Genomic DNA, 55914 nt, shown 5'->3' on the forward strand with positions numbered 1-55914 from the left:
ACGGCATCGCACCCTCCTCGATCAACAACAAGCCGTCCGCTGCCTGCCCCCACCCCTCCACGATCATGCCCCGCACACGAAGAAGCCCCCGCTCATCGAACAGGGACTCCCTTTGCCACAACGCACTGAGCACGACGCTGACCGCATGACGATGCCCCCGGAGAGCACGGACTCTCCGGGGGCATCGTCACACCTGGGGCGGATCAGCCCAGCAGCCTGCTCCAGGTACGCGCGTCCACGACGCCGTCCGAAGGGAGCGAGGCGGAGGTCTGGAAGGACTTCACGCCGGCCTCCGTACCGGGCCCGAAGGCGCCGTCCACGGTGGTGGTGATGCCGTGCGCGGTGAGCTGGCTCTGCACGGCCTTCGCCGCGCTGCCGGACGCCCCGCGGGCGAGCGGCGCGACCGCCTGGCTCCAGGTCTGGTTGCCCGCGACGCCGTCGGCCGCCGCGTGGGTGGTGTTCTGGTAGGCGGTCACCGCGCTCAGGGTGGCGGGCCCGAACGAGCCGTCGACCGTGAGCGTCGCACCGTGCTGCACCAACAGGTACTGGAGCGTCCTGACCTTCTCGCCCGTCGCCCCGCTGCTGAGCATCGGCCACACCGGCCCGGTCGGATCCCCGCCGATCCGCGCCGCCACATCCCGGCGCAGCTGCGGGATCAGCGCGTAGAGGTGGTCGCCGGGGCACTCGGTGTTGTTGAAGTCCCGGTGGCCGTAGATCTGGTAGGCCCGCAGGCCGTACTGCGTGCAGATGTATGTGATCAGGTCCACCAGCACCGCGTACTGCGCACTGCGCGGGTCCACCGTGCTGTACGTACCCTCGTTCTCGATCCCGATCGCGACGGTGTTCTGCGCCGTGCAGTGCGCGGACTCCACATGCTGGGTCCCGGCGACGAGTGTGGACAGGCTGTTGTGCCGGCCCTCAGTTATGTACGCGCCCCGGCTGATCGTGAAGTGCTGGCCGGTGTCGATCCAGTGCTCGGTGTCCATCTGGTACGTCTGCATCGCCCGCGCGAGCGCGTAGGCGTGGGCCTGCGAGTAGTCGGTGACGTTGTCGGTCGCGGTGTGGTGCACGATGACTTTGTCCGGCGCGCCGTTGATGAGACTCAGCGTGCTGCTGGGCGTCCGGGCGCCCCACGTCGTCGTATCGGCGATCACCGGCCCGGTGGCCGCCTGTGCGCTACCCGCCGGCAGCGCGGACGCCAGCAGCGCCCCCGTCCCGAGAGCGAGGGCTCCGGAGAGCACGGTACGGCGGGCCGGGTGGGACGGCGGGTTGGTCGCTGTCACGATCAGGAACTCCCCTGGGGGTCACGGGTGGTGTGTGTGGTGGGTGGTACGTGGTGAAAGGCGTCGGCCCTAGAACCACTTGGAGCAGATCTGGTTGTTGCCGTGGTCGTCGTACTGGCACGCGTGCGATACCAGATCGGCGTCGTTGATCATCGCCGTCCATACGGGACCTGAGCCCGTCGGGATCACCGAATAGCCGAAGTACCGGTTGTTCATGACCTCGTACTTGTAGAACGGAACACCGTTCCTGCCCCGCGCCCAGGCGGTCCGGCAGTACGGGCTGTAGCGCAGCTCCACGCCGGTGTACGTCGTCGACACGGTCTCCGCGTCGTTCTGGCAGACGGTCGTGCTCGGATCCAGGCCGTTGCACAGATCCGTCTGGCACCAGGTCGCGGCGGACGCCGGTGAGGCCCCGGCGAACAGCACGCCGGACGCGGCCAGGGTCATGGCCGCGCCGGCCGTGGCGAAGCGCCGGGAGAGGTTACGCATGATGAACTCCGCTCTTCCCGGTGCCGTCAGTACAAGATGGTCGTGCTATAGCCGCCGTTCGTGAACTTCTCACTCGCCTGCGACTGGATGCCCGCGTCGTTCACCATCAGGGTGTAGTAGTTCCCCGACGCGGAATCCGGGACGAACTTGGAGTAGGACTGCCCGTTCGTGTTGGCGATCTTGATGGTGGTCGAGTCGCCGCGGACTCCGCCCACTCTGCGGGCCCAGGCGGCACGGCAGGTGGGGCTGTAACGCAGCTCGATGCCGGTGAACCCGATGTCCACCGTGGTCGCGTCGTTCGCGCAGATGGTCGCGGCGGGGTCCAGGCCGGTGCAGTTGGAGGCGTAGCAACTCGTCGCGGCGGAAGCGGGCGAGGCGACACCGACCATCAGGCCGGACGCGGCCAGGGTCATGACGGCGCCGGCCGTTGCGAAACGCCGGGAATTGGTGCGCATGGAGTACTCCCTCGTCAGAAAAGGCTGAATCGATCGGGCGGCCCGAGCGCCGAGGGCACCGGAATGCCGGCTCGCGCCGTATACGGGTGCGGGTATGTGCGGGTGCGGGTGCGGGTGCGTGCGGTGCGGCTGCGGGTGTGTGCGGCCTAGTACAAGGCGCTGCAGCTCACGTTTCCGGGGTACGGCGAACCGCACGCGTGCGACAGGAGGTCCTTGTCGTTGATCATCAGGGTCCAGGTGACGACTCCGTCCCCCGGCACCCACGCGTCGTACCGCTGGCCGGCGTTGTTCTCGACAAAGAGCTGGGCTCCGGCCTTGGCGTACTTCTGCCGGGCCCACACGGCGCGGCACGAGGGGCTGTAGCGCAGCTCCGTGTTGACGTTGCTCTCCCCCACGGTGACGGCGTCGTTCTGACATGTGGTGCCGGCCGGGTCCCGGCCGGTGCAGCCGTTCGCGTAGCAGCTGGTGGCCGCGGAGGCCGGGGAGGAGAGGAAGACGACGCCGGAGACGGCCATGGCGAAGGCCGCTCCCGTGGTGAGGATCCGGCGGGACAGGGCGGGCATGCGGAACTCCCTTGTCGGTGCATCGGCACAGGGGACAGCTGACATGGCCAATCTCCACCGCCCTGCGCCGTCCCGGCACCGGTCCCGCGTCCCCAGAGCGTCCCAGGGACGCGGACTCCCTGGTGGGACGCCGGCTCCCGGGCCGAGCATGGGTGGTGCACCGCGTATCACCTCAGAAGGAGTTCCCCGCGCCATGCGCTTCGTTCGCCCCGCCCGGACCATCGCGGTCCTCAGCCTCACCGCTCTCGCCGCCACCGCGGCCGTGACCGCCCCGGCGCAAGCCACCACGTCCCGCAGCGCCTGCTTCCAGTCGGCCGGCACCCGTACGTCGCCGAACGGTGGATGGACCATCCCCGCGGTGTACCTCAGGCTGGGATCCAGCGGCATCTGCGTACGGGAGCTCCAGGAGGACCTCGCCTCCTTCGGCGTCACCCTCGACGAGTGGAACAACGGGACCTTCATCGACGGCCGGTTCGGCCCGCGCACCGACCATGCGCTCCGGCGGATCCAGAGCGACCTCCACCTCGACGCGGACGGCGTCGTCGGCCCGCTGACCTGGCAGGCCCTCGTATCCGGCACGTCGATGGACGGCTGAAGCCGCGCCTGAGCGCAGACGTGAGCCGGCCCCCGGGGAACAATCACCGGGGGCCGGCTCATGCTCATGCCACTTCGGTGTCAGTACCACATCTGATTCTGTTCAGCGGTGCACATCCACTGGATCGCCGCGGTGCCCCAAGAGGTGCTGCGCCCCGCCATGTCGAGGCAGCTTCCCTCATGGTTGATGAGCTGGTACACGCCAATCCCGTTGGGGCCCCACTCCTGATCGGGGTTGCCGTTGCACCCCCACTGGATCGCCTTCGCTCCCCAGCCCGATCCGTAGATCCCCAGGCACAGACCCGAGTTGATATTGCGGATCTCATACTTGTGGTACTTGGTCTCGACGAAACGCCACTGCTGGTCGGCGTAAACGCGCCCGTTTCCGCCGACGTTAGGAGCCGCCGGTCCCGTCCCGCCATCGTTGACCGTCCCAGGGACGACCCCGCCCGTCCCAGAGACGCGCCACCGGTGGCTGAGGTTCAGGCGGTGCGAAGTGCGGGGCGGGTTCGTGGCTGGCGTTCAGGCAATGCGAAGTGCGTTCCTGCGTCGCTTCGCTCCTGGCCAGCTCCTGGCCCGGGCGGAGTGGGGGCCTGCCGCTGCGCGCCTGAGCGCGCTCGGCCTTTGCCAGGACGCCCGCTCGACCCTACAGTGGATATACGCGGTACTCAGATGGATATCCCGGAGGTGGCCGGCATGACCAAGACCTTGATCGACATTGACGAGCAGCTCCTCGCTGACGCGGCTGTCGCCTTCGGCACGAAGACCAAGAAGGACACCGTCAACGCAGCCCTCCTGGAGGGGGTGACGCGCAAGCGTCGGGCCGTAGCGCTGGCGAGACTGGCGGCCAAGGCGGACGCAGGCCAGTTCGATGTGCTCCTGGACAAGGAGAACTACCGACGATGAGCGCAGCCGTCTACTTGATCGACACGAGCGCTCTGGCCCGGATCCTCAAGGATCCCGTGCGCAGCACATGGAAGAAGCCGCTCGAAGAGGGCATCATCGCCGTCTGTCCGATCACGGAGATCGAGTACCTCTACAGCGCCCGGAACGCCGAAGACCGCGTAGAGCTCGCCGAAGATCTCAAGGCGCTCTTCAGCTGGGCCCTCATGGACGACCGCGCCTACGCACACGCCTGGGATGTTCAGAAGGCGCTCACGGGGCGCAGTCAGTACCGCTCGGCAGGTGCGGTCGACCTGCTGGTCGCCGCCACCGCCGAGCTGCAGAGACTGACCGTGCTGCACTACGACAACGACTTCGAGACCATCGCCGCAGTTACCCGCCAGCCCACTCAGTGGCTGGCTCCTCCAGGCACACTCTGACCGCCGCCCGGACCGAATACGGGACGGTCGACAGGGGCCGGGGTTCAGGCTGTACGGAGTGCGATTCTGCCTGAACCGCAGCCCCGCACCCGCCGGTTGCTCATCGCACCGGGGAGCGCAGCGAGCCGGGGACGCTTGGCCTGAACCTCAGCCCGCCAACCCGTCGAGTTTCCCCGACTTGACAGCCCGCAGGAACGCGCGGAGCGCGGCGGGGGTGGTTGTGACGACCCGAGCGGGGTCGTCACTCTCCCGGAGGTGAGGCGTGCCCGCAGGGCCGGCGGCCAGCTCGACGCAGTTCGCGGCGCCGCCCTCGCTGAAGCTGGACTTCTGCCACCTGAGCTGAGACATGTGCGCCTTCCTAGAGCAGGGGGTACAGGATCCGCTCGATGAGGCCGATCGAGTCCTTCGTCACGCGGGCCTCCGGCAGCGCAGCGGCATCAACGGGAGGGAGTGCGTCCTCCCCCAACTTAGCGAACCAGCCGTTGTACTTGGCGATCGAGTCGGACTCCTCCAGGTACAGAGACTGCTCGATGTGCGACACGACCGCTGTGGCCAGTTCGGAGACTCTCGGCTCGATCACCACGAACCCCGTTCCGAACCCCACGCGACCGTCGAACGGCAGGATCTGGATGGTCACGTTGGGGAGCCGGGACATCTCGATCAGCCGGAGCAACTGGCCTCGCATGACTGCTCGGTCACCCAACGAGAGGCTGAGCGCGGCCTCGTGGATGATCGCGTGAAGATGCGGGGCCCGCTCGCCTGTGAGCAGCTTCTGCCGCCGCATGCGGAATTCGACGGCGGCGCTCTGCTCTTCCTCAGAGGCTTTCGCGTACCCGTCCCGGTGAAGCACGGCAGCGTACTCCTGTGTCTGCAGCAATCCGGGAATGAACATCGGTTCGTAGTTACCGAGCCTGACGGCACTTGTCTCAAGTTCGGCCAGATCCAGGTGCGGAGCACCGAGCAGCTTGCGGTACTCGCTCCACCAGCCCTTGCCCGAGTCCTGACCCAACTCGATCAGAGCTTCGATAAACGGGCTAGCACTAACACCAGATGCTTCCGCCAGGCGCTGCACGCGCTCCGCGAAGAGGCCCGTCTTCCCCACCTCGACATTGCTGAGCTGGGGCTGCTTCATGCCCAGAAGAGACGCAGCCTCGGTTGAGGACAGTCCCGCCCGCTCGCGCAATCGGCGTACTTCCGCCCCGAATCGGCGCTGGCGATAGGTGGGATTGACTCTCAGCCCCATGCGACCTCCCTGAGTGACGCGCATAGTTTTACCCAGCGAGGCCGGGCGCGTCCACAACGTAACTACCCTTCCCGCCCAACGGGTTGAATAACTAGCACGAATCCCGCTACCGTGAGTATGCCATCGGTCACAGAAAACCCCACACCTGGAGGCTGCCACATGTGCATGCCCGACGAGCCCTGGTCCTACGGTCTCTATATCCCCCACGACCCCCGCGCCGTCGGCATCGTCAGAGCCACCCTGCGGAGCATCCTCGCGGCGGCGCGGCTGGACTGTCTCATCGATACCACCGAGCTGCTGGTGTCGGAGCTGGTCACCAACGCCTACCGGCACAGCGGCTGCGACGACGCGTTCGTCAGTGTGGACTGGGTTCCGGACGATCTGCGGGTGGCCATCTGGGACACCGGGCCGTCGCTGCCGCGCACGCTGGAGCCCGGGCCGGAGGACGAGAGCGGGCGCGGGCTGGGGCTGGTCGAGGCGCTCGCGGAGACTTGGGGGGTGGACGAGTCCACCGACAAGGCGGGCGCGGTCACGGGCAAGGCGGTGTGGTTCCGCATGGCGCCGAAGTCGGCCTGACGGCAGTCCACGTCGAAGGGGTGTCCTCGGTTCGTGAGAACCGAGGACACCCCTTCACCGTAAAGCGCGGGCCGCAGGCTAAGACGCGGCGCCGACGACGTCCTTGACCTCGGCGAAGTGGCACGCCGAGTCATGGGCGGCAGGTGAGTCGACCCCGACGAAACGCTCCGGGATCGCGAGCAGCGGGACGTCCGTGGCGCACTTGTCCTGCGCCTTCCAGCAGCGCGTACGGAAACGGCAGCCGGAGGGCGGGTTGGCCGGGGACGGGACGTCGCCGGACAGGATGATGCGCTCACGGTGGGCGCGGGCCTCGGGGTCCGGGACGGGGACGGCCGAGAGCAGCGCCTGGGTGTACGGGTGGGTCGGGTACTCGTAGATCTCGGCGTCGGAGCCGATCTCGGCCATCTTGCCGAGGTACATGACGCCGACCCGGTCGGAGATGTGCCGGACGATCGAGAGGTCGTGGGCGATGAAGATGTAGGAGAGGTTGAACTCGTCCTGCAGCTTCTCCATCAGGTTGATGACCTGTGCCTGGACCGACACGTCGAGCGCGGAGACCGGCTCGTCGCAGATGATGACTTCCGGGTTGAGCGCCAGGCCGCGGGCGATGCCGATGCGCTGCCGCTGGCCGCCGGAGAACTGGTGCGGGTACCGGTTGATGTACTCCGGGTTGAGTCCGACGACGTCCAGCAGATCCTGGACCTTCTTACGGCGCTCACCCTTCGGGGCGACCTCCGGGTGGATGTCGAAGGGCTCGCCGATGATGTCGCCGACCGTCATGCGCGGGTTCAGCGAGGTGTAGGGGTCCTGGAACACCATCTGGATGTTGCGGCGGACGACCTTGAGGGCCTTCCCCGACAGCTTGGTGATGTCCTGGCCCTTGTAGAGCACCTCGCCGGCGGTGGCCGTCTCCAGGCTCATCAGCAGCTTGGCGACGGTGGACTTGCCACAGCCGGACTCGCCGACGATGCCCAGCGTCTCACCCTGGTACAGGTCGAAGGAGATGCCGTCGACGGCCTTGACCGCGCCGACCGTGCGCTTGAACACGATGCCCTGGGTCAGCGGGAAGTGCTTGACCAGGTTCCGGACCTGGAGGATCGGCTCGCCGCGGTCGACGGGGGCATTGATCGCCGCCTCGACGGCCTCGACTGTCGTCTCATCGTCCTTGGTGAGATCAGCCATGGATCGTCTCCTTCCAGAAGTGGCAGGCGCTGCCACGGCCCAGCAGTTCGGCGCCGTCGGCCTCGGTCACCGTGTGCAGCGGCGGCACGTCGGTCCGGCAGATGTCCTGTGCCATCTCGCAGCGCGGGTTGAAGGCGCAGCCGGAGGGGACGGCGAGCAGGTTCGGCGGCAAGCCCTTGATCGCGTAGAGCTCCTGGCCCTTCTGGTCCAGGCGCGGGATCGACCGCAGCAGGCCCCTGGTGTACGGGTGAGCCGGCCGCTTGTAGATCTCGTGCACGGGCGCGGTCTCGACGATCCGGCCGGCGTACATGACCGCGATCTTGTCCGCGACATCGGCGACGACGCCGAGGTCGTGGGTGATCAGGATCAGGCCCATGTTGGACTCGCGCTGCAGCTCCGCGAGCAGGTCCATGACCTGGGCCTGGACCGTGACGTCGAGCGCGGTGGTCGGCTCGTCCGCGATGATCAGGTCGGGCTCGAGGGCGATGGCCATCGCGATCATGACGCGCTGGCGCATACCGCCGGAGAACTGGTGCGGGTAGTCGCCGACCCGCTCCCGGGCTCCCGGGATCCGGACGCGCTCCATCAGTTCGATGGACTTCTTCTTGGCGTCCTTCCTGGACAGCCCCTGGTGCACACGGAACATCTCGCCGAGCTGGAAGCCGACGGAGAGCACCGGGTTGAGCGAGGAGAGCGCGTCCTGGAAGATCATCGCCATCTTGTTGCCGCGCAGCTTGCGCCGCTCGCTCTCCGGCAGGGCCAGGATGTTCTGCCCGTGGAAGAGGATCTCGCCCTGGGCGACGCGCCCGGGAGGGCTGTCCAGGATGCCCATGATCGCCTGGGCGGTCACCGACTTGCCGGAACCCGACTCGCCGAGAACCGCCAGCGTCTCACCGGCGCTCACGCTGTAGTTGACGCCGTTGACGGCCTTGGCTATGCCGTCACGGGTCTTGAATTCCACGTGGAGGTCGCGCACTTCGAGCAGGGGCCCGCCGGCGGCGGTCGTTCCAGTGCTCTCGGCGGCCGTTTCGACCGTGGTCATGCCGTCACCTTCGTCCTGCTTGCTCGTAGCTCGTGGGGGTCGTCCGACTCATGGGGGCGCCTCACCGGAGCTTCGGGTCGAGCGCGTCGCGCAGGCCGTTGCCGAGGAAGACGAAGCCGAGCGCGGTGGTGACGATCGCGAGGCTGGGATAGACCCACAGGTAGTCCTTGACGCCCATGAAGTCCTTGCCGGCGAAGATCATGTTTCCCCACTCGGCGACCTCGGGGCTCACCCCGACACCGAGGTAGGACAGCGACGCCTCGGCGACGATCGCGATACCGACGCTGCTGGCCGCGTAGACCACCACCGAGGTGACGGAGTTGGGCAGGATGTGCTTCAGCACGATCCGGGTGCGGCTCGCGCCCAGCGCCTTGGCGGCGTGCACATAGTCCATCTCGCGCACCGACAGGATCTGGCTGCGCAACAGACGGGCGAAGGTGGCCCAGGAGAAGATGCCCAGCGAGATCACGACGGGCAGTACGCCACGGCCCATCAGCAGAATGATGACGATGGCGCCGACGAGCAGCGGGAAGGCGAAGAACACGTCGGCGACGCGCATGATCAGCGTGTCCCAGATGCGGCCGAAGTAGCCGGCTATCGCACCGAGGGTGATGCCGATCAGGCAGGCCAGCATGATCGAGGCCAGGCCGACGATCATCGCGATCCGGCTGCCGTAGATGATTCTGGACAGCTGGTCACGGCCGAGGGCATCGGTCCCCAACCAGTGTTTGCCGCTCGGGTTCTTCAGGGTGTTCATCAGATCCTGGTGGAGCGGGTCCGCGGGTGCGATCAGCGGGGCGAACACTGCCACCAACAGAAGAATGACGACGATCAGCAGGCCGAAGACGGCCAGCTTGTTGGCGAGGAAGCGGGCGCGGATCTCGCTCCAGTTGCTGATCCTCGCGACACTCGGTTCGGCTGCGCTCGGCGCGGCCGGGGCCGGACCGGCCGCGGTACCCGACCCATCCATGCCCGTGACGACCTCAGTCATGGTGTGACTCCTAATTCGGGACGACCCTGTGGGTCAGGAGAGGCGGATGCGCGGATCGAGTGCGGCGTAGAGCAGATCGACGATCAGGTTCAGCAGGATGAAGACAGCAACGCTGTACGTCACCACGCCGACGATGATCGGGTTGTTCTGCGACTGAATCGCCGTGATCAGCGCGAGTCCGATGCCGTCCCAGTTGAAGATCGTCTCGGTGATGAGCGCACCGCCGAGCAGACCGCCGAAGGAGATACCCAGATAGGTGATCACCGGGATGACCGAGTTGCGCATGATGTGCCGGGTGAGGATGGTCCGGCGCGGCAGCCCCTTGGCCACCGCCGTCTTGACGTAGTCCGCACGCAGCACTTCGAGCATGGTGCTCCGGGCGATCTGCGCGACGAGGGCGGCGTCGATGATGGCCAGCGTTACCGCCGGCAGCACCATCGAATTGAAGGACCCGTCCGAAATGAGCGGGAACCAGCCCAGCTCCACCACGAAGAAACGCTGCAGGATCATGCCGATAACGATGGAAGGTACGCCGACGGCGAGCGTGGTCAGGAAGGTCACCGACACGTCCCAGACCGAGTATCTGCGCATGGCCGCCAGTACACCGACACCCAGGCCCAGGACGACGTCGAAGACGATCGCGGTCACCGCGAGCTTCGCCGTGTTCACCAGCTTGGGCTGGAGGATCTCGTTGACCGAGCGGCCCTGGGTGTAGTCCTCGCCCAGATCGCCCGTGCCGAGCTTCTCCACGTAGTGCACGTACTGAACGATCAGCGGGTCATCGAGCCCGTAGTGCGCGCGCAGTTCCTTGACCACCGCGGGATCACGCGCCTTGTCGCCACCGATCGAGCCCACCGGGTCACCCGGGAGCACGAACAGGCAGGCGAACAGGATCATCGTCGCACCGAGCACGACGACAACCAGCTGGCCCAGCCTGCGGACCACATACCTTCCCATGACTTACCTCTCTACCTCGCTGCCGCACCGAAGCAGCCACAACGCCCGGATCGGGCGCGCCTGGACGGGGCGGTGGATCGCACCGCTCCCGACGGGGGCCGGGGGCCGGGGCGACAGAGTCTCGACTCAGCGCCACGGCCCCCGGTTTCGCGCCGCACGATGTGCGGCGGAGTGTGACTACTTCAGGGTGATCTGCGCGAGGTTCGGGTCCTCGTGGAAGTCCATCGCGCCGTTGGCGAACTTCTTGGAGTTCACCAGACGGAACTGGGTGCGGTTCCACAGCGGGATCAGAGCCTGGTCGTCCATCGCGAGCTTCTCAGCCTGCTTGTAGACCATGTTGCGGGCGGCAGTGTCCTTCGTGCTACGGGCCTTCTCCACCAGCGCGTCGAACGCCGGGTTGTTGTAGCGCGAGCGGTTGTCACCCTGGACCTTGCCGGACGCGTCCGGGTTGATGGACTTGGAGTCCAGCAGCGGGAACAGGAAGTTGTCCGGGGTCGGGTAGTCCGCGCCCCACGCGAAGCGGTAGGCACCGGTGGCGCCCGGCGCCTGCTGGCCGGCGAGCAGCTCCTTGAACGGCTTCGCGTCAATCTTGACGTTCAGACCGAGGACGTCCTTCACCTGCTGGGCGACGGCCTGGACCCACTCCTCGTGGCCACCACCGGTGTTGAAGCCGAAGTGCAGCTCGTCACCGGGCTTGAGACCGGCCTCGGCCGCGAGGGCCTTCGCCTTCTCCTTGTCCTGCTTGACGCAGGAGACGCAGAGGTCCTTGGTGTACACGTCCGCGAACGACGGCGGCAGGATCGTCGTCGACTTGGTCTGCAGCCCCTGGAAGACACCCGCGATGATGGCGTCCCGGTCGATCGCGTAGGAGATCGCCTGACGTGCCTTGGCGGTCTTCAGCGGGCCGTTGTCGGTGATCGGGAGCAGGTAGTTCATACCGCTGGTGTCGGCCTGAAGCCACTCGCCCTGGGCGGTGTACTTGGCCTTGGCCGCGGGCAGCTGGGGCGGAGGCATCCGGGCCCAGTCGAACTGACCCGACTGGAAGCCCTGGTACTCCAGCTGAGCGGCGCCCGTCGAGTTCAGGATGGAGATGTTGACCTTGTCCAGGTGCGCCTTGTCCAGACCGTAGTCGTCGTTGCGGACCAGCGTGATGGACTTGTTGTGCTCCCACTTGCCCGACATCTTGAACGGGCCGTTGCCGATGGGGGCATCGTTGTAGGCCTGGTTCTTGCCGGCGCCCGCGACCTTCGGGACCGGGGACATGGAGGTGTGCGTGGTCTTGATGTCGAACTCGTAGTCCGGAGTGGCGAGCTTCACCTGGATGGTGTTCTCGTCCGGGGCGCTCAGGCCGGAGAACGTGGTCGCCGTGCCCTTCTGCAGCGCCTCGAAGCCGTCGATCCCGCCGACGTTGGGCGTGGCCACGTCCGAAGCGGAATCCTTCGCCGCCAGACGGGTCCAGCCACGGATGAACGACGCGGCGTTCACAATTTCACCGTTGGTGAACTTGGTGCCGGGCTTGATCTTGAAGGTCCAGGTCTTGCCGTCGTCACTGACCGTCTTGGAGGTCGCGAGGGCGGGTATGACCTTGCCGTCGGCGGTCGGCTCGTACAGACCGGTGAACAGGTTGTCCGTGACGAGGATGCCCTCGGACTCCTGCGAGTTGACCGGGTCGATGGCGACCGGCTCCACGATGCCGAGACTGAAGGTGCCACCGCCCTTACCCGAACCTGCGGACGACTTGTCGTCCTTGTTGCTGCCGCCGCAAGCGGTCGCTGCAAGAGCAACGATGACCGCGCCAACGACCCACTTGGCGCTCTTGGCACCGCGCATGGATTGCCTCCTCAGGAGTTCACTGTTGATACGTGAAAAGAAGGCCGACCATCCGCTGACACCCCTGACAGCGAAACCGGCCCTCTGTTGCTCGTGAGTCGGCGCTCCCCATAAGCGCTTGGACCCATTGACCCGAGCTGAACTGCGTCCCACTATCGGGCACGTTTAGGCGCGTAACCACACCCAAATGGTCTCGCTTTGATCACATCAGGGATGAACTTGGCCCACAATTCGGACATTTGGAACGTAGACAGACACCCGCGAAACGGACTGTTAACGCAACATCCGGCGAATCGTGTCCGCTATACGGACGACTGGCCGGTGAAATCGGTTGCGGAAGATCCAAAAAATCAGGCCAAGTCTACGCGGGTCATGTCCACCCGTCCCTGATACCGGGAGCCCGGCCACCCCGGGCGGGCGGTGTTGAATCCGTCCCATGAGCAAGGAGACCTCAGGACTGCTGCACCACGTCGAGCTCTGGGTCGGCGACCTGGCCGCCGCCACCGCGAGCTGGGGCTGGCTGCTGGGAGAGCTGGGCTACGCCCCTTTTCAGGACTGGCCCGCGGGGCGCAGCTGGAAGCTGGGCCCCACCTACATCGTGGTGGAGCGCTCCCCCGATCTGACCGGCGACCGGCACGAGCGGCGCCGGCCGGGCCTCAATCACCTGGCCTTTCATGTGGCCGACCGGGCCATGGCCGACGACCTGGCGGCCCGGGCGCCCGGCCACGGCTGGACGCTGATGTTCCCCGACCGGCACCCCTACGCGGGGGGCGGCCGGCACTACGCCGCCTATCTGGAGAACACCGAGGGCTTCGAAGTCGAGCTGGTCGCCCCCATCGCCACCGCGCAGCCGGATCAGTAGTCTGACGGCTCGTCAGATAACTGGCCGGTGCGGAAGGGATACCCAGTGCCACAAGGTGAGTTGGAGCACACTCGGCGCGAGGAGACGGTGGCGGCGTTCTGGCGCGGGATCGACACCCACGACTGGGGGCTCGTCGCCGCCACTCTGGCGGACGGGTTCGTGCGTGTCGGGATGCGGGGCGACGAGGACGACACCGTCCGGGGCCGGGAGGCCTACGTGGCGTTCGTCTCACGGGTGACGGAGCGGATGGCCTACCACCACCTGGAGTCGCGCCGGACGTTCCTCAGCGCGGACGGGCGGCGGGTACTCAACGAGGCGGTGGAGACGATCCAGCCGACAGCCGCGGACGAGCGGAACGTGATGCGGTTCGCAAACGTCATGGAGCTGGACGCGGACGGACTCATCACCCGGCTGGACATCTACTGGAAAACTCCGGTGTTGCAACCGCCGGCCTGGATCGTCCCGGCAAACGCGGCGGTGCCGTGACCGGCGGTTCACCGGGCTACGTGTCCGCGATCGCCGGACGGCCTGAATTCAGCCCGTCGAGGGGGCACCTCCCAGCGGTAGCTGGGGGAGCTTGAGGACGAACCGGCCCCGGGCCCGTGCAGGCCCTGTCCGGGGCCCGGACACGCCTCGGACAGGCGCCCGGATGCCCGGAGATGCCCGGCCGGCCGGCCGGGGCCGCCAGGGCCCGGGAAAGCCCGAGAGGGGGCCCGGGGGACATCCCCCGAACCCCCTCTTCACTCAAACCCGAGCGGGAGGCGTCAGCGCTTGGCGCGCGAGTACGCGCGGCCGCGCTCCTTCTGGTCCAGGACGACCTTGCGGATACGCACGGTCTCCGGGGTGACCTCGATGCACTCGTCCTCGCGGCAGAACTCGAGGGACTGCTCCAGGGAGAGCCTGCGCGGCGGCACCACGTTCTCGGTGTTGTCCGCGGAGGCGGCGCGCATGTTGGTGAGCTTCTTCTCCTTGGTGATGTTCACGTCCATGTCATCGTTGCGCGAGTTCTCGCCGATGATCATGCCCTCGTACACCTCGGTGGTCGCCTCGACGAAGATCACGCCGCGCTCCTGGAGGTTGATCATCGCGAACGGCGTCACGACGCCGGCGCGGTCCGCCACCAGGGAACCGTTGTTACGGGTGCGCAGCTCGCCGAACCACGGCTCGTGACCCTCGAAGATGCTGTGCGCGATACCGGTGCCGCGGGTGTCCGTGAGGAACTCCGTACGGAAGCCGATCAGGCCACGGGCCGGGACGACGAACTCCATGCGGACCCAGCCGGAGCCGTGGTTCGTCATGGTCTCCATACGGCCCTTGCGGGTCGCCATGAGCTGGGTGATCGCGCCGAGGTACTCCTCGGGGCAGTCGACCGTCATCCGCTCGGTCGGCTCGTGGACCTTGCCGTTGATCGTCTTGGTGACGACCTGCGGCTTGCCGACGGTCAGCTCGAAGCCCTCGCGGCGCATCTGCTCCACGAGGATCGCCAGCGCCAGCTCGCCACGGCCCTGGACCTCCCACGCGTCGGGACGCTCGGTGGGCAGGACGCGGAGCGAGACGTTGCCGATGAGCTCCTTGTCCAGGCGGTCCTTCACCTGGCGGGCGGTGACCTTGTGGCCCTTGCCGCCCTTGCCGACCAGCGGCGAGGTGTTGGTACCGATGGTCATGGAGATGGCCGGCTCGTCGACCGTGATGAGCGGCAGCGCGACCGGGTTCTCCAGGTCGGCCAGCGTCTCGCCGATGGTGATCTCCGGGATACCGGCCACGGCGCAGATGTCACCGGGGCCCGCCATCTCGACGGGCTTGCGGGTGAGCGCCTCGGTCATCAGCAGCTCGGTGATCTTGACCTGCGTGACCGAGCCGTCGCGGCGCATCCACGCGACCTGCTGGCCCTTGCGCAGCTCGCCCTCCTCGACCCGGAGCAGCGCGATACGGCCGAGGAAGTTGTCGGCGTCCAGGTTGGTGACGTGGGCCTGGAGCGGCGCGCCCTCGGTGTACTCCGGGGCCGGGACCGTCGACAGGATGGTGGAGAAGAACGGCTCCAGCGAGTCGCTGTCCGGCGGGACCGTGCCGTTCTCCGGCTTGGTCAGCGAGGCGACGCCGTCGCGGGCGCAGGCGTAGACGATCGGGAACTCGATCTGCTCCTCGGTCGCGTCCAGATCCAGGAAAAGGTCGTAGGTCTCGTTGATGACCTCGTCGATCCGGGAGTCCGGGCGGTCCGTCTTGTTGATGCACAGGATGACCGGCAGGTTCGCGGTCAGCGCCTTGCGCAGCACGAAGCGGGTCTGCGGCAGCGGGCCCTCGGAGGCGTCCACGAGGAGCACGACCGCGTCGACCATCGACAGGCCGCGCTCGACCTCACCACCGAAGTCGGCGTGGCCGGGGGTGTCGATGATGTTGATCGTGATGACGTCGCCGCCACCCTTGGGGTGGTACTTCACGGCCGTGTTCTTGGCCAGGATCGTGATGCCCTTCTCACGTTCCAGGTCGTTCGAGTCCATCATGCGGTCGTCGAGGTGCTGGTGGGCAGCGAAAGCGCCGGCCTGCTTGAGCATGGCGTCGACAAGGGTCGTCTTGCCGTGGTCGACGTGGGCGACAATGGCGACGTTACGAATATCGTGGCGCGTGGACATGCTGCGGCGCTTCTCCCGGGATCGTGGATGGCTGCGCGTTCCGTGTTGACGCACTCGCCCGCCGGGCAGGACAAGCCGCGGCCTTACCCCATGGTACGGGGCCTCGGGCGACTCGGCCGCCCGGGAGAGCTCCGGGGCCCGCTCCCACCGGCCCCACGGGCCCGATCAGGGCGCCGCGGAGCCGGTGGGATTAACGGAAGGACCCGTGGCAGCGCCGGTTTCGGGCCGCCTCGCGGCCGCTGGGCCCCGGCGCACCCCGGAGCGTCAAAGACAGTCCGCGCGGGGTACTACTTACGGAACCCGATGTCCTGGTATCGGGGGGCCTCGAACCCGAAGGCGCCCGCATTGGCGACGGTGGGCCTGAGGGCGACGAGCTGGGGGCGCTGGAAGAGCGGGATGGAGCCGGCGGCGGCCCAGATCCGGGAGTCCGCGCGGGCGGCGAGATCACGGGCCGCGCCCTGGTCCAGTTCTGCGGAGGCCTGGTCCAGCAGCTGGTCGATCTGGTCGGTGCCGACGCGGGAGTAGTTCTGGTCCACCGTCAGTGTGCCGTCGGGTGCGGGCAGCGGCTTGGCGAAGATCGGCCGGTCGTCGGTGGCCGGATAGGCCGTGCCGGGCCAGGAGTAGAGGGCCAGGTCGAAGTCGCCCGACGCGACGTGGTCGTGGAAGAAGCTCGCGTCGGCGACCTTGGTGATCTCGGTGCGGATACCGATGCCGGACAGCGTCCTGGCGATCCGGGCGCCGACGTCGGCCGTCGTCGGTGAGCTCGAGGGGAGGACGAAGCGCAGCGTCAGCTGCTTGCCGTCCTTGCGCAGGGCGCCACTGGGCTCGACGACCGTCGTCACCCCGATCGCGGGGGCCGGCGCGCCCTCGGCGGGCTGGGCCGGGGCTGCCGGCTTGGCGGGGTCGGCGGGCTTGGCAGGATCCGCGGGCTTGCCGGGGTCCGCGGGATTCGCCGGGGCGCCGGGCTTCGCCGGGTTGGCGGCCGCGGCTCCTGCCGGGGCCTTCGGGGCGGCGTGCTGCCAGCCCGCGTCGGCCAGCAGCGCCTGGGCCTGCCCCGCATCCGTGGGGCCGAGGGCCGAGCTGTGGTCCTCGTAGCCGTCCTGCGAGGCGAGGACCAGGTGATTGCCGAGCGGCCGGGCGGGCAGGCCGAGCGGTTTGAGCACGGCGTCGGCGATGGCCTGCCGGTCGATCGCCCGGGCCACCGCGTGCCGGACCCGTTCGTCGGCGAGCGGGCCGGTGCTGCCGTTGAGCGCGAGCTGCGTGTACGCCGCGCCGGGGGCTCTGCGGATGACGAGGCTCTTGGCGGCCTCGGCCTTGCGGACCAAGCTGAGCGCGGTCGTGTCGAACTCCGCCACGTCGAGCCTTCCGTCGGCCAGCGCGGCAGCCCGGGCGTCACGCGGCACGGCGGTCAGCACCAGCTGGTCGAGCTTGGAGCGCTCGCCCCACCAGGCCGTATTGCGGACCAGGGTGACGGCGCCCGCCTTGCGGTCGACGTCCTTGACGCTGAACGGGCCGGCGACGGCGGTCAGGGCGGAGCGGGCGCCGTCGTTGAAGGCGTCCGGGGTGCCGGTCACGGTCTTGGGGTACAGCGGGGTGAACAACGACTGCCAGTCCGCGTACGGGGTGGCGAAGGTGATCTTGACCTCATGGCTGTCCGCGCCCTGGCTGACCTCGGCGATCCGGTCGTAGCCGGCGTTGCGCGCGCTCCAGTACGCGGCGTTGTGGCCGCTCAGCGCCTTCCACTGCGCCGTGAAGTCGTCGATGCCGACGGCCCGGCCGTCGCTCCACTTCGCCTTCGGGTTGAGCTTGTACGACACGACCTGCTTCGGCTCGTGCTCCACGACGGCGGCAGCGACGAGGAAGTCCGCGTCCCGCTGCGGGCTGCCCCGGCCGTCGAGGCGGAACATGGCGGGCAGGACGGCACCCGCGATGCGGGCGGTGTCCTCGTCCGCGTCCGCCTGGAAGGCGTTGAGCGTGGCCGGCACGCTGTCGACGGCCCAGCGCAGCGTCCCGCCCTCCCGGACGGCGCTGCGGGGCACCGAGGCGATGTCGGTGCCGGGGACGGCCTTGCTGCCGCCGCCACCGCCCGAGGAGCATCCGGCGAGGGCCAGAGCGGCGATGCCGGCCAGGGCCGCGCCGCGCCGCCCCGCCCCGCTGCGCAGCCCCGGCACACCGGACCGGGGCTGATACCGGTGCCGATACCGGCGACTGGGGGCTGCCCCGCGTACGGATGCGGGAATGACGCTGCGGGACATGGTCAGGTACCTCCGCGGGCTCTCCGGCCGCCGCCGGACCGGCATACGCCTATGGGGCGTACAATCAGTCATACTCAGTTGGCGGTATTTGTCGCTTATCGCACCTACTGAAAGCGACGCTTACCCGCGTGGCGGCGCGACACGGCGTGAAGAGGGCAGCAGGCCACCCGAACGGCGGTGGGGCGCCCGCCGGGGGCCGCGAGCGCGCGACTTCCCCCGATCCCCCGGCCGGGCGCCATTTCACCTGTACGCGCTCTTCCCAATCGCGCATGTGACGCGCGACACTCGCTTCCGCATGAGCGTCACCAACCGGACTGCGGCAGAGGTGAGGGCGAATCCATGTCCCTGCAAGACGATCTGACATCGGTTCAGCGTCGGCTGGACGACCTGGTCCGCAGCGTGGGCCTGCTGGAGCAGCACGTCGGGAACAGCCTCGACATGCGGCGGGTGCGGGCGGACGCGGACCATCTCCGCGAGAGCCTGACCCTGCTGCGCGAGACCGCGCGGGGCGCCGGCCCGCCCGGTCCGGTGGAAATGGTGATCGTGCCCGACACGCCCTACGACCCCGGGCTGTGGTCCGACTGCGAGGACGAGGGGCTGGGATCGGCCCACGGCCACGCGCCGTAGAGCCGGACACGCGCCGTAGAGCCGGACAGGTCCTGACCGCCTCCCTCCCCCTTCCGCTCCCCTCCGGAGTACGCATTGGCCACCGGAAGCACCTCCCGTACCGAGTCCGCCGACAGCGATCCCGCGCGCCGGGGCGTCCACACCCCAGGGCGCGCGGCCATCCCCACCCGACATCTGCGGACCGACCGGTGGTGGGTTCCACCCCTGGTCACCGCGCTCGGGCTGGGGGCGTTCATCGTCTACTCGACATGGCGCGCGTTCGCGAACAGCCACTACTACTCGGCGCCGTACGTCTCGCCGTTCTACTCCCCGTGTCTGGCGTCGAACTGCGAGGACATGAACGGCGGTGCCGACTGGCACCTGTTCGGGAGCTGGTGGGGCATCTCCCCGGCCCTGATCGTGCTGATCTTCCCGCTCGGCTTCCGGCTCACCTGCTACTACTACCGCAAGGCGTACTACCGCGGGTTCTGGGCCTCGCCCCCCGCCTGCGCCGTCGCGGAACCGCACGCGAAGTACACCGGTGAGACGCGTTTCCCGCTGATCCTGCAGAACATCCACCGGTACTTCTTCTACTTCGCGATCCCGGTCGCCGGGATCCTGACCTACGACGTGGTGCTGAGCTTCCGCGACGCGGACGGCAACTGGGGCCACGCGGGCCTCGGAACGCTCGTGCTGCTCGTGAACATCACCCTGATCTGGGCGTACACCTTCTCCTGCCACTCCTGCCGGCACATCATCGGCGGCAGGCTCAAGCACTTCTCCGAGCACCCCGTGCGGTACCGGCTGTGGGGCTGGGTCGGCAAACTGAATGAACGTCACATGCTGCTCGCCTGGGTCTCGCTGATCAGCGTGGCTCTCGCGGACTTCTACGTATATCTCGTCGCCAGCGGCGCCTTCGACGACCCGCGGTTCTTCTAAACGAAGGGGATGCCAGAAAGCATGACGCAAGTCGAAAGGCACACTTACGACGTGGTCGTCGTCGGCGCGGGCGGTGCGGGTCTCCGCGCCGCCATCGAGGCCCGCGAGCAGGGCATGCGCACCGCGGTCATCTGCAAATCGCTGTTCGGCAAGGCGCACACAGTGATGGCCGAGGGCGGTATCGCCGCCAGCATGGGCAACGCCAACTCCAACGACAGCTGGGAAGTGCACTTCCGCGACACCATGCGCGGCGGGAAGTTCCTCAACCAGTGGCGGATGGCCGAGCTGCACGCCCGTGAGGCCCCGGACCGGGTGTGGGAGCTGGAGACCTGGGGCGCGCTCTTCGACCGCACCAAGGACGGCCGGATCTCACAGCGCAACTTCGGCGGGCACGAGTACCCACGCCTCGCTCATGTCGGCGACCGCACCGGGCTCGAGCTGATCCGCACCCTCCAGCAGAAGATCGTCTCCCTCCAGCAGGAGGACTTCGCCGAGTTCGGCGACTACGAGGCGCGGCTGAAGGTCTTCCAGGAGTGCACCGTCACCCGGGTGCTCAAGGACGGCCCTGCCGTCAGCGGGGTGTTCGGCTACATCCGCGAGTCGGGCCGGCTCTTCGTCATCGAGACCCCGGCCGTGGTGCTCGCGACCGGCGGCATCGGCAAGTCCTTCAAGGTGACCTCCAACTCCTGGGAGTACACCGGCGACGGGCATGCGCTGGCGCTGCTCGCGGGCGCGCCGCTCATCAACATGGAGTTCATCCAGTTCCATCCCACCGGGATGGTCTGGCCGCCGTCCGTCAAGGGAATCCTCGTCACCGAGTCGGTGCGCGGCGACGGCGGGGTGCTGCGCAACAGCGACGGCAAACGGTTCATGTTCGACTACATCCCCGACGTGTTCAAGGAGAAGTACGCGCAGTCCGAGCAGGAGGCCGACGGCTGGTACGCCGACCCGGAGAAGCACCGCCGGCCGCCGGAGCTGCTCCCCCGCGACGAGGTGGCCCGCGCCATCAACTCCGAGGTCAAGGCCGGCCGCGGCACCCCGCACGGCGGCGTCTTCCTCGATGTGTCGACCCGGCTGCCCGCCGAGGAGATCAAACGCCGGTTGCCGTCGATGCACCACCAGTTCAAGGAACTCGCCGACGTCGACATCACCGCGGAACCCATGGAGGTCGGCCCGACCTGCCACTACATGATGGGCGGCGTCGACGTGGAACCCGACAGCGCCGCCGCCCGCGGCGTGCCCGGCCTTTACGCGGCGGGCGAGGTCGCCGGCGGGATGCACGGCTCCAACCGGCTGGGCGGCAATTCCCTCTCCGACCTGCTGGTCTTCGGCCGCCGGGCCGGACTGCACGCCTCCGAGTACGTGGCCGGGCTCGGCTCGGGGCGGCCCGCCGTCCCCGAGGACCAGATCGACAGCGCCGCGGCGGAGGCGCTGCGGCCGTTCAGCGCGGAGGCCGCCGACCCCGATCTGCCGCAGGGGCACCCGGCGGAGAACCCGTACACCCTCCACCAGGAACTGCAGCAGGCCATGAACGACCTGGTCGGCATCATCCGGCGGGCCCCCGAGATGGAGGAGGCGCTCAGCCGCCTCACCGATCTGCGGCTGCGCTCACGGCGGGCCGGCGTCGAGGGGCACCGGCAGTTCAACCCCGGCTGGCATCTGGCGATCGACCTGCGCAACATGCTGCTCGTCAGCGAGTGCGTGGCGCGCGCCGCGCTGGAACGCACCGAGAGCCGCGGCGGCCACACCCGCGAGGACCATCCCGGCATGGACCGTGCCTGGCGCAAGGTCAACCTCGTCTGCGAGCTCTCCGACCCCAGCGGCGGCCTCGCGGACACCGATCCGCAACGCGGCCAGGTCAAGCTCACCCACCGCGACATGGACCCGATGCGGGACGACCTCCTCGCCCTGTTCGAGAAGGAAGAACTGCTGAAGTATCTGACGGACGAGGAGCTGGCCCCGTGACGTACACAGCACACTTCAAGGTGTGGCGGGGCGACGCCGAGGGCGGGGACCTGCAGGACTACGAGGTGGAAGTGAACGAGGGCGAGGTCGTCCTCGACATCATCCACCGGCTGCAGGCCACCCAGGCCTCCGATCTCGCCGTCCGCTGGAACTGCAAGGCGGGGAAGTGCGGATCGTGCAGCGCCGAGGTCAACGGCAGACCGCGGCTGATGTGCATGACGCGGATGTCGGTCTTCACGCCCGAGGAGACGATCACCGTCACCCCGATGCGGGCCTTCCCCGTCGTGCGGGACCTGGTCACCGATGTGTCCTTCAATTACAACAAGGCGCGGGAGGTGCCGGCGTTCGTGCCGCCGGCCGGTCTCAAGCCCGGCGAGTACCGGATGCAGCAGAAGGACGTGGAACGCTCCCAGGAGTTCCGGAAGTGCATCGAGTGCTTCCTGTGCCAGGACACCTGCCATGTGGTCCGTGACCATGAGGAGAACAAGACCGCCTTCGCCGGGCCGCGCTTCCTCATGCGGATCGCCGAACTCGACATGCACCCGCTCGACGCCGCCGCCGAGCAGGGCCTCGACCGCAAGGCCTCCGCCCAGGACGACCACGGGCTCGGGTACTGCAACATCACCAAGTGCTGCACCGAGGTGTGCCCGGAACACATCAAGATCACCGACAATGCGCTCATCCCGCTGAAGGAACGGGCCGTCGACCGCAAGTACGACCCCCTCGTCTGGCTGGGCAACAAGATCCTCCGCCGGCCGTAAGCCTGCGGCGGCCTGCGCCGTCGGCGGGTGCCCCGCCGGAGGCGGTGCGGTCGCGAGGGGCACAAACGGCGCATACGCTCCCGAACAGGGCCATGCCGTCGGCGCGTGGCGCGGCGAAGGGCGCGACCGGATGCGGCTGATACGGCGGGTCGGCAGAACCGTTGTGCTGCTCGGCGTACTCCTTCTGCTGCCCGGCGCCATCGGCACGGCACACGCCGACGACCCGATCACGCTGTCCAGGACCGGCCAGATCACCGACAGGGTGAGCGCGCTGGGCGACCGTGAGCAGCAGGTCGCGAAGGCGCTGGAGAAGCTCTACACCGGCCACCGGATCCAGCTCTTCGTCGCCTACGTGAACGGCTTCTCCGGCCGCAACGCGCAGGAGTGGGCCAACGCCACCGCGCAGCGCAACGGCCTCGGGCAGAACGACGTACTGCTGGCCGTCGCCACCCACGACCGGCAGTACGCCGTCTCCGCCGACCAGAGTTCCGGGTTCACCCAGAGCCAGATCGACGAGGTGAACCGTTCCGCGATCGAGCCCGCGCTGAAGCAGAACGACTGGGCGGGCGCCGTCATCGGCGCCGCGAACGGGTACGGGGCCGTACTGGGCGGGCAGCCCGTCGTGGCGCCCGCGATCACGCCGGGTCCCGAGGATCCCGGCGGCGGCTCGGACTCGACCGGCTCGGCAGCCCTGTGGATCCCGGTCGCGGCGGTCGGCGGCGCGGGCGTGCTCGGCGCGTATGCGTACTCGCGGCGCAAGCGGAGCGGCACGGGCGCACCGCCGAAGGGCGGCGGCTGGGGTGACGGCGCGGGCGCCGCGGAGCCCCGGATCACGCCGCTGCCCGAACTCGACGCGCAGGCCAAGCAGCTGCTGGTGGAGACGGACGACGCCGTGCGTACCAGCCAGGAGGAACTCGGTTTCGCGGCGGCCCAGTTCGGCGACGAGGCCGCCAAGCCGTTCACCGAGGCCGTCGGTTACGCCCGCGGTGAGCTCACCGCGGCGTTCCGGCTGCGGCAGAAACTCGATGACGCCTTTCCCGAGGACGATGAGACCCGGCGGCAGATGCTCGACGAGATCCTGAGCCGCTGCACCCAGGCGAACCGCCGCCTGGACGCCGAGTCGGATGCGTTCGACCGGCTGCGGGCCCTGGAGTCCAACGCACCGCAGGCCCTCGCGCACGCCGAGGCGACCGCGGCGGCGCTCGGCACGCATGTGACGGCCGCCGAGACCGCGATCGGCACGCTCGTGCAGCGCTACGCGGACTCCGCCGTCGAACCGGTCACCGGGCATCCGGCGGAGGCACGGGACCGGCTGGAGTTCGCCGGGACCTCGCTCGCCCAGGCCCGGCAGGCGATCGACGCGGGCGACAATTCCCGGGCTGCGGTGTTCATACGGGCCGCGGAGGGCGCCCTCGACCAGGCCGGGACGCTCGCCGAGTCCGTCGTGCGCCGCGCGGAGGAGCTGGAGCAGGCCGACGCCAAGCTCAAGGACGCGCTCACCGAGACCGACACCGATCTGGCCGACGCCCGGGGGCTGCTCGCCGGCACCACCGCCGAGGCGCCGACAGCCGATCTGCGGGGCCGCATCGCCCGCGCGGAATCCGTCCTCACCGACGTACGGCAGGAGCGGACGGCCGGCCGCTACGACCCGATCTCGGCGCTGCGCAGGATCGAGGAGGCGGACGCCGCCCTCGACGGGGCACTGGCCGGCGCCCGCGAGGGAGCCGTGAACGAACAGCGGGCCCGTGGGCTGCTCGGCCAGGCGCTGCTGGCGGCCCGCAGCGAGGTGGCGGCGGCCCGGGATGTCATCACCACCCACCGCGGCGCGATCGGCAGCCAGGCCCGTACCCGGCTCGCCGAGGCCGAACGGCGGCTGGAGCAGGCCGAGTCGCTGGCCGCCACCGATGCGGCGGGCGCGCTCGGCGAAGCCCAGCAGGCCGACCAACTGGCACGTCAGGCACAGCAGTTCGCCCAGCAGGACGTGGGCGGCGGCGGCGGCTTCGGGGGTGGCGGGCGCGGCGGCGGAGGCATGAGCGGCGCCGTCCTGGGCGGGATCATCCTCGGCGGAATCCTGAACGGCGGCGGCATGGGCGGCTTCGGCGGGGGCGGGGGCTTCGGCGGAGGCGGCGGACCCGGGAGCTTCGGCGGGGGCGGCACCCGCGGCCGCATAGGCGGCGGCGGCCGGTTCTGACCCGCACCGCCCTGCTCGGACCTGCTCGGACCTCTGCTCGGGCCCGCTCCGACTCGCACCGACGACCCGCGATCCGCGCTCTTTCGTCCACTCGCATCCACAGCGCCGGAAAGGAACACCAGCCATGACCAAGCAGACGATCCTCGGCCGTGTGACCCAGCTCGCGAAGGCCAATATCAACGCTCTCCTCGACCAGGCCGAGGACCCGCAAAAGATGATCGACCAGCTCATCCGTGACTACAGCGACAACATCGCGGAGGCCGAGGAGGCGGTGGCCGCCACCATCGGCAATCTCCGTCTGATGGAGCAGGACCACGACGAGGACGTGGCCGCCGCCGGGGAGTGGGGCGGCAAGGCACTCGCCGCCAGCAGGAAGGCCGACGAGCTGCGGGCCGCCGGCGATACCGCGGACGCCGACCGCTTCGACAATCTCGCCAAGGTGGCGCTCGGCCGCCAGGTCCAGTCGGAGAAGGAGGCGACGACTGCGCAGCCCGTCATCGCAAGCCAGACCGAGGTGGTCGACAAGCTCAAGTCCGGGCTCGACCAGATGCGGGCCAAGCTGACCGAGCTGCAGAGCAAGCGGGATTCGCTGGTGGCGCGCGCGAAGTCCGCACAGGCGCAGAACCAGATGATGGACGCGGCCAAGAACATCAACGTCCTGGACCCGACCAGTGAGCTGGGCCGTTTCGAGGACAAGGTCCGGCGCGAGGAGGCCAAGGCCAAGGGCAAGGAGGAGCTGGCCGCTTCCTCGCTGGACGCCCAGTTCGAAAGCCTCGACAGCCTCTCCGACACCGCGGAGGTCGATGCCAGGCTCGCCGCCCTCAAGGCCGGCGGATAGCGCCTGCCAGGGCGGCAAACCCGCCTCAGTACATGCTCAGCAGGTCGTCCACGCTCGGCTCCGCCCCCGGCGCGCCGCCGCCCGGCAGAGCGAGCTCGAACCAGACGGTCTTCCCGCGGTGGGTACGGCGGCTGCCCCAGCTCTCGCTGAGGAGGGTGACGAGCTGGAGGCCGCGCCCGCCTTCGTCGGTGTCGCGGGCGCGCCGCCGCCGGGGCTGGACCAGGGCGCCGTCCCAGACCTCACAGACGAGGGTGCGGTCACGGAGCAGCCGGAGCCGGATATCGCCGGCCCCGTGCCGCAGGGCATTGGTGACCAGCTCGCTGACGAGCAGTTCCGTGGTGTCGACGAGCCCCTCCAGTCCCCAGGAGAGCAGCCGCTCGCGGGCGTACTCGCGAGCGCGGGCGACCGAGGCGGGGTGGGGCTCCAGCGTCCAGTCGCCGACGGAGTCGGCCGGCAGGCCGTGCACGCGGGCCATGAGGAGGGCGATGTCGTCCTCGCCATGGGCGGTGTCGAGGGTGGCGAGGATGTGGTCGCAGACGTCCTCCAGCGGCCGCTGCGGATCGTCGAACGCCGCACGGAAGGCTTCGAGGCCCTCGTCCAGCGGGTGGTTGCGGGATTCGACGAGGCCGTCGGTGTAGAGGGCCAGCAGAGCGCCGTCGGGGAGTTCCACGTCGATCTCCTCGAAGGGCTCACCGCCCACGCCCAGCGGCATCCCGGTGGGTACCTCCAGCATCAGCGCGGGCTCGCCCGGCTCGACGACCACCGGCGGGAGGTGCCCGGCGTTGGCGATCGTGCAGCGCCGGGTGACCGCGTCGTAGACGGCGTACACACAGGTGGCGAGGTAGACCTCGGTGAGGTCCGTGCCACCGCGGTCCTTGCCGCGCCTGCTGCGGGTCTCGGGCGGGGCGCCGAGGCCGCGGGCGACCTCGTCGAGCGCGGTGAGCACTTCGGCCGGTTCGAGGTCGAGCAGAGCGAGCGTCCTGACGGCGGTGCGGAGTTCACCCATGGCGACGGCGGCCCGCAGCCCGCGGCCCATGACGTCGCCGACGACGAGCGCGGTGCGGTGTCCCGGCAGCTCGATGACGTCGAACCAGTCGCCGCCGACCTCGGTCTCCATATTGCCCGGCAGATAGCGGCAGGCGATGTCCAGCCCGGCCGCCTCGGGATTGCCCGGCGGCAGCAGACTGCGCTGCAGTATCAGCGCGCGCTCGTGCTCGCGCCGGTACAGCCGCGCGTTGTCGATACAGACCGCGGCGCGCGCGGCGAGCTCCTCGGCGAGCATCCGGTCCCGTTCCGAGAACGGTTCGCTTCCCTTGGCGCGGGAGAACTGCACCAGGCCCAGGACGTTGTCGCGGGCGACCATGGGGACGATCAGCGTGGACTGGACGAGCGCGCCGCCCAGGTCCGGCTCGGGGTCCACGCCCAGCATCTGCGTCTGGGCGGTGCGCAGCGCGCTCGCGCAGGGCGAGCTGAACGGGTGGCGGTGGACGGATCCGACGGGCACGGAGCCCTCGTCGCCGTCACCGCCCAGGATCGCGGAGGGCGCGTTCGAGACGGCGCTGGCGAACGCCACCCGGCGCACCTCGCCACTGCCGTCCGCGGTGCCCCTGACATCCTCCTCGCCGACGAGCAGCGCCTGGTACAGGTCGACGGACGCCAGATCGCAGAAGTGCGGTACGGCGACGTCGAGCAGCTCGCGGGCGGTGGTCTCCAGGTCCAGGGAGTTGCCGATCCGGACCCCGGCCTCGTTGAGCAGGGCGAGATTGCGGCGGGCGTGCGCGGCCTCCCGCTCCGCCCGCTGCCGGCCGGTGACGTCCATGGCCAGTCCCGCGACCCCTATGGGACGTCCGCTGCCGCTGTGCAGCCGGTACAGGGAGATCGCCCAGCGCCTGCGCCCGTTCTCGCCGGGCACGGTGCCGACCAGCGGCATGTCGAGTACCGGATCGCCGCTCCCCAGCACCTGGCGCAGCGCGGCGGTGAGCCGGTCGGCCTCCACGCGGGACAGGAAGTCGTGGGGGCCGCGGCCCCGGTGCTCTTCCGCGGACCGGCCGAAGACGGTCGCGAAACGTTCATTGACGCGGAGCAGCCGCAGATGGGTGTCGAAGAGGACGAAGCCCATCGGGGACTGCCCGAAGACGGCCTGCGAGGCAGCCAGGTCGGTCTCGATCTGCCGCAGCGACGAGACGTCGACGGCGATGCACAGCGCCCCGCGGTCGGCGGGCATCACATAGATCTCGGCGATGCCCTCGGTACCGGAGGCGTCACGGTAGGGGGCGAGCCCTATCCACTCGCGGCCATCCAGGATCTCCGCGACCCGCTCATGGCCGCGGTCCCAGGTGTCGGGCGGGGCGAACGCGGTGATCGGGTCCTTGCCGAGCGCCTGCCCGGCCGGCACACCGAAGAATTCGGCGGCGCGGTCGCTCCACTGGTCGATCCGCCCGTCGGCGCCGAGCGAGAACGAGGCGACGCGGATGTAGTCGTAGATCGATCCGGGCGGACTGGACTGCCAGACCGTGGTCCGGGGGGTCGTGCTGTTGTCCCGCTCATCAGACAAATCGGCCCCCGCTGGCATGTCGTTCACTCGCCCGACCCCTCCAGCTCAGCACACATGGACCGGTTGGAGCCGAGTATTCAGCATCATGACCGTCCCGCACACGGTCTTGACGATCACAGCATCATCTCGGCTCCCACTGGTTCCCGTTCGCCTCTACTCGCTACCCGGTGGTGCGGACCTGAACCGCCCTGTCCGGGGTGCGGGACGGAACGGGCCGGTCATGTACCGGACATCCCCGGGGGCATCGCGAGCTCGAACCACACCGTCTTGCCGAGCGTCCCGTGCCTGGTGCCCCAGCGGCGGGAGGCGCGGGCCACCAGCTGCAGGCCGCGGCCGCCCTCGTCCTCCTCGGTGGCGACCCGCTCCAGCGGGGGGTCGGGGAGCGGGTCGGAGACCTCGACCAGCAGCGAGGAACCGCGCACCATACGGACGCCGATCGGCCCGTGCGCGTACCGCAGCGAGTTGGTGACCAGTTCGCTGACGAGCAGCACCGTCACATCGGTCAGCGGTTCGAGATGCCAGTCGGCGAGCGTCTCGCGGACATGGCGGCGGGCCCGCCGTACGGCACTGGGCTCGGCCGGGAAGGTCCAAGAGGCGGTGCTGCCCTCCGGCAGACCGCCGAGCCTGGCCATCAGCAGGGCCACGTCGTCCGGCTCACGGCCCGGCACCATCGCGGACAGCAGATCGTCACAGGCGTCCTCCAATGAGGAGAAAGGCCGGCAGAGCACGGCGCTCAGCCGGTCCAGGCCGTCGGTGATGTCCTCACCGCGGGCCTCGACCAGCCCGTCGGTGTAGAGCACCAGCACCGTTCCGTCCGGCACATCCAGCTCGACGGACTCGAACTCCACGCCGCCGACGCCGAGCGGCGCGCCCGACGGAAGTTCCAAAAGCGTCGCACCACAGCCGGCGAAGCCGCTCTCCACCCCCGGATAGACCAGTACGGGGGGCAGGTGCCCGGCCTTCGCCAGAGTGCAGCGCCGTGTCGACGGATCGTAGACCGCGTACACGACGGTGGCCATCCAGGTCTCGTCCTGACCCTGGGCGAGGTCGTCGCCGAGGTCGTTGACGCGCCGCAGCAGTTCGTGCGGCGGCATGTCGAGCCCGGCGAGAGTACGTACCGCGGTACGCAGCCGGCCCATGGTCGCGGCGGCGCCGAGACCGTGCCCCATCACATCGCCCACGACGAACGCGACCCGGCCGCCGGCCAGCTGGATCACGTCGAACCAGTCACCGCCCACCTCCGTGCCGACGCTGCCCGGCACGTACCGGAAGGCGACCTCGACGCCGGGCGGCTGGGGCACCGTCTGCGGCAGCAGGCTGCGCTGCAGCATCAGGGCGCCCTCGCGCTCGCGGACGTACAGCCGCGCGTTGTCCAGCCCGGAGCCCGCCCGGTCGGCCAGCTCCATCGCCAGCGCCAGATCGTCCCGGTCGAACGGCTCCCGGCCGTCCGCCCGGCTGACCACCAGCAGCCCGAGCACGACGCCGCGCGCCCGCAGCGGCAGCACCAGCAGCGAGTGGATGCCCAGCTCCATGGTGGCGCGCACCTTGGGATCGCCGGGGAAGGTGGTGGCGAGCAGCTGCTCGTCGTTCTCCACCAGCTGCGGCCGCCCGGTGGCCAGTACCGTCCCGAAGATCGACTTGCGGGTGAAGGAGATGACCGATCCCAGCTTGATCATCCGGTCCACCTCGGGACCCTGCCGGATCGCGCCCACGCCCAATTGCCGCATCGGCGTGCTCTCGCTGTACTGCACCGTCGGCAGCTCCCCGCCGTCGGCGACCGCAGCGTGCAGGATCACCCCCGAGTAGTCGCTGAACCGCGGCACCAGCGCCCTCGCCAGCTCCTCCGCGCCCCGGTGCACGTCCAGCAGCCCGCCGATCCGCGCGCCGACGTCGTTGAGCAGCGCCAGCCTGCTGCGGGCCCGCTCGACCTTCTCCGCCGCTTCCTGCCGCTCGGTCACATCCATCACGGTCGCGCTGATCCCCAGCACCTGGCCCGCTCGGTCCTCGAGCCGGTGGTACGACAGCGAACGGTGGCCGAGGCCGCGCGGGGCGAGCATCATCAGGTCGATGACGGGGCGGCCGGTGGCCAGCACCGCGAGCTGCAGCGTGGTCAGCTCCTCGGCCATGTCCGGCTCGACGATCTCGCTGACGGTACGGCCGATGTGCTCGGCGGCCGTCAGCCCGTTCATCCGGGCGAGGGCCTCGTTGACCCGTACGTAGCGCAGCTCGGTGTCGAACACCGCGACGCCCAGCGGCGAGGAGTCGTAGAGCGCGTCCAGCGCGGCGAGGTCGTGCTCCAGCGTCCGCAGCCGGCTCGTCTCGGCGACCGACGCCAGTACGAAGGGCCGGCCGTCCCCGTCCACCAGCAGCGACGCGCGAGCCTCGACCTGCACACTGTGCCCATCGCGGTGCCGCAGCGACAGGATCCCGTCCCAGCGGCCCGTACGCAGCAGATCCGCCAGGATCCGCTCGGCCCGGCCGGGCGCGGGCACCGCCGCCATCCGGCGTGCGCCGGCACCGCCCGACACATCGCCCTGGTCGAAGAGACCGCTCACCCGCCGGCCCACGATGTGCTCGCCCGCCCACCCCAGCATTTCCTCTGCCAGCGGGCTCCAGAGCAGCACCCGGCCCGAGGTGTCCAGCATGACGACGGCCACGCGCAGCGTGTCCAGCAGCGTGCCCGTCGCCCCGCCCCCCGCCTTGGCCGCCGGCCCCGGCTGCAGCCCGCCACGCCGCCGCGCCCCGGCCGCCTCATCGCTGCTGCTCACGCCGTCCACATCGTCCCTGACCGAATCGGGCCGGATCGCCCGGCTATGAAGAGGGATCAACCCCCACATACCCGATATCTCCCCCTCCGTACCGCCCGCCTCCGGCGCGGACGTGGGGATGGCCCCTCCGGGGCCGGGCCGGCCGGGGCCCGGGGCGCTGGGCGGCCCCATGTTCTGGCCTCGGACGCCGGCCCGGGCCGATCTTGGCCTCGGACGCCGGCCGGGCTCGTTGTGCCCTCAAACGCCGGGCAGGCGGTAAGAACACGCCCGGCGAGCGGCCGGCCGGTCCGCTGAGACCTGCGGCCACCGAATTGCCCGGCCGGCGCTTGAGACCAAGAGCCAGCTCGGCATGCGCCTGACGCCACCCAGCCATCCCGGATCAGCCCGGCCGGCGCTTGAGGCCATCCGTTCAGCCCGGCCGGCGCTTGAGGCCACCCCATCAGCCCGGCCGGCGCTTGGAGCCGACATCACCCCCAACAGCCCGCCCGGCGTTTGAGGGCAAAGGGCGGGCGGGGGGAAGGGGCCTCAGCCGGAGGCGAGGAGGTGGGCGGCGGTCCAGGCGACAGCCGGCCTGTCCTGGTCGAGCCAGTCGACGTCGTGGATCCGGTCCGGCGCCAGCCACCGAAGCTCGTCGTGGTCCTCCAGCGGAACCGGCGTGCCCGAAACCAGCCGTGCCGTCCACGCGTGCAGGACCAGCCCCGAGCGCAGCGGCCACTCCCCCGGGATCCGGGCGATCGGCTCGACCTCGACGCCGAGCTCCTCGCGCAGCTCGCGGATCAGCGCCTGCTCGTGGGTCTCGCCCGGCTCGACCTTGCCGCCCGGCAGTTCCCAGCGGCCGGCCAGCGCCGGCGGCGCGCTACGCCGGGCGGCGAGCAGCCGTCCCTGGTCCAGTACGGCTCCGCCCACGACCACGCGCAATGTCATGCGCGGAACCCTACGACGCCTGCCGGTCGATCCGCTCGACGAGGTAGAGCTGCTTGTGGCCACGCGTGTCCAGCGTGCCCGCGACGCGTTCGGCCTCCTCGCGGGTGGCGTAGCGGCCGACGCGGTAGCGGTTGCCGTTGTCGTCCTGTCGTACGACGACCCACGGAAGCTCGGTCATCGAACAACCCCCTCGGCCCCGGCCCCGGCCCCGGCTCCGGCTCCGGCTCGGGACTCGGCGTGGCCCTCGATACGCGCCACGTGCTCGACGTTGGCCCGGTCATCGGCGTCGCCGCTGGGGACGGCGTCGAACCAGGCGTCGAGGATCTCCGTGAGCAGCGCGCCGCTGGTCAGCCGCAGGCTGAGCGCCAGCGTGTTGGCGTCGTTCCATTTCCGGGCGCCACGCGCCGTGTAGGCGTCACCGCACAGCGCCGCGCGCACCCCGGCCACCTTGTTGGCGGCCATGGCCGCGCCGGTGCCCGTCCAGCAGCAGACCACGGCCTGCTCGGTGCGGCCGGCCGCCACTTCACGGGCGGCGGCCTCGGCACTCCAGGCCCAGTCCTTCCGGTCGCCGGGGCGCAGCGCCCCATAGGCGAGCACGGTGTGGCCGCGGTGGCGCAGCTCGTCGACGACCAGCCGCGCCACCGGTTCATCCATGTCCGAGGAAACGGCAATCCGCATATGCCCGACCCTACGCCCGAGCCTCACAGCTCGGGTGCGGGTTGACCCGAAGAGGTACCTATTCGGCCAACTGTGCGACTTGATCAGCCTGTTCGGATGGCCGGCAGCGGCACCAGGACCGTCCCACCGCCGCCCCCCGCGTCCTTGCGGACATCTCCGCACCCCGCGTCGAGACCGCAGCACAGCGAGCAGACCGGCCCGGACGGTACGGGGCGGTCCGCGACGTCCGGCAGCCCGTACGCGGTCGCGCACACCGAGCAGGTGCGGGTGGCCGTCACATCCGCTACTTCAATCCCCGGGCCATTTACCGGATTCGGCCGGGCCAGGCAGCAGCGGCCCTCGGTCGCCCAGGCACGGAGCCCGATGTCCGGCTGTCCGTCACTTCACCGGCAGGTGGTACGCAACGCGGTAGCGCTCGGCCGGCACGATGATGTCCGCGGTCTCGACCGGGCGGCCGGACGCGTAGTACGTCCGCCTGACCTCCATCACGATGTGACCGGGCACTCCGCCGAGCGCCGCCGTCTCGTCCGCGAGTCCGGGCCGCGCGCCGACCTCCTCGACCAGGTTGTCCACCACGAAGTCGATGCCCGCCATCCGCTGGACGACACCCTGCCCGGCGAGCGGCCCCTCCTCCGGAAGCATCACCGGAGTGCGGCCCGTGACCGCCAGCGGCTCCCATGAGGTGGCGAGCATCATCGGCTCGCCGTCGGTCCGGTAGAGGTAGCGCGTGCGCATCACACGGTCGCCGGTCTCGATCCGCAGCCGCTCGGCGACCGGCTGCGGTGCCACGTCCTGGCTGCTGCTGGACTCCCAGGTCCCCTTGACGCCCTCGTCGCCCTGCTCCTGGCGGAAGGGGCTGGGCGGGCTCGCCGGGCGGTAGCCCGAGCGGATGATGCGCCGCGGTTCCGCGCGCTCCCGGACGTACGTCCCCGAGCCGGAGCGCCCTTCGACGAACCCTTCGGCCATGAGCACCTTGCGTGCCTCCAGCGCGACGGTGTCGGACACTCCGTACTCGGTACGGATACGCGCTTGGGAGGGCAGCCGGGTGTGCGGCGCGAGCGTCCCGTCGAGGATCTTCTGGCGCAGGTCTTCGGCCACACGAAGGTACGCGGGCTGCTCACCGAAAGGCACGGTGCCCCTCCCTCAGGTTGACTATCTGCGACAGCTTGACAACCCTGGGTGGCCGACCGCAAGCCATACCCAGAGCATTACGCGTTGGTTCCCGGGCTGCCCGGCGCCGTCCTGACCGAACCGGTCATCTTCCGGCCGCCGTCGCCGAAGAAGCAGGTCACCTTGCGGTCGCCGCCGGACCAACCCCGCTCCTGGGGCACGAAGTAGATGATGCTGAGCGAGTCGGGCGACCGGTCGGAGCCGGCGAGATAGGCCGCGGCGAGCGTGTTGCACCGGCCTTCCGCGACGCCCTCCACCACGCTGTCGCCGGGGTACTGCCGGTCCGGCGGAAGCCGGAACACGCCGAACGCCTCGGCGTCGTGCTCCGTGCCGCACGGCACCACGTCCACGCCCTTGGACTCCCCGCGGGAGTCGCTGAGCGAGTCGCCGCGGAGGTTGAAGCAGTCGCCCTTGCGCAGGTCCGTCGCGCGGGTGCCGTCGTCGAGATGGCCCGTCACGCCAAGGGTGATCATCAGCGCGACGAACAGCGTCATGACGCCGGAGACGGCGATGCCGGCGATGGCCAGCGCCTTGCCCTGCTGCCCGCGCTTGCGGATCTGGGAGAGCGCGATGATCCCGAAGACCACCCCGAACACGGGGATGCAGCTCACCGCCAGCACGAAGGACGTGATGGCCATGCCGTTCATCGACGGCGGGGGCGGCGGCGGGTACCAGAACTGCTGGTACGGCGGCGGGGGGTACGGGGCCTGTCTGTGAGGGGGCTGACCGTAGGGGGGCTGACCGTAAGGCGGCTGCCCGTACGGCGGATGGCCGTGCGGGGGTTCGCCGTGCGGCGGCTGGCCCTGCGGCGCCTGGCCGTGCGGGAGTTGTGCGGCGGTCTGCGGCTGGTCGTCCTTCACCAGCCGCGGCCGGTCGGTCTCCGGCGGCTGGGGCTGGTCGGTCTCCGACGGCTGGGGCTGGTCGGTCTCCGGCGGCTGGGGCTGGTCGGTCTCCGACGGCTGGGGCTGGGAGTCCTGCGGCGGCTGAGGCTGGTCGCCTGGCGACGGCTGGGGCGGCGGTATGTCCACCAGGGGATCTTACGGACTCCGCAGAACCCTGCCGCACCCCCTTGACCGTATTGGTCTAGGCCAATACTTTCCTCTCTGCACGGAACTCACGGAACTGCCCGCACAGCACGGCTACATTCCCGGCTCACGCACAGGAAAGAGCCCCATGCGTCGAAAATTTCTCGGCAGGCTGGCCGTCACCGCCTGCTCCCTGTCCCTGGTGGTGGGCCTCCCCGCGTTCACCGCCTCCGCGAGCGCGAACCAGCCCGACCGGCACCACAGCCCGGAGTACAAGCGGGTCGGCTACTTCACCCAGTGGGGCGTCTACGGACGCAACTACCAGGTCAAGAACCTGCAGACCAGCGGCACTGCCGCCAAACTGACCCACCTCAACTACGCCTTCGCCAACATCGGCACCGACGGCAAGTGCCTCGAGGCGAACGCGCCGGGCCAGGGCGACGCCTGGGCCGACTACCAGCGTCCGCTCGACGCCGCGAGCTCCGTGGACGGCACCGCCGACACCGCGGAGCAGGCCCTGTCGGGCAACTTCAACCAGCTGCGCGAGCTCAAGGCCGCCAACCCGCACCTCAAGACGATGATCTCGATCGGCGGCTGGGGCTGGTCCACGCACTTCTCCGACGCGGCGCGCACACCCGCCGCACGGAGCGCCTTCGTCGCCTCCTGCATCGACATCTTCATCAAGGGCAACCTGCCGCTCCTGGACGGCAAGGGCGGCCCCGGATCGGCCGCCGGCCTGTTCGACGGCATCGACATCGACTGGGAGTGGCCGGGCTCGGCCGGGAACACCGGAACCGTCCACCGACCCGAGGACAAGCGGAACTTCACGGCCCTGACCGCCGAGTTCCGTCGTCAGCTCGACGCGTACGGCCGCCGGACCCATCAGCATTACGACCTGTCCGCGTTCCTCCCGGCCGCCCCGGCCAAGATCGACACCGGCTTCGAGGCCCGCAAGATCTTCGACTACCTGGACTTCGGCACCGTCCAGGGCTATGACTTCCACGGGCCCTACGAGGCCACCACCAACCAGCAGTCGGCGCTCACCACGCCCAGGAACTCCCCCGTTGCGCATGAGTTCAGCGACGACCAGGCCGTCGGCGACTGGCTGAAGCGCGGCGCGCCCGCCCGGCAGCTGGTCCTCGGTGTGCCCTTCTACGGCCAGGGCTGGACCGGCGTCCCCGACGGCGGCACCCATGGCCTCTACCAGCCGTCCACCGGCCCTGCGCCCGCCACCTGGCAGGCCGGGAACGAGGACTATCACGCCCTCAAGGCCCTCGCCGCGTCGGGCACGTACTCCGTTTACCGTGATACCCGTAACGGCTTCGCCTGGCTCTACGACGGCACCAACTTCTGGACCTACGACGACCCCCAGGTCCTCAAGGCGAAGACCTCCTACATCCGCAACCGGGGCCTCGGCGGCGCCATGGTCTGGTCCCTGGACGGCGACACCGCCGACGGTGAACTGATCACCGCCATCGACTGCGGCCTCTCGCACCGCTGAGTCCGCTGAATCCACTAGGTCACTGACACACCGGCGGCGGTCGCCCGGTCTTTCGCCTGCTCCGGCGGAAGACCGGGCGTTCCGGTTCTCTCGACGCGTGTTCTCGCGACGCGTGCCGAACGGGCCCCACGAGATGCACAGTTCACGTATCCGCGCAAGCCGATCCGGGATTCTGCCTGACTCCCACCACCCCTGCGTTACGTTGAGTTAATGACAGCTCACCCAGCGCGCCCCGGAGTCACGGGTGCGGCGGTCCGGCCACGGGAAGGCGCCCCCATGCCGCCCGCACGAGCACCCGGATCATGGGATCTGGCCGGATTCCACCAGGAACTGAGCGCGCTCAGCGAGCGGATCTCCGAGCTGCGCGGCCGCCGCGACGGCCGCCCGGAGGACCTCCTCGGCGCACTCGACCTGGCGCTCGTCGAACTGGAGGTCGCCGAGGAGGAGTTGCGGACGTGCCTGGAGGAACTCCACTTGCACGGTGAGCAGATCGCCTTACGCGTCGAGGGCGCCGACCGCGAATGGCAGATGCTGAACACCACCTTCCGCGAACTTCCCGTTCCCGTCTTCCTGCTCAGCCCCGAGGGCACCATCCACCGTGCCAACGACGAGGCCGCACGGCTGCTCAGCAGCACCGGCGAGCGGCTGACCGGCAAGCCGCTGGCAGCGCAGGTACATGTGGGGTACCGGCGGATCTTCCGGTCGGCGCTCGGCGCCGCGCTGCGCGGCGCCCGGCCGGGCCCACTGCCCCTGCTGCTCACCCGCGCCGACGGAACGAGCGCGGTACACGTCCAACTGGCCCGGCTGGAGACGCCGCCCGGCGCCCGCCCGCTGATCTCCGCCGTCGTCCTGTCCCCCGACGACACCCCAGGCAGCACGGGCAGCACGGGCAGCGTCGGCAGCCTGCACACCGCGCCCCGCGCCATCGCGGCCGCGGGCCGCGCGGGTGCCCGGGACAAGGACGGGGACGCGGCGGCCCAGCGGGACGAAATCGCCATGGGCGTAAGGCGGTTGGACGTCGTCTGCCGGATGACGCGCCTGCTGGTCGGCGAGCCGCTGCGGCCGGGGCCCGGCCTGCTCGAACAGGCCGTGGGCCTGCTGGCCACCGAGTTCGCCGCCCGGGTCATCGTCTTCCTGGTGCGCGCCGGGACACCGCACCAGGTCGCCGCGATGCCCGCCGACGCGCCGCCGTACGCCAGGCCGCGGGCGGGGACCGGGCCGGGGACGAAAACGGGGTCGCGGGCCCGCCGCGAGGGGTCGACAGCCACGGCGCAGCGCGTCGCCCGCGCCGTCATCGGCTCCGGCGCCGCACTGCTCGAACCGGCGCCCCCGGCCGAGGCGGTCGGCCCCCGTGCCCTCGGCCCGGTGCTGGGCGTTCCGCTGGGCAGCGGTCCTGAGACCCTGGGTGCGCTGGTCCTCCTGCGCAGCGATGGAGCCCGTGGCTTCACCCTCCCCGACCTCGGTTTACTGGAGGAACTGGGCCAGCACCTCGCGATGGCGCTGCTCGCCGAACGGGACCACCGCCGCCGGGCGAACGCCGCGCAGGTGCTCCAGGCCAGCCTGCTCCCCGCCGAACTCCCCGAGATCCCGTACACCCAGGTGGCCGGCCTCTACCGGCCGCCGGGCGAAGGCCCGCAGGTGGGCGGCGACTTCTATGACGCCTTCGCCACCCTCGGCGGCTGGGGCCTGGTGCTCGGCGACGTGTGCGGCAAGGGGGTCGAGGCCGCCTCCGTCACGGCCGCCGTACGCCACGGCATCCGCACCCTGAGCGTCTGGGAGCACCACCCGGAGGTGGTGCTGGAGAAGGTCAACCAGGCGATGGCCGTGCAGCATCCGACCGACCGCTTCGTGACCGCCGTCGTCGCCCATGTCCGTGCGGAGAAGGACGTGGCCCGGGTACGGCTGGCCAGTGCCGGGCATCTGCCCGCCGCAGTGCTGAGGGCCGACGGCACGGTCGGCCTCGCCCGGGGCGGCGGCCGGCCGCTGGGCCTGTGCGACTCGCCCGAGGCCGAGGCCGAGGATCTCGTCCTGGAGGGCGGGGACGTCCTGCTGATGTACTCGGACGGGGTCACCGAGGCCCGCGACCACGACCGGTCGTTCTTCGACGACGCGCGGCTGCTCGCGGCCCTGGCCGGGGCCCGCGGCATGTCCGCCGAGGCGGTCGTGCGCGCGGTGGAACAGCAGGTCCTGGAATTCACCGGCGGCGCCCCGCAGGACGATCTGACGCTGCTCGCCCTCCGAGTCGTCCCGCTGGAAGAAGCCCGGTCATGAAACAGCAGCCGGGCGCGCTGGGGCGGAACGCGGTCCCTGGCATCGTTCCCACCGCGGCGGCCCCGGCCGCCGCCACCGCTCCGACACCTCTCCCCGGCCCGGCCTGCCGCACCTTCCCCGGAAGCCCGGCTCATGTCTCCGCCGCCCGCCGCTACGTCACTCAGGTCCTCATCGACCCGGACTACCGGCGCGTCGTGGACGACGCCGTACTCCTGGTGAGTGAGCTGGCGAGCAACGCGATCCTGCACACCCGATCGGGTGATCCCGGCGGCGGCTTCACCGTCGAACTGGCCTTCCCCGCGGACATGTTGCGTATCGCCGTGCACGACCAGGGAAGCCGGGAATTCCCGCGGGTGCTGCACGGCACCGGGGAGGGCGGACGCGGCCTCGGTCTCGTCGACGTGCTCGCGACCGACTGGGGCATCACCGGCACCCCGGCCGGCCGCACCGTCTGGTTCGAACTGACCCTGCGCCCCTGACGAAGCCCGACCCCCGAAAGGGACCGGGCCAGGACGCAAGCGGCCTCCGGATCCGTGGACCACTCGTAAAAGGTCCCAGGCCACCCGGCCAGCAGCGTGATATTCACGCCGCCGGCCAGCCATCCAGGGAGACCTCCGATCCGTCGTTCAGATAGTGGTGGAGGGCGTTGGCAGTTGTGTCGACGAACGCATCCGGGATGGCCTCGGCGTCGACCCAGCGGACCTGAGAGTGCTTGCGGGGTTCGCGGTTCTCGGGTTCGCCGGTCCAATTCGGTCCGACCCCGTCTGGCCCAGCTGTCTTTCAGGCAGCTATCCGCGTCGCCGTAGCTGATGCACTACGGGAACCACCCCCAGACAGAGCATCGCCGAACCGGCGAATGCCGCCCCGCCCGACAGAACCGCCTCAGTCGGCGGGGTCCCTGACTGGGACTTCAGGAAGCCGACACATACCGCGACGAGCAGGGAAGCGAGAAACATCACCAATAGCCAGGGAATCCAAGCACCGCCCGAGGTGCCGTCGGTCGCGGGGGCGTTCGGAGTGGTCACAGTCGGTCGTCCTTCTCGAATCGGAGTTGGTGGCGCATGACTTGCGCGGTGAAGGTTCCAGGTCTTGGCGGAGGGCCGGGTTCAGTGCGTGGGCGCGTCAGAACATCAGTCAGGCTGGTACGCGTCTGTCGCAGTACGGCAGCGAACTCCTGATGCAGACATTCCAGTTCATCGAGTCCCACCAACGTCTTGGCAATGGCCCTTTGCTCGGACAGCGGAGGAAGATGAACTTGCAGAAGCCCGAGGGATTCGGTCCTCAGCGACGGTGCAGCGGTGGATGCTGCACGGTCCCGCATCCAGCTGACGGCCTCTTCGCGGCATAGGCAGTACAACAAGTACTCGGGCAGCACGGCGTCTTGATCCTTGACTCGAAGCCTGATGACGTTCGGACTCATCAGCCAGCCGGCCTGTTTGCCCCGCACCAGGGCCGGCGCCCCGATCGCTCCAGAGCGGATACAAACGATGTCGCCCTCCTCGAGACTGAAGGCCGACAGGCGGTGCGCAGTCTCGCCGGAGACCAGAACGTTCCGCGCGTCACTGATGCGTCCGTCCTTGAGATGTCGGGGAAAGACCACGGGGACGTCGCCATCAGCCGTCCGTTGTGCGGCACCCAGCCTGGAGAACGACGGACCCGCCTTGATCTCGCACAAGGCGACCAGCGGTACGGGCGGGCCGGGGTGGTCGTCACGATGAGTGGGTGACTCTCGGAGGCCCATGTAAGGCAGTTCAGCGGTGGCCCTCTGCGCCCGCAATAGACGTCCCTTCAACTCGTCCAGCCGGTCCCACCCATTTGCGAGCGCGCCCTCTGAATCCTCCTGGCTGTGGCCGACTTGGATGTGCTCGATGGGGTTGAGTGAGCAATTCCGGGCGAGCAGTTCCTGCCTGGACACAAGGGCGCTCGGTACGGAATCCATCCCGGCTTTCATATCCAGGGCGGCGGGTTGGCGATCACCGGCTCGGCACGCGGCATACGCACCCAAGAGCGATTGGATTTCTCCCTTGCCGAGTACGCGCCGGGGGCCACTCTTGGTGCCCAGTTTGCTCGCGTCCAGGAACAGCACCTGATCGCACGGACTGCCCGGATGCCGTAGCAGCCACACGGACACCGGTACGGAAGTGCCCGTGAACAACTTCTCCGGTAGGGCGATGATGCAGTCGACGACTCCGTCCTCGACCAGCTTCTTGCGGATTTCTTGCTCGGCCCGGTGTCCGGAATTGCCGGCCTTGTTGGGCATGATGATTCCGACTCGGCCGCCCTCGCCGACCATCGACAGAGCGTGCTGGACGTAGGCGAAGTTGTCATTGTCCGCAGGCGGAGGCCCGTACGGCCATCGTCCTCTCTCGCGCTCATGCGCCACGGAATCCTTCATGTTGAAGGGTGGATTGGTGAGGACGATATCGAAGGGCACCGGTGCACTTCGCCGAGCATCGCTTTCCCAAGGGACAGCTCGGCTTAGTTCCACATCAGGCTGCACACCGTGGAGGGCGAGGTTCATGTTTGCCAAGCGCCAGGTGTCGGCCCTCCGGGTCTGTCCCCAAGCCCGCACGGTTACCACTGGCTCCTCGTCCTGATCCCCCGCAAACGCGGCTGCCGCCTCAACCAGGAACTCCCCTCCGCGAGCGAAGGGGTCGTAGACCGACGACGGCTTCCCCGGGCCGAATCCGGCGCAGGCCAGGTCCGTCATCAGGCGGACCACCGCGCGAGGTGTAAAGAACTCCCCACTACCCAGCGCAGCACGCCGCTCGTACTCGTCGAGGATCAGTCCGAACATCTCCTCACGTAGCCGCGCCACCCCATCGAATACCTTCCACAGGTCGCGGGCCGTACGGGGTTCGAGGCGTGCCAGCGCCTCAGCCATGGTGGAGTCGACGGTGACACGACGCATGTCCTCGTCGACTGCCTTGCCAACGTCGAGGAGCAGTTCTGCTGCTGCAGGCAGCCCTTCAAGGCGCCGGGCTCTGGCCAGAAGATCAGTCCACCGAAGGCCACCCACTCCACGGAGGTGGTGCAGGGAGAACAGCAGGTTCAGGTAATCGATGTCACTGGCCGCCCCACGAACGCGGTCGACGACCTTTCCCATCAGCTCCTGCACCACTCGCTGATCGTCCGGACTGGGCGAATCGACGGCCGGCTTGGGGCGGGGCCCACGACCTGGGGAGGCGTGGGACGGGATGTCCGTCGCCATGTTTCGCCGGGCTCGAGCTCCGTACACGATGCCGTGCTCTTCCCCTCCGGCCAGCCCTCTGCGCGGCACCGGCCGTTGATCCAGCCAGGCCAGGATCTCTGACTGCCGGAAGTAGTCCAGCCCGCTGGAGCGCCTTGGGGTGGGGAAGTCAAGCTCTTGCTTCTCCCAGGCGGTGACGGTCGGTCGGCTGACCCCTGCCAGGGTGGCGATCTCAGATCGCCTGAGTAGCGGGTCGTCGCCTTTGGGCGGTTGAGGCATGCGGTCGGTCCTTTCAAGTGGCTCTGTTGAGCGGCTTGTTGAGAACGACGTTAGGCTCATCGGGGCAGAAGACCCAGTGCGCACTAGCAGTGCGCAACTTTTCTGCGTGGCGCGACAGTGCGCCCGAGCGAGGCGCGAGGTGGAACTAACATCCGCTGGACAGCGATTACCTTGGCCACGGGGCCATCGGGTGCACAGAGAGCATCGAAGGGCCTAAGGCACTGACTCATGCATGCCACTCGCACGCAAACAGCTCCAACAGGCCTCACGCCTCCCGCCCCACAGCCAGCCCCACCCAGGGAGTTGCGTTTCTAGCGGGTCAGATATGCGTCAACACTGGCGCGCGAAGGCTGGGACTGATGACGAGCGCACCTTCCGAGTGCAACAACTAACTCATCATCCTGACCGGAGCCACCTGCCCCCCGGTCAGTAGTGATAGCGGGCAGCGAGGATGATGATCTCCTTGTCCGTGACCAGATAGACGAGACGGTGCTCATCGTCGATCCGTCGCGACCAAGCCCCCGGCAAGTGATACTTCAGCAGCTCAGGCTTGCCGATCCCCGTGAAGGGATCACGCTTGACATCCTCGATGAGCTTGTTGATCCGGGCGAGCATCCTGCGGTCGTTCTTCAGCCAGGATGTGTAGTCCTCCCAGCCTTGATCCTCGAAGACAAGCCTCACGCGGCACCCGCAGCCGGGTCTGCCGCGTCCGGGTCGATCAGCCCACGCTCCGACACGTTGATGTTCTGCAGGGCGTTTTCATACGCCTTGAGCAGTCGCCGCGCGTTCGCCGGCGAGCGCAGCAAGTACGAGCCCTCCCGCAGTGCCGCGTAGTCCTCGGCCGATACGAGCACGGCATTGCCATGCTTGGAGACGATTTCGATGGCCTCGTGATCGTCGTTGACCTTCTTGATCAGCGGAAAGAGAGCCTTGCGGGCTTCGCTCGCGGTTATGGACATATGGCCGAACCCCTTCCATTGAGTGGTACCTAATAAGGTACCACTCGCGCACCCTCCAGGCGGGCCGAGCGACCGACTGGATGCCGCGGAGGTTGGACGAACCGCTGGCCGTGTTGGCCGCAAACGACACAGCCATGCCGCACGCACTGTCGCTGGCCACGCAGAACGGTGGCCCGGTGAGTTCACGACCAGCACCAGCGCCCGCTCCGCCGACACCGACAGGCCCGGAACCCACCCTCACCCTCCCTGGCAACACCCCCGACCACATCCGCAACTGGCGGTCAGCGCACGGGGCCGCTTTCGCAGGACGGAGCTGCCCCAAGGCGCTACCGGGGATTGTCGTAGGAAACCCAGGCTCCCTACGGCGCCAAAGCCGAGGGCTGAGCAAAAGCGACGTAGTGGCCTTGCGCCTAAACGTTGAAGCGGAATGTCCGCCAGCCGATCCTGACCTGCGGCGTAGCCCCACTCAAGGCTCTGACCAGGCATTTCCCCGTTGACGTGCGCTGGGTCCCGACGGTCGCCCACGGGTGTCCTGCGGACTGACTGCGGACCGGGCGGACGTCCGGCAAGCAGGAGGTCAGAGAGCGCCGATCCGCACAGTCTGCGCGGCCACGACCACTCACACCCGACGACTTGCGACCGCCGGTAGCATTGACACCATGAGCAGTAGCAAGAAGTACTCGATCAGCCTGCCCGAGGACCTCGCCGAAGCCGCACGCGCCCACGTCGGCCCCGGCGGCTTCTCCGCCTACGTTGCCGAAGCCCTCGAACAACGGGTCGCCATGGACAAGCTCCGGGAGATCGTCGCCGACTTCGAGACCGAGAATGACGAGCTCACCCGCGAGGAGGTCGAGGCCGCCCGCGCGCTGCTGCGCCATGACCACCGACAGGTCGGCGGGGCCGCCGCCTGATGCCCGGCACGCTACTGCTCGACAGCGAAGGCCTCTCGAAGCTCTACCGCAAGGACCGCGCCGTCGTGGCCCTGGTCCAAGCGGCATCAGAGGAGGGCGTCCGCGTGGCCACAAGCGCCATGACCACCCTCGAGGCCGACTACGAGCGCATCCACCCCGCCCGCATCAAATGGGTCCTCTCCCGCATCGACGTTCACGACGTCACCAAGGAGATCACCGGCCAGGCCGCGGCCCTCCTGCGCACCCACCACCTTCACGGCCACAAGTACGCCATTGACGCCGCCTTCGCCGCCATCGCCCGCACCGCACCCCAGCCGGTAACCGTCCTGACCTCCGACCCAGAGGACCTGACGCTCCTGTGCGGCCCTGCCGTAGAGGTCGTCAAGGTCTGAACGCCGGCCACAGCCGTACGTCTCCGATCCGACCAGGATCGGAGCCGCCCTGGACAGCCGCCCCGAGCACATCCGCGAGGTCACCGAGAACAACTTGCGATAGTCCGCCATTGTGTACACCTGGAACACCCGGTACCTTTGAGCGCATGACGCAGATGCCCATAGAGTCCATCCGTGACGTCCGCGCGCACCTTGCCGAAGTCGTCGAGCGGGCCGATCGCGATGACCAGCCCACCGTGATCACGCGACGAGGAAAAGAAGTCGCCGCCGTCGTCTCGATCGACGTCCTGCGCAAGTACCAGCAGTGGGAAGAGCGCGAGATCAATCGCATCATCGACGAGCGGATGGCGAACCCCTCGGCCGGTGTCCCCATCGAGGACGTCATGAAGGAGACCCTGGCGCGCGGTGAGTGAGTACCGCACTGTCTTCCGGCCCGAAGCGCAGGACGAGCTTCGTAAAGTCCCCCGCGACCTGGCGCTGCGCATCCTGGCCAAGCTGACGGAACTGGAGAGTGACCCGCTCGGGTTCAGCACCACGGCGCTCGTGTCCCAACCCGAGCGCCGTCGCCTCCGGGTCGGCGACTACCGCGTCATCTACACCATCGACAACGGCGAACTGATTGTGTGGATCGTTCATGTCGGACACCGATCCACGGTCTACGACACGTGGGGCCCCATCCACAGCTCGACACGAACTGTCGCCAACCCATCTCCTCCCAGCACGGGACGAATGAAGAGAGGTGACATGGGGTGATGGCGGGTGATGCCGGGTCAGAAAAACCAGCACCATCCCAGCGCGGGAAGAAACCAGGGGCCCGACTCCGAAGAGTCGAACCCCTCCTGACCTGCATGTTTGCTAGATCAGCGACATGGTGGCGTGTCACCCACTACACGTTGAAGCGGAACTCGACGACGTCGCCGTCCTGCATGACGTAGTCCTTGCCCTCCATGCGGGCCTTGCCCTTCGCGCGGGCCTCGGGGATGGAGCCGCAGGCGATGAGGTCGTCGAAGGAGACGATCTCGGCCTTGATGAAGCCGCGCTGGAAGTCGGTGTGGATCACGCCGGCCGCCTCGGGGGCGGTGGCGCCCTTCTTGATGGTCCAGGCGCGGGTTTCCTTGGGGCCGGCGGTGAGGTACGTCTGCAGGCCGAGGGTGGCGAAGCCGACGCGGCCGAGTACGGCCATGCCGGGCTCCTCCTGGCCCATGGACTGCAGGAGCTCGAGGGCCTCTTCGTCGTCGAGCTCGATCAGCTCGGCCTCGATCTTGGCGTTGAGGAAGATCGCCTCGGCGGGGGCGACGAGGGCGCGCTGCTCGTCCTTGAACGCCTCGTCGACCAGCTCGTCCTCGTCCACGTTGAAGACGTAGAGGAAGGGCTTGACGGTGAGCAGGTGCAGCTCGTGGAGGAGCCTGCCCTGCTCGGTGCCGGCGTTGATGCCGGCGGAGAAGAGGGTGCGGCCCTCTTCGAGGATCTTCTGGGCGTCCAGCACCGCGGCGAGGACGGCGGCCTTCTCCTTCTGGAGGCGGGCCTCCTTCGTCAGGCGCGGGACGGCCTTCTCGACGGACTGCATGTCGGCGAGGACCAGCTCGGTGTTGATCGTCTCGATGTCGTCCTTGGGCGAGACCTTGCCGTCGACATGGACGACGTTCTCGTCCTTGAAGGCCCGGATGACCTGGCAGATCGCATCGGACTCGCGGATGTTCGCCAGGAACTTGTTGCCCAGTCCCTCGCCCTCGCTCGCGCCACGCACGATGCCGGCGATGTCGACGAAGTCGACGGTGGCCGGGAGCAGCTTCTGGGAACCGAAGATCTTGGCGAGCTGGGCCAGCCGCGGGTCGGGGACACCGACGACGCCCACATTCGGCTCGATGGTGGCGAACGGGTAGTTGGCCGCCAGCACGTCGTTCTTGGTCAGGGCGTTGAAAAGGGTCGACTTGCCGACATTCGGCAGACCGACGATTCCGATCGTGAGCGACACGTGGCGACTTCCCGTAACGAGAGGAGCGAGGAGGGTGGAGCGGTCCAGGGACCGATCCACCAGTCTACGGGGCGCGCGCTTCGCCCACCCTTCACCGTCGAACAGAAGGCCAAGGACCGGGCAAAGGCGTGTCCTGCCAAGGCATCACCGGGGTCGTCCGCCTACTTTGAGTGGGTGGAGCAACACAGCGCGCGCACCCGTACGAAGAACGGCACCAACAACGGCAACAGAAACGGCACCGGGAACGGCAGCAGAAACGGCACTGCCCCCGGCAGACCCCGCCTTCCCCGGCCGGCCCGCCCCGTGGGCACGGCCGAGAGCCCGGCCGTCTCCCGGGCGCCAGGGCGCGGCCAGGCCGCCGCGCTCCTGCCCAGGCTCGTGGCGCTCGCCAGATCCGTGCGGCTTCCGCAGGCGCAGCCACGGCTCACCGGGCTGGGCACCGGGCTGCTGACCACCGTGGTCGCGGCGCTCGGCGGGGCGCTGGACTCGCTGCTCTTCGACGGGCCCGGGGTGTTCTTCGGGCTGGTCTTCGTCGCGGTGTGCATCGCGGCGGGGCTGTATGTACGGCCGTACGACCTGGTGGCGGCGCCGGTCGCCGCCCCCATCGCGTTCGCCACGGCCATCGCGCTGACCGGCGACGACGGTGGCGGCGGCCTCGTCGGACACCTGATGGGGATGTTCACCGGCCTCGCGACGATGACCGGCTGGCTCTACACCGGCACGCTGCTGGCCGCCGGGATCGTCGGCGTCAGAGCTTTGCGGCGATCATGGCGGCACCGACGATCCCAGCGTTGTTCTGCAGACCCGCGGGGACGATATCGGCGCTGACCCCCTCGATCAGCGGCAGGAACTTGTCCGCCTTGCGACTCACTCCGCCGCCGATCACGAACAGGTCGGGCGAGAACAGCATCTCCACGTGGGCGAGGTACTTCGACAGCCGGTGCGCCCAGTGCTCCCAGCTCAGGTCGTCCTCCTCACGGGCCTTGACCGATGCGCGCGTCTCCGCGTCATGGCCGTTCAGTTCCAGATGGCCCAGTTCGGTGTTGGGCAGCAGGCGCCCGTCGACGAAGACCGCGCTTCCGATGCCCGTGCCCAGCGTCAGCAGGATCACCGTCCCGACATGGCCCCGGCCCGCGCCGAAGGCCATCTCCGCGATACCGGCCGCGTCCGCGTCATTGACGAGCTCCACCGGCATGCCCAGCCGTTCGCCGATCATGGCGCGGGCGTCCTTGCCGATCCAGTCGGAGTCGACGTTGGCCGCCGTCCGGGTCACCCCGTCCACCACGACACCGGGGAAGGTCACCCCGACCGGCCCCGACCAGCCGAAATGCTCCACGACCTGCTGGACGCCGTCGAGGACGGCCTCCGGCGTCGCCGGGTGCGGGGTGGACACCTTGCAGCGCACTCCCGTGAGATCGCCGCGCTCCAGGTCGACCGGAGCGCCCTTGATGCCTGTCCCGCCAATGTCCACGCCGAACACGTCCATGACCTCCACGCTAAGCGTGAACCGGTCGGCTCACCCCTTGGCGTATACCCCGTCCGCCCGTCGCCCACCGTCACCCCGTTGCGGGAGCCGGTGCGGGAGCGGTCCGGAACCCGGCGCGGAAGCGGTCGTGCGGAAGCGGTCCGTAAGGGCTACGCGCCCTGCGGGTTCCCGGCCTCGGCCCGCAGGTCCCGGCGCAGCTCCTTCGGCAGCGAGAACTGGATGCTCTCCTCCGCCGACCGGAGGATCTCCACATCGCCGAAGCCGCGCTCGGCCAGCCAGTCCAGCACACCCTCGACGAGGATCTCCGGGACGGAGGCACCCGAGGTGACGCCGACCGTGGTGACGCCCTCCAGCCAGGCCTCGTCGCACTCGTCGGCGAAGTCCACCAGGTACGAGGCCTTGGAACCGGCCTGCAGCGCGACTTCGACCAGCCGTACGGAGTTCGACGAGTTCTTGGAGCCGACGACGATCACCAGCTCGGCCTCCGCGCCGATCTGCTTGACCGCGACCTGGCGGTTCTGCGTGGCATAGCAGATGTCGTCGCTCGGCGGGCTGATCAGCCCGGGGAAGCGCACCTTGAGGGCGTCGACGGTCTCCATCGTCTCGTCGACGGACAGCGTGGTCTGGGAGAGCCAGACGACCTTGCTCTCGTCGCGGACCTGGACGTTCGCCACATCGGCCGGGCCGTCGACGAGCGTCATCCGCTCCGGGGCCTCGCCCATCGTGCCGACGACCTCCTCATGGCCCTCATGGCCGATCAGCAGGATGTCGTAGTCCTCGTTCGCGAACCGGACGGCTTCCTTGTGCACCTTGGTGACCAGCGGGCACGTCGCGTCGATCGCGGCGAGGCTGCGCTGCGCGGCCTCCTCGTGGACAACCGGGGCGACACCGTGCGCGGAGAAGATCACAATGGCGTTCTCCGGCACCTCCTCCGTCTCGTCGACGAAGATCGCGCCCTTCTTCTGCAGGGTCTGCACCACGTACTTGTTGTGCACGATCTCCTTGCGCACATAGATGGGCGCACCGTACTGCTCCAGTGCCTTCTCGACGGTGATCACGGCGCGGTCCACGCCTGCGCAGTATCCGCGGGGGGCTGCGAGCAGGACGCGTCGGGCAGTCGTAGCAGTCGTAGCAGTCATGCCAGCCATGGTACGGGGCGGCCGCCCGGGTCACGGGGGCCCGCCGTGCCGCGCGGCGGGCTCACCCGGCCATCCACCCCGTACGCTCCCCTGCCCGGGCGGCCCCGCTCCGCTCGTCGGCGCGGCACGGTTCCCGCAAGCTGAGTGGCATGACCCGTGGCACGACCCGTGGCCCGACCGGACCATCCGGACCGTCCGCACCGACGCCCGCCGACGACGGCACCCTCCGGCGCAGCCTGAGCTTCCGCGACCTCGTGGTCTACGGGCTCCTGTTCATCGCCCCCATGGCGCCCGTGGGCGTCTTCGGCGCGCTGAACGCCAAGTCCCACGGGGCGGTCGCGCTGGTCTATGTGTTCGCCACGGCCGCGATGGCGTTCACGGCGTACAGCTATACGCAGATGGTGCGGGTGGTCCCGCAGGCCGGGTCGGTCTTCGCGTACGCGCGGGCCGGGCTCGGGGAGGGGCCGGGCTTCATCGCCGGCTGGATGGCCATGCTCGACTACCTGCTGATCCCCGCGGTGGCCTATCTCTTCTCCGGCATCGCGCTGCACGCGCTGGTCCCGTCCGTCTCCCAGTGGGTGTGGACGACGATCGCGGTCGTGGTGACCACCGGGCTCAACCTGTGGGGGGTGCGGGCCGCCGCGACGGTCGGCTTCCTCGTGCTGGCCCTGGAGATCGTGGTGCTGATGATCTTCGTGGTGTCCGCGGCCGTGGTGCTGGCCACGGACGGCGCGCAGCGCAGCTGGGCCGCCCCCTTCACCGGCGAGGGCGCGTTCTCGCTGGGGGCGGTGCTGGGCGCGGTGTCCGTCGCCGTGCTGTCCTATCTGGGCTTCGACGCCATCGCCTCCTTCGCGGAGGAGGCGGCGGGGGGATCGGCGAAGGTCGCGCGGGCGGTGCTCTTCTGCCTCGTCATGGCCGGCGTTCTCTTCATCCTGCAGACGTATCTGGCGTCGCTGCTCGCCCCGATGTCCGCTGCCGAGCTCGCGGCGAAGCCGGCGGAACAGGGCTCCGCCTTCTACGACACGGTGGACGCGGCCGTCGGGGGCTGGCTCCACGACCTCGTCGCCGTCAGCAAAGCCGTCGGCGCGGCCTTCGCCGCCCTCGCCGGGCAGGCCGCCGCGGGCAGGCTGCTCTTCGCGATGGCCCGCGACCGGCGCCTTCCGGGTCCGCTGTCCAAGGTCGACGCGCGCAGCGGCGTGCCCCAGCGGGCGCTTCTGCTGGCCGCGGCCATCACCCTGGTCGCCGCCGTGTGGGCGGCACGCCGCGACGACGGCCTCGACCGGCTCGTCTCCGTGGTCGACATCGGCGCGCTGACCGCCTTCGCGCTGCTGCATCTGTCCGTCGTCGGCTGGTTCGCCGTCCGCCACGGTCCGCCGGACGTGGTGCGGCATGTCGTCGTTCCGCTGCTCGGCCTCGCGGTCACCATCGCCGTCATCGTCGAAGCCGCCGGATCCGCACAGCTCGTCGGAGCCGGGTGGCTCGCCGCCGGCTTGCTCGTCCTGGCCGCGCAGTACTCCCGCCGCCCGCCGGGTCCGCCCGACAGCCGGTTCGTCCTCAATCGCCGGACGGGCTGAATTCAGCCCGTCCGGGGAGCACCTCCCAGCGGCAGCTGGGGGAGATTGAGGACAGAGTGATCCTCGCCGGAGGCGAACCGGTGTCGGGGGTGGCGGATACGCTCGGGGAATGGCTCTGAGTACGTCGGCGGATACGCCGATCCCCGTCGGCGAAGTGTCGCGGCTGATCGGCGGGTGGGTGGACCGGCTCGGCGCCGTCTGGGTGGAGGGGCAGATCACCCAGCTGTCGCGGCGCCCGGGCGCGGGTGTGGTGTTCCTGACGCTGCGCGACCCGTCGCACGATGTGTCGATCTCGGTGACGTGCTTCCGTGCGGTCTTCGACCAGGTCGCGGATGTGGTCGGCGAGGGCGCCCGCGTCGTGCTGTTCGCGAAGCCGGAGTGGTACGGGCCGCGGGGGCAGCTGTCGCTGCGGGCGACGGAGCTCCGGCCGGTGGGCGTCGGGGAGCTGCTGGTCAGGCTGGAGCAGTTGAAGAAGGCACTGGCGGCTGAGGGGCTGTTCGCACTCGACCGCAAGAAACCGCTGCCGTTCCTTCCGCAGCGGATCGGGCTGGTGACCGGCCGCGCCTCGGCGGCGGAGCGCGATGTGCTGGAGAACGCGCGGCTGCGCTGGCCCGCCGTCCGCTTCGAGGTGCGCAATGTGCCGGTGCAGGGTGTCCACGCGGTGCCGCAGGTGGTGGAGGCGGTACGCGAACTGGACGCGCATCCGGAGGTCGACGTGATCATCGTGGCGCGCGGCGGCGGCAGCGTGGAGGATCTGCTGCCGTTCTCCGACGAGGAGTTGGTGCGGGCGGTGGCGGCGTGCCGTACGCCGGTCGTGTCGGCGATCGGGCACGAGCCGGACTCACCGCTGCTGGACCTGGTGGCGGACCTGCGCGCGTCGACGCCGACGGACGCGGCGAAGCGGGTGGTCCCGGATGTGGGCGAGGAGCTGACGCGGGTCGAGCACCTGGGGCTGCGGGCGCTGCGCGTGGTGACCGGTCTGCTGGACCGTGAGCAGCGCGGTCTCGACGCGGCGCTGAGCCGGCCCTCGATGGCCCGGCCGCACCGGATGGTGGAGGAGCGCGAGGAGCAGGTCGAGGCGCTGGTGGACCGCAGCCGCCGTACGCTGCGGCATCTGCTGGACCGGGCGGACGGCGAACTTGAGCACACCCGGGCGCGGGTGGTGGCGCTCTCCCCCGCCGCGACGTTGCAGCGCGGCTATGCGGTGCTGCAGCGTACGGACGGCTCAGTGGTGCGCGCGCCCGACGAGGTGGCGGCGGAGGACGAGCTGCGGGCCCGGGTGTCCGGCGGTGCGTTCATGGTCAGGGTCACCGGGACTGTCGTACCGCCCGCCTAGTCTTGGACCATGGCAGAACAGGACACGCTGGGATACGAGCAGGCCCGGGACGAACTGGTCGATGTGGTGCGGCGGCTGGAGGCCGGCGGCGCGACGTTGGAGGAGTCGCTGGCGCTCTGGGAGCGCGGCGAGGAGCTCGCACGGGTGTGCAGGCGGTGGCTGGAGGGCGCGAGGGCCCGGCTGGATGCGGCACTGGCCGAGGGCGCGGACGAGGAGTCCGCCGCTGAGTGATGTGACGAGCGTCACGCCGGACCCAGGAATCGTTGAACTTTCACACACGTTGATGAGAGTGTTCAGGACGTGCCCATGCGGCGCAAATTGCCACGATTCCGTAAGAGGTTCCTATGTCTCTCGTACTCGACGCTTCCGCCCAGGACCTGCTCTTCCGTGAGGCCCGCACGGCGAACACCTTCACCGACGAGCCCGTCACCGACGAGCAGATCCAGGCGATCTACGACCTCGTCAAGTACGCGCCGACCGCGTTCAACCAGCAGCCGCTGCGTATCGTCCTGGTGCGTTCCGCCGAAGGTCGCGAGCGCCTCGTGCAGCACATGGCCGAGGGCAACCGGGCGAAGACCGCCGCTGCCCCGCTGGTCGCGATCCTCGCCGCGGACAACGAGTTCCACGAGGAACTGCCGACCCAGTTCCCGCACTTCCCGCAGGCGAAGGACATCTTCTTCTCCGAGCGCGCCGTGCGTGAGCAGGCCGCCACCCTGAACGGCTCGCTGCAGGCCGGCTACTTCATCCTCGGCATCCGCGCCGCCGGCCTGGCCGCCGGCCCGATGACCGGCTTCGACGCCGCGGGCATCGACAAGGAGTTCTTCACCGACGGCGACCACTCGGTCCTCGCCGTGGTGAACATCGGCAAGCCGGGCACCGACTCCTGGTTCCCGACGCGCAGCCCGCGACTGGCCTACGACGAGGTCGTCACGACCGTCTGATCCCCCGCACCCTTCGCACCCTCCCGAACGCCGGGCGCCCGTCACGGGCCGCCCGGCGTTCGCGCGTCACGCGGGCGAACCAGCCCGGGACCGGTACCCGTACCGAAGCCCGTCAGGACGCCTTGAGCGCGGCGGCCAGCTCAGCGAGCTGGTCGTCCGGGGCGGTGCCGGTGATCATCGTCGTGACGCCCTTCTCCACCCGCACCAGGGCGTTGTACTTCGGGCCCTTGTAGCGGTCCCACGTCACCCCGCCGGCCGTGACCGTGCGGGCGCCGTCGCGGACTGCCTTCTTGCTCTTCTCCGTGATGAACTTCGCCGCCGGGGCGTTGCCCTGCTCCACCGCCGCGTACTCGTTCTGCGGGTCCACGAAGCCCAGGTGCCACTCGATGGCCGCGGCGTCCTTGGCGTTGTACGTCACCGTGGTCGCGCGCCAGTCCTTGCCGAGTCCCTCGGGCGCGGCCACCGGGAAGGGCGCGTCGCGCCGGGCCTGGCTCAGTTCGGACTGGAAGCCGATCGGCTTGACCGGGTCCGCGTTGGGGTCGTGCGGAATGAACACGTAGATGACCGCGACGACGGCGCCGATCACCACCATCGACAACACCAGGTCCCGCACCGTCTGCTTGCCGCGCTTGTTTGCCACGCCTCCATGGTCCCCCATACCGGCCGGTGCCCGGGCCCGGGGGTCGACCGCCCCGGGCCCGGGGGTCGACTGCCCAGGCCCGGGCGTGCCCGCTCACGGCCCCGGGGGTGGCGCGCTCATGTGACGTGCGCCCTGCTCACATTCGCGATGACCCGATAAGGTCACAGCACCCTCTTTTCCGGCCGTCCTCGTACAGAAAGGTGCGCTGTGATGACCGAACAGCATTTGCCGCCCCAGCTAGAAGTGAGTCCCGAGGCTCCCGATCGCAACCTTGCTCTCGAACTCGTCCGGGTGACCGAGGCCGCCGCCATGGCAGCCGGTCGCTGGGTCGGCCGCGGCGACAAGAACGGCGCGGACGGCGCCGCGGTGAAGGCGATGCGCACGCTCGTCTCCACCGTCTCGATGAACGGCGTGGTCGTCATCGGCGAGGGCGAGAAGGACGACGCCCCCATGCTCTTCAACGGCGAGCGGATCGGCGACGGCACCGGTGCGGAGTGCGACGTCGCCGTGGACCCCGTCGACGGGACCACGCTCACCGCCAAGGGCATGGCGAACGCTGTGGCCGTACTCGCCGTCGCCGACCGCGGCACGATGTACGACCCGTCGGCTGTCTTCTACATGGACAAGCTGGTCACCGGCCCCGAGGCCGCCGACTACGTCGACATCATGGCGCCCGCGTCGGTGAACGTCCGCCGGGTCGCCAAGGCCAAGCACAGCGCGCCCGAGGACGTCACCGTCATGATCCTCGACCGGCCGCGCCACGACGGCCTGGTCAAGGAGATCCGGGAGACCGGCGCGCGGATCAAGTTCATCACCGACGGCGATGTCGCGGGCGCGATCATGGCCGTACGCGACGGCACCGGCGTCGACATGCTGATGGGCATCGGCGGTACGCCGGAGGGCATCATCGCCGCCTGCGCGATCAAGTGTCTCGGCGGCACGATCCAGGGCCGGCTGTGGCCGAAGGACGACGCCGAGCGGCAGCGGGCGATCGACGCGGGCCACGACCTGGACCGCGTGCTGCACACCAATGACCTGGTCAGCGGCGAGAACGTGTTCTTCGTCGCGACCGGCATCACGGACGGCGAGCTACTCCAGGGCGTCCGCTACCGCGCCGAGACCGCCACCACCGAGTCACTGGTGATGCGCTCCAAGTCCGGCACGATCCGGCAGATCTCCTCCACCCACCGCCTGTCGAAGCTGCGCGCGTACAGCGCCATCGACTTCGACCGCGCGCGCTGAGCGCGAGCGGCCACTGAGCCGTCGCCGGGCGCGGTGGACACGCGCCGGGCGATGGACGAACGAAGGGGCCGGGCCCGCCGACTGACGCGGCGGACCCGGCCCCTTCGTTCCTTCAGCCTGCGGCGGCGATCCTGGCCGGTCGCGGCAGCTCCGCCTCACGGCGGCGCCTGCGGGCGAGTACGACCCGGCGTTCGGCAGCGGTCAGACCACCCCACACGCCGTACGGTTCGGGCTGCAGCAACGCATGTTCGCGGCATTCCAGCATCACCGGGCAGCGGGCGCATACCCGCTTGGCGTTCTCCTCACGGGACAGCCGCGCAGCTGTCGGCTCTTTCGACGGGGCGAAGAACAACCCCGCCTCATCACTGCGGCACGCCGCCTCCGAGTGCCATGGGCCTGCCAGATCCCGTGGGTGACTCGGCGGGAGGGCAGTGTCCTTGACGGGCTCGATCGGTTGAAGCACGGGATACTCCTGACGACGGCTCGGCGTTTGTCACCCTTGCCCGTCACCGCGGGTGTGCTCCCAGCGTGTTATTTCAGCGGTCTCAGCGGGGAGGAACCAGGCGAGCGACGTGGTCGAAGCCCTACCCGCTGTGCGCGGGTTCATGCGCACCGTGTTCGCCGCCGACCCCTCTCGATCGAACATCCGTCCGACAAAAGCGCGCAGTAGCGATCATCGCCGTCGGAGATCACTGCAACAGCCCTGCTGAATGCTGGCCACTGGCGGAAACCTCCAAGGGCCCACGGGGCGTAAACCCGCACCATGCATGGCGTAAACGCGCGGCATGCAACCGGAATGGGACGCCCCGGACGTCACCCGTCGAGACGCTTGTTCACCCATTCCTTCAGGCGCTTGCCGCGCTTCGGCTTCGCCTCGACGCCGCCGAAGATCGCGGTGCCGGTGACGATGACGACCGGGGCGTTGGGGTCCGGCGCCTCGTACGTCTTGACCTCGAAACCGCCGAAGATTCCGGTGCCGCTGCCACGCAGAGTGACGTTCTCCGGGACACGCACCTCGACGCCGCCGAAGATGGCGGTGGCGTGGATCACGATCTGCTGGTGCTGGAAGACGGCTTCGGTGAGGTCGATCTCCACACCGCCGAAGCAGGCGAAGGCATTGGTACGGCGGCCGACGAGCCAGCGGCCCTTGCGGACGGCGCCGCCGAAGACCGCCACGAGGTTCTCGGCGACCACCGGGGCGGAGGGGTCGGCGAGCGGGGCGAGCGGACGCGGGCCGCCCTCCCTGGTGGCCGGCAGATCCCGCACCAGCGGTTCCAGCTCGCCGAGGGTCTTGGCGGCTTAGACCTGGTCGAGGCGCTCCGAGTGCTCCTCGGAGCTCAACCGCCCCTCGGCGAGGGCATCACGGAGAATGTCGGAAATGCGGT

Annotated in this window: 54 protein-coding genes and 3 pseudogenes (1 of these 57 only partly in view); 25 read left to right on the forward strand and 32 right to left on the reverse strand. The window is 69.4% G+C overall.

Annotated features, from left to right (window positions below; translation table 11 throughout):
• Positions 1-203 precede the first annotated feature (203 nt).
• The 4 genes from QMK24_RS14260 to QMK24_RS14275 all read right to left on the reverse strand — a co-directional run bounded on the left by QMK24_RS14260 (position 204) and on the right by QMK24_RS14275 (position 2790).
• Positions 204-1283 carry a peptidoglycan recognition protein family protein gene (locus QMK24_RS14260; protein WP_283466154.1) on the reverse strand — a complete coding sequence of 360 codons (1080 nt, stop codon included), beginning with the start codon at positions 1281-1283 and terminating at the stop codon, positions 204-206.
• A gap of 69 nt (positions 1284-1352) precedes the next feature.
• A complete protein-coding gene (locus QMK24_RS14265; protein WP_283466155.1) occupies positions 1353-1772 on the reverse strand; it encodes a DUF2690 domain-containing protein in 420 nt (139 codons plus the stop codon).
• A 26-nt stretch (positions 1773-1798) separates the two neighbouring features.
• The gene (locus tag QMK24_RS14270; RefSeq protein ID WP_283466156.1) at positions 1799-2227 is read right to left on the reverse strand and encodes a DUF2690 domain-containing protein; all 429 of its coding nucleotides are present in this window, start codon (positions 2225-2227) and stop codon (positions 1799-1801) included.
• A 146-nt stretch (positions 2228-2373) separates the two neighbouring features.
• On the reverse strand, positions 2374-2790 hold the full coding sequence (locus QMK24_RS14275; RefSeq protein ID WP_283466157.1) for a DUF2690 domain-containing protein: 417 nt from the start codon (positions 2788-2790) through the stop codon (positions 2374-2376).
• 193 nt (positions 2791-2983) lie between these two features.
• On the opposite strand from QMK24_RS14275, the gene QMK24_RS14280 reads away from it, so the two are divergent.
• Positions 2984-3385, forward strand: a complete 402-nt coding sequence (locus QMK24_RS14280) for a peptidoglycan-binding domain-containing protein (RefSeq protein WP_283466158.1) — start codon at positions 2984-2986, stop codon at positions 3383-3385.
• An 80-nt stretch (positions 3386-3465) separates the two neighbouring features.
• Here the strand turns inward: QMK24_RS14280 and QMK24_RS41815 are convergent, their stop codons facing one another.
• Positions 3466-3870, reverse strand: a complete 405-nt coding sequence (locus QMK24_RS41815) for an RICIN domain-containing protein (protein WP_502962595.1) — start codon at positions 3868-3870, stop codon at positions 3466-3468.
• A gap of 210 nt (positions 3871-4080) precedes the next feature.
• Between QMK24_RS41815 and QMK24_RS14285 the strand changes: the two genes are divergently transcribed.
• Both QMK24_RS14285 and QMK24_RS14290 read left to right on the forward strand, forming a co-directional pair.
• A complete protein-coding gene (locus tag QMK24_RS14285; protein ID WP_283466160.1) occupies positions 4081-4290 on the forward strand; it encodes a type II toxin-antitoxin system VapB family antitoxin in 210 nt (69 codons plus the stop codon).
• On the forward strand, positions 4287-4706 hold the full coding sequence (locus tag QMK24_RS14290; protein ID WP_283466161.1) for a PIN domain nuclease: 420 nt from the start codon (positions 4287-4289) through the stop codon (positions 4704-4706). Before QMK24_RS14285 ends, QMK24_RS14290 begins: the two co-directional genes overlap by 4 nt.
• A gap of 147 nt (positions 4707-4853) precedes the next feature.
• On the opposite strand, the gene QMK24_RS14295 is transcribed toward QMK24_RS14290, so the two are convergent.
• Both QMK24_RS14295 and QMK24_RS14300 read right to left on the reverse strand, forming a co-directional pair.
• Complete coding sequence (locus QMK24_RS14295; RefSeq protein ID WP_283466162.1) at positions 4854-5054, reverse strand: DUF397 domain-containing protein; 201 nt, start codon at positions 5052-5054, stop codon at positions 4854-4856.
• Positions 5055-5064: 10 nt separating this feature from the next.
• Entirely contained in the window at positions 5065-5973 is a 909-nt protein-coding gene (locus QMK24_RS14300) for a helix-turn-helix domain-containing protein (protein WP_283466165.1), read from the reverse strand.
• 135 nt (positions 5974-6108) lie between these two features.
• Between QMK24_RS14300 and QMK24_RS14305 the strand changes: the two genes are divergently transcribed.
• Positions 6109-6525 (forward strand): ATP-binding protein, encoded by a 417-nt coding sequence (locus QMK24_RS14305; protein ID WP_283466167.1) that lies wholly within the window; start codon positions 6109-6111, stop codon positions 6523-6525.
• A gap of 78 nt (positions 6526-6603) precedes the next feature.
• Here the strand turns inward: QMK24_RS14305 and QMK24_RS14310 are convergent, their stop codons facing one another.
• The 5 genes from QMK24_RS14310 to QMK24_RS14330 all read right to left on the reverse strand — a co-directional run bounded on the left by QMK24_RS14310 (position 6604) and on the right by QMK24_RS14330 (position 12527).
• Positions 6604-7707: an ABC transporter ATP-binding protein gene (locus tag QMK24_RS14310; RefSeq protein WP_283466168.1), complete on the reverse strand. Its 1104-nt coding sequence runs from the start codon at positions 7705-7707 to the stop codon at positions 6604-6606.
• A complete protein-coding gene (locus QMK24_RS14315) occupies positions 7700-8749 on the reverse strand; it encodes an ABC transporter ATP-binding protein (RefSeq protein ID WP_283466169.1) in 1050 nt (349 codons plus the stop codon). Before QMK24_RS14315 ends, QMK24_RS14310 begins: the two co-directional genes overlap by 8 nt.
• Positions 8750-8810: 61 nt before the next feature.
• The gene (locus QMK24_RS14320) at positions 8811-9740 is read right to left on the reverse strand and encodes an ABC transporter permease (protein ID WP_283466170.1); all 930 of its coding nucleotides are present in this window, start codon (positions 9738-9740) and stop codon (positions 8811-8813) included.
• Between the two features lie 33 nt (positions 9741-9773).
• Positions 9774-10697, reverse strand: a complete 924-nt coding sequence (locus QMK24_RS14325; RefSeq protein WP_283466171.1) for an ABC transporter permease — start codon at positions 10695-10697, stop codon at positions 9774-9776.
• Positions 10698-10874: 177 nt separating this feature from the next.
• Entirely contained in the window at positions 10875-12527 is a 1653-nt protein-coding gene (locus QMK24_RS14330) for a peptide ABC transporter substrate-binding protein (RefSeq protein WP_283466172.1), read from the reverse strand.
• Positions 12528-12963: 436 nt separating this feature from the next.
• Here QMK24_RS14330 and QMK24_RS14335 point away from each other — a divergent pair, with 436 nt between their 5' ends.
• A complete protein-coding gene (locus tag QMK24_RS14335) occupies positions 12964-13389 on the forward strand; it encodes a VOC family protein (RefSeq protein WP_283466173.1) in 426 nt (141 codons plus the stop codon).
• Between the two features lie 60 nt (positions 13390-13449).
• Positions 13450-13875, forward strand: coding sequence for a nuclear transport factor 2 family protein (locus tag QMK24_RS14340; protein WP_283466174.1), 426 nt, complete (start codon positions 13450-13452; stop codon positions 13873-13875).
• 278 nt (positions 13876-14153) lie between these two features.
• On the opposite strand, the gene typA is transcribed toward QMK24_RS14340, so the two are convergent.
• Both typA and QMK24_RS14350 read right to left on the reverse strand, forming a co-directional pair.
• Positions 14154-16019 (reverse strand): translational GTPase TypA, encoded by a 1866-nt coding sequence (gene typA / locus QMK24_RS14345; protein WP_283466175.1) that lies wholly within the window; start codon positions 16017-16019, stop codon positions 14154-14156.
• A 287-nt stretch (positions 16020-16306) separates the two neighbouring features.
• The gene (locus QMK24_RS14350; RefSeq protein WP_283466177.1) at positions 16307-18274 is read right to left on the reverse strand and encodes an ABC transporter family substrate-binding protein; all 1968 of its coding nucleotides are present in this window, start codon (positions 18272-18274) and stop codon (positions 16307-16309) included.
• Positions 18275-18613: 339 nt separating this feature from the next.
• On the opposite strand from QMK24_RS14350, the gene QMK24_RS14355 reads away from it, so the two are divergent.
• From QMK24_RS14355 to QMK24_RS14380, 6 genes are all read left to right on the forward strand, one after another.
• Positions 18614-18901 carry an Rv0250c family protein gene (locus QMK24_RS14355; RefSeq protein ID WP_283466179.1) on the forward strand — a complete coding sequence of 96 codons (288 nt, stop codon included), beginning with the start codon at positions 18614-18616 and terminating at the stop codon, positions 18899-18901.
• A gap of 75 nt (positions 18902-18976) precedes the next feature.
• Entirely contained in the window at positions 18977-19819 is an 843-nt protein-coding gene (gene sdhC / locus QMK24_RS14360) for a succinate dehydrogenase subunit SdhC (protein WP_283466181.1), read from the forward strand.
• Positions 19820-19840: 21 nt separating this feature from the next.
• Complete coding sequence (locus tag QMK24_RS14365) at positions 19841-21784, forward strand: fumarate reductase/succinate dehydrogenase flavoprotein subunit (RefSeq protein WP_283466183.1); 1944 nt, start codon at positions 19841-19843, stop codon at positions 21782-21784.
• Positions 21781-22545, forward strand: a complete 765-nt coding sequence (locus QMK24_RS14370) for a succinate dehydrogenase/fumarate reductase iron-sulfur subunit (protein ID WP_283466184.1) — start codon at positions 21781-21783, stop codon at positions 22543-22545. Before QMK24_RS14365 ends, QMK24_RS14370 begins: the two co-directional genes overlap by 4 nt.
• Before the next feature lie 130 nt (positions 22546-22675).
• Positions 22676-24736: a TPM domain-containing protein gene (locus QMK24_RS14375; protein ID WP_283466185.1), complete on the forward strand. Its 2061-nt coding sequence runs from the start codon at positions 22676-22678 to the stop codon at positions 24734-24736.
• A 124-nt stretch (positions 24737-24860) separates the two neighbouring features.
• Complete coding sequence (locus QMK24_RS14380; RefSeq protein WP_283466187.1) at positions 24861-25574, forward strand: PspA/IM30 family protein; 714 nt, start codon at positions 24861-24863, stop codon at positions 25572-25574.
• Positions 25575-25599: 25 nt separating this feature from the next.
• On the opposite strand, the gene QMK24_RS14385 is transcribed toward QMK24_RS14380, so the two are convergent.
• The 8 genes from QMK24_RS14385 to QMK24_RS14420 all read right to left on the reverse strand — a co-directional run bounded on the left by QMK24_RS14385 (position 25600) and on the right by QMK24_RS14420 (position 34696).
• On the reverse strand, positions 25600-28146 hold the full coding sequence (locus tag QMK24_RS14385) for a SpoIIE family protein phosphatase (RefSeq protein ID WP_283466292.1): 2547 nt from the start codon (positions 28144-28146) through the stop codon (positions 25600-25602).
• A 200-nt stretch (positions 28147-28346) separates the two neighbouring features.
• Positions 28347-30896: a SpoIIE family protein phosphatase gene (locus tag QMK24_RS14390; protein WP_283466189.1), complete on the reverse strand. Its 2550-nt coding sequence runs from the start codon at positions 30894-30896 to the stop codon at positions 28347-28349.
• A 525-nt stretch (positions 30897-31421) separates the two neighbouring features.
• Positions 31422-31820: a (deoxy)nucleoside triphosphate pyrophosphohydrolase gene (locus QMK24_RS14395; protein WP_283466191.1), complete on the reverse strand. Its 399-nt coding sequence runs from the start codon at positions 31818-31820 to the stop codon at positions 31422-31424.
• A 10-nt stretch (positions 31821-31830) separates the two neighbouring features.
• The gene (locus QMK24_RS14400; RefSeq protein WP_283466192.1) at positions 31831-31998 is read right to left on the reverse strand and encodes an SPOR domain-containing protein; all 168 of its coding nucleotides are present in this window, start codon (positions 31996-31998) and stop codon (positions 31831-31833) included.
• Complete coding sequence (locus tag QMK24_RS14405; protein WP_283466193.1) at positions 31995-32498, reverse strand: RpiB/LacA/LacB family sugar-phosphate isomerase; 504 nt, start codon at positions 32496-32498, stop codon at positions 31995-31997. The genes QMK24_RS14400 and QMK24_RS14405 overlap by 4 nt, the downstream gene beginning before the upstream one ends.
• 83 nt (positions 32499-32581) lie before the next feature.
• Positions 32582-32776 (reverse strand): hypothetical protein, encoded by a 195-nt coding sequence (locus QMK24_RS14410; RefSeq protein WP_349307891.1) that lies wholly within the window; start codon positions 32774-32776, stop codon positions 32582-32584.
• A 100-nt stretch (positions 32777-32876) separates the two neighbouring features.
• Positions 32877-33629, reverse strand: coding sequence for a GntR family transcriptional regulator (locus QMK24_RS14415; protein ID WP_283466194.1), 753 nt, complete (start codon positions 33627-33629; stop codon positions 32877-32879).
• Positions 33630-33706: 77 nt separating this feature from the next.
• Positions 33707-34696, reverse strand: a complete 990-nt coding sequence (locus QMK24_RS14420; protein ID WP_283466195.1) for a DUF4190 domain-containing protein — start codon at positions 34694-34696, stop codon at positions 33707-33709.
• A 145-nt stretch (positions 34697-34841) separates the two neighbouring features.
• Between QMK24_RS14420 and QMK24_RS14425 the strand changes: the two genes are divergently transcribed.
• From QMK24_RS14425 to QMK24_RS14435, 3 genes are all read left to right on the forward strand, one after another.
• Positions 34842-36194, forward strand: coding sequence for a glycoside hydrolase family 18 protein (locus QMK24_RS14425; protein WP_283466196.1), 1353 nt, complete (start codon positions 34842-34844; stop codon positions 36192-36194).
• A gap of 276 nt (positions 36195-36470) precedes the next feature.
• A complete protein-coding gene (locus tag QMK24_RS14430; protein WP_283466197.1) occupies positions 36471-38465 on the forward strand; it encodes a SpoIIE family protein phosphatase in 1995 nt (664 codons plus the stop codon).
• Positions 38462-38944 (forward strand): ATP-binding protein, encoded by a 483-nt coding sequence (locus tag QMK24_RS14435; RefSeq protein ID WP_283466199.1) that lies wholly within the window; start codon positions 38462-38464, stop codon positions 38942-38944. The genes QMK24_RS14430 and QMK24_RS14435 overlap by 4 nt, the downstream gene beginning before the upstream one ends.
• 103 nt (positions 38945-39047) lie before the next feature.
• Here the strand turns inward: QMK24_RS14435 and QMK24_RS14440 are convergent.
• From QMK24_RS14440 to QMK24_RS14455, 4 genes and pseudogenes are all read right to left on the reverse strand, one after another.
• Positions 39048-39212, reverse strand: a pseudogene (locus tag QMK24_RS14440) (NUDIX hydrolase); the annotation flags it as partial.
• A 274-nt stretch (positions 39213-39486) separates the two neighbouring features.
• Positions 39487-41934 carry an N-6 DNA methylase gene (locus QMK24_RS14445; protein WP_283466200.1) on the reverse strand — a complete coding sequence of 816 codons (2448 nt, stop codon included), beginning with the start codon at positions 41932-41934 and terminating at the stop codon, positions 39487-39489.
• A 426-nt stretch (positions 41935-42360) separates the two neighbouring features.
• Positions 42361-42615, reverse strand: a complete 255-nt coding sequence (locus tag QMK24_RS14450) for a Txe/YoeB family addiction module toxin (RefSeq protein WP_283466201.1) — start codon at positions 42613-42615, stop codon at positions 42361-42363.
• Positions 42612-42893: a type II toxin-antitoxin system Phd/YefM family antitoxin gene (locus tag QMK24_RS14455; protein WP_283466202.1), complete on the reverse strand. Its 282-nt coding sequence runs from the start codon at positions 42891-42893 to the stop codon at positions 42612-42614. The genes QMK24_RS14450 and QMK24_RS14455 overlap by 4 nt, the downstream gene beginning before the upstream one ends.
• 659 nt (positions 42894-43552) lie before the next feature.
• Here QMK24_RS14455 and QMK24_RS14460 point away from each other — a divergent pair.
• The 4 genes and pseudogenes from QMK24_RS14460 to QMK24_RS14475 form a co-directional block, all read left to right on the forward strand.
• Positions 43553-43804 (forward strand): hypothetical protein, encoded by a 252-nt coding sequence (locus tag QMK24_RS14460; RefSeq protein WP_283466205.1) that lies wholly within the window; start codon positions 43553-43555, stop codon positions 43802-43804.
• Positions 43804-44196, forward strand: coding sequence for a DNA-binding protein (locus tag QMK24_RS14465; RefSeq protein WP_283466206.1), 393 nt, complete (start codon positions 43804-43806; stop codon positions 44194-44196). The genes QMK24_RS14460 and QMK24_RS14465 overlap by 1 nt, the downstream gene beginning before the upstream one ends.
• 146 nt (positions 44197-44342) lie before the next feature.
• Entirely contained in the window at positions 44343-44609 is a 267-nt protein-coding gene (locus tag QMK24_RS14470) for a type II toxin-antitoxin system Phd/YefM family antitoxin (RefSeq protein WP_283466207.1), read from the forward strand.
• Positions 44602-44862: pseudogene (locus QMK24_RS14475) on the forward strand (type II toxin-antitoxin system RelE family toxin); the annotation flags it as partial. The gene QMK24_RS14470 and the pseudogene QMK24_RS14475, both read left to right, overlap by 8 nt.
• Positions 44863-45082: 220 nt before the next feature.
• Here QMK24_RS14475 and ychF read toward each other — a convergent pair.
• Complete coding sequence (gene ychF, locus QMK24_RS14480) at positions 45083-46171, reverse strand: redox-regulated ATPase YchF (RefSeq protein ID WP_283466210.1); 1089 nt, start codon at positions 46169-46171, stop codon at positions 45083-45085.
• A 174-nt stretch (positions 46172-46345) separates the two neighbouring features.
• On the opposite strand from ychF, the gene QMK24_RS14485 reads away from it, so the two are divergent.
• Complete coding sequence (locus tag QMK24_RS14485; RefSeq protein WP_283466212.1) at positions 46346-46999, forward strand: DUF6542 domain-containing protein; 654 nt, start codon at positions 46346-46348, stop codon at positions 46997-46999.
• On the opposite strand, the gene ppgK is transcribed toward QMK24_RS14485, so the two are convergent.
• Together ppgK and QMK24_RS14495 are read right to left on the reverse strand one after the other, a co-directional pair.
• Complete coding sequence (gene ppgK / locus QMK24_RS14490; protein ID WP_283466213.1) at positions 46920-47657, reverse strand: polyphosphate--glucose phosphotransferase; 738 nt, start codon at positions 47655-47657, stop codon at positions 46920-46922. The genes QMK24_RS14485 and ppgK overlap by 80 nt on opposite strands.
• A 149-nt stretch (positions 47658-47806) precedes the next feature.
• Positions 47807-48796, reverse strand: coding sequence for a 4-hydroxy-3-methylbut-2-enyl diphosphate reductase (locus QMK24_RS14495; protein ID WP_283466214.1), 990 nt, complete (start codon positions 48794-48796; stop codon positions 47807-47809).
• Between the two features lie 149 nt (positions 48797-48945).
• Between QMK24_RS14495 and QMK24_RS14500 the strand changes: the two genes are divergently transcribed.
• The 4 genes from QMK24_RS14500 (at position 48946) to QMK24_RS14515 (ending at position 52647) form a co-directional block, all read left to right on the forward strand.
• Positions 48946-50370, forward strand: coding sequence for an APC family permease (locus QMK24_RS14500; RefSeq protein ID WP_283466216.1), 1425 nt, complete (start codon positions 48946-48948; stop codon positions 50368-50370).
• A gap of 109 nt (positions 50371-50479) precedes the next feature.
• Positions 50480-51706 (forward strand): exodeoxyribonuclease VII large subunit, encoded by a 1227-nt coding sequence (xseA, locus tag QMK24_RS14505; protein WP_283466218.1) that lies wholly within the window; start codon positions 50480-50482, stop codon positions 51704-51706.
• Positions 51707-51715: 9 nt separating this feature from the next.
• Entirely contained in the window at positions 51716-51937 is a 222-nt protein-coding gene (locus tag QMK24_RS14510) for an exodeoxyribonuclease VII small subunit (RefSeq protein WP_283466220.1), read from the forward strand.
• A 113-nt stretch (positions 51938-52050) separates the two neighbouring features.
• Positions 52051-52647 carry a malonic semialdehyde reductase gene (locus tag QMK24_RS14515; RefSeq protein WP_283466222.1) on the forward strand — a complete coding sequence of 199 codons (597 nt, stop codon included), beginning with the start codon at positions 52051-52053 and terminating at the stop codon, positions 52645-52647.
• A 112-nt stretch (positions 52648-52759) separates the two neighbouring features.
• Here QMK24_RS14515 and QMK24_RS14520 read toward each other — a convergent pair whose 3' ends face one another.
• Entirely contained in the window at positions 52760-53287 is a 528-nt protein-coding gene (locus QMK24_RS14520) for a DUF4245 domain-containing protein (protein ID WP_283466223.1), read from the reverse strand.
• Positions 53288-53497: 210 nt separating this feature from the next.
• Between QMK24_RS14520 and glpX the strand changes: the two genes are divergently transcribed.
• Complete coding sequence (gene glpX, locus QMK24_RS14525; protein ID WP_283466225.1) at positions 53498-54529, forward strand: class II fructose-bisphosphatase; 1032 nt, start codon at positions 53498-53500, stop codon at positions 54527-54529.
• A gap of 112 nt (positions 54530-54641) precedes the next feature.
• Here the strand turns inward: glpX and QMK24_RS14530 are convergent, their stop codons facing one another.
• Positions 54642-54992: a WhiB family transcriptional regulator gene (locus QMK24_RS14530; RefSeq protein WP_283466227.1), complete on the reverse strand. Its 351-nt coding sequence runs from the start codon at positions 54990-54992 to the stop codon at positions 54642-54644.
• A gap of 350 nt (positions 54993-55342) precedes the next feature.
• A pseudogene (locus tag QMK24_RS14535) lies at positions 55343-55914 on the reverse strand (DUF1707 SHOCT-like domain-containing protein); it runs 97 nt beyond the window's last position.

Source organism: Streptomyces sp. PH10-H1, from assembly GCF_030063355.1.
In the GTDB taxonomy this organism is placed as follows: Bacteria; Actinomycetota; Actinomycetes; order Streptomycetales; family Streptomycetaceae; genus Actinacidiphila.

Bases quoted from the DNA above. Each gene is read 5' to 3' on its own strand.
- QMK24_RS14510 (WP_283466220.1), top strand. From the start codon at position 51,716: ATGGCAGAACAGGACACGCTGGGATACGAGCAGGCCCGGGACGAACTG.
- QMK24_RS14300 (WP_283466165.1), bottom strand. From the start codon at position 5,973: ATGCGCGTCACTCAGGGAGGTCGCATGGGGCTGAGAGTCAATCCCACC.
- QMK24_RS14435 (WP_283466199.1), top strand. From the start codon at position 38,462: ATGAAACAGCAGCCGGGCGCGCTGGGGCGGAACGCGGTCCCTGGCATC.
- QMK24_RS14470 (WP_283466207.1), top strand. From the start codon at position 44,343: ATGACGCAGATGCCCATAGAGTCCATCCGTGACGTCCGCGCGCACCTT.
- QMK24_RS14280 (WP_283466158.1), top strand. From the start codon at position 2,984: ATGCGCTTCGTTCGCCCCGCCCGGACCATCGCGGTCCTCAGCCTCACC.
- QMK24_RS14365 (WP_283466183.1), top strand. From the start codon at position 19,841: ATGACGCAAGTCGAAAGGCACACTTACGACGTGGTCGTCGTCGGCGCG.
- QMK24_RS14270 (WP_283466156.1), bottom strand. From the start codon at position 2,227: ATGCGCACCAATTCCCGGCGTTTCGCAACGGCCGGCGCCGTCATGACC.
- QMK24_RS14285 (WP_283466160.1), top strand. From the start codon at position 4,081: ATGACCAAGACCTTGATCGACATTGACGAGCAGCTCCTCGCTGACGCG.
- QMK24_RS14310 (WP_283466168.1), bottom strand. From the start codon at position 7,707: ATGGCTGATCTCACCAAGGACGATGAGACGACAGTCGAGGCCGTCGAG.
- QMK24_RS14305 (WP_283466167.1), top strand. From the start codon at position 6,109: ATGTGCATGCCCGACGAGCCCTGGTCCTACGGTCTCTATATCCCCCAC.
- QMK24_RS14395 (WP_283466191.1), bottom strand. From the start codon at position 31,820: ATGACATTGCGCGTGGTCGTGGGCGGAGCCGTACTGGACCAGGGACGG.
- glpX (WP_283466225.1), top strand. From the start codon at position 53,498: ATGACCGAACAGCATTTGCCGCCCCAGCTAGAAGTGAGTCCCGAGGCT.
- QMK24_RS14290 (WP_283466161.1), top strand. From the start codon at position 4,287: ATGAGCGCAGCCGTCTACTTGATCGACACGAGCGCTCTGGCCCGGATC.
- QMK24_RS14495 (WP_283466214.1), bottom strand. From the start codon at position 48,796: ATGACTGCTACGACTGCTACGACTGCCCGACGCGTCCTGCTCGCAGCC.
- xseA (WP_283466218.1), top strand. From the start codon at position 50,480: ATGGCTCTGAGTACGTCGGCGGATACGCCGATCCCCGTCGGCGAAGTG.
- QMK24_RS14265 (WP_283466155.1), bottom strand. From the start codon at position 1,772: ATGCGTAACCTCTCCCGGCGCTTCGCCACGGCCGGCGCGGCCATGACC.
- QMK24_RS14460 (WP_283466205.1), top strand. From the start codon at position 43,553: ATGAGCAGTAGCAAGAAGTACTCGATCAGCCTGCCCGAGGACCTCGCC.
- QMK24_RS14325 (WP_283466171.1), bottom strand. From the start codon at position 10,697: ATGGGAAGGTATGTGGTCCGCAGGCTGGGCCAGCTGGTTGTCGTCGTG.
- QMK24_RS14425 (WP_283466196.1), top strand. From the start codon at position 34,842: ATGCGTCGAAAATTTCTCGGCAGGCTGGCCGTCACCGCCTGCTCCCTG.
- QMK24_RS14405 (WP_283466193.1), bottom strand. From the start codon at position 32,498: ATGCGGATTGCCGTTTCCTCGGACATGGATGAACCGGTGGCGCGGCTG.
- QMK24_RS14330 (WP_283466172.1), bottom strand. From the start codon at position 12,527: ATGCGCGGTGCCAAGAGCGCCAAGTGGGTCGTTGGCGCGGTCATCGTT.
- QMK24_RS14320 (WP_283466170.1), bottom strand. From the start codon at position 9,740: ATGACTGAGGTCGTCACGGGCATGGATGGGTCGGGTACCGCGGCCGGT.
- ppgK (WP_283466213.1), bottom strand. From the start codon at position 47,657: ATGGACGTGTTCGGCGTGGACATTGGCGGGACAGGCATCAAGGGCGCT.
- QMK24_RS14400 (WP_283466192.1), bottom strand. From the start codon at position 31,998: ATGACCGAGCTTCCGTGGGTCGTCGTACGACAGGACGACAACGGCAAC.
- QMK24_RS14355 (WP_283466179.1), top strand. From the start codon at position 18,614: ATGTCCCTGCAAGACGATCTGACATCGGTTCAGCGTCGGCTGGACGAC.
- QMK24_RS14350 (WP_283466177.1), bottom strand. From the start codon at position 18,274: ATGTCCCGCAGCGTCATTCCCGCATCCGTACGCGGGGCAGCCCCCAGT.
- QMK24_RS14515 (WP_283466222.1), top strand. From the start codon at position 52,051: ATGTCTCTCGTACTCGACGCTTCCGCCCAGGACCTGCTCTTCCGTGAG.
- QMK24_RS14465 (WP_283466206.1), top strand. From the start codon at position 43,804: ATGCCCGGCACGCTACTGCTCGACAGCGAAGGCCTCTCGAAGCTCTAC.
- QMK24_RS14315 (WP_283466169.1), bottom strand. From the start codon at position 8,749: ATGACCACGGTCGAAACGGCCGCCGAGAGCACTGGAACGACCGCCGCC.
- QMK24_RS14295 (WP_283466162.1), bottom strand. From the start codon at position 5,054: ATGTCTCAGCTCAGGTGGCAGAAGTCCAGCTTCAGCGAGGGCGGCGCC.
- QMK24_RS14455 (WP_283466202.1), bottom strand. From the start codon at position 42,893: ATGTCCATAACCGCGAGCGAAGCCCGCAAGGCTCTCTTTCCGCTGATC.
- QMK24_RS14445 (WP_283466200.1), bottom strand. From the start codon at position 41,934: ATGCCTCAACCGCCCAAAGGCGACGACCCGCTACTCAGGCGATCTGAG.
- QMK24_RS14500 (WP_283466216.1), top strand. From the start codon at position 48,946: ATGACCCGTGGCACGACCCGTGGCCCGACCGGACCATCCGGACCGTCC.
- typA (WP_283466175.1), bottom strand. From the start codon at position 16,019: ATGTCCACGCGCCACGATATTCGTAACGTCGCCATTGTCGCCCACGTC.
- QMK24_RS14385 (WP_283466292.1), bottom strand. From the start codon at position 28,146: ATGCCAGCGGGGGCCGATTTGTCTGATGAGCGGGACAACAGCACGACC.
- QMK24_RS14430 (WP_283466197.1), top strand. From the start codon at position 36,471: ATGCCGCCCGCACGAGCACCCGGATCATGGGATCTGGCCGGATTCCAC.
- QMK24_RS14275 (WP_283466157.1), bottom strand. From the start codon at position 2,790: ATGCCCGCCCTGTCCCGCCGGATCCTCACCACGGGAGCGGCCTTCGCC.
- QMK24_RS14380 (WP_283466187.1), top strand. From the start codon at position 24,861: ATGACCAAGCAGACGATCCTCGGCCGTGTGACCCAGCTCGCGAAGGCC.
- QMK24_RS14375 (WP_283466185.1), top strand. From the start codon at position 22,676: ATGCGGCTGATACGGCGGGTCGGCAGAACCGTTGTGCTGCTCGGCGTA.
- QMK24_RS14335 (WP_283466173.1), top strand. From the start codon at position 12,964: ATGAGCAAGGAGACCTCAGGACTGCTGCACCACGTCGAGCTCTGGGTC.